Raw genomic sequence first — 57,671 nt, 5'->3', positions numbered from 1 at the left:
TGACGGATTTGCACTTTATTTGCAGTCAAAGGCACACGGAAAGTGTATTTGCCTTCTTCCATAAGCATAGTGGATTTTTCGGTAATAACCGGGCGGATTAGTACATCATGTAATTGCATTATCCAAGTACCTCCTCGATTTTTGCGACAGCACCTTTAGTAATGAAGAGCTTATCGTAATGAAGAAGATCGAAAATGTTCATACCTTCGCAAGCCAATGCTTTAACACCTTGGATGTTGCGAGCGGAACGTTCAACATTTACATCACCTTCAGTGATGAACAATACTTTTGCATCACCAACGTTGAAGCTATTGATAATGTTCAACACTTCTTTAGTTTTAGGAGCTGCTAATGTGATTTCTTCCAAAACGTATAATTCGCTATTATTCACTTTATCGCTAAGAGCAGATTTAACTGCTAAACGTCTAGCCTTACGAGGCATAGCTTTGTAATAGCTGCGAGGTTGTGGACCAAATGTAGTACCGCCACCGATCCAAATTGGGGAACGGCTGGAACCGGAACGAGCACGGCCAGTACCTTTTTGTTTCCAAGGTTTGCGGCCACCGCCACGAACCATACCTCTAGTTTTTGTTGCATGTGTGCCGAGACGTTCGTTAGACAATTGACGAACTACGGCTTGATGCATTACGGCTTCGTTAACTTCAACGCCGAATACTGCATCGTTTAACTGTATTTCACCGACTTTAACGCCGGATTGATTATATGTTGCTACTGTAGGCATTACATAATCCTCCTTTCGACAAATGATTATTTAACAGGTTTAACCGTGTTGCGAACCATAACCAAGCTACCTTTAGCGCCTGGGATACCACCTTTAACCAATAAAAGGTTACGTTCAGCATCAACTTTCACAACGGATAAGCGTTGTACGGTAACTCTGTAACCACCCATTTGTCCAGGGAGTTTTTTACCTTTGTATACCTTACCGCCGCCACCGGAGATCATAGGACCGATGGAACCAGGTTCACGGTGAGATTTGGAACCATGAGTTTCAGGACCACGGGAGAAGTTATGGCGTTTAATTGTGCCAGCAAAACCCTTACCTTTACCTGTACCCACTACGTCCACCAATTCACCTTCTGCGAAGATATCAGCTGCCAGAGTTTGGCCTACTGTGTAGTCAGCTGCATTAGCTACGCGAACTTCGCGAAGATATTTAACTGGAGCTACGCCAGCTTTGTCGAACTGACCTTTTACAGGTTTTGTTAAATGTTTTTCTTTAATGGAACCGTAACCAATTTGTACTGCTTCGTAGCCGTCTGTTTCAACAGTCTTAACGCGCACTACAACGCTTGGGGTAGTTTCCACTACTGTTACAGGAACTAATTGGCCTTCAGCTGTGAAGACTTGAGTCATTCCTAATTTTTTACCCAAAATAGCTTTAGACATTATCGCACCTCCTTATAGTTTTATTTCAATAGATACACCAGCTGGTAAATCTAAACGAGTGATAGCATCTACTGTTTTCGAATTTGGTTCAAGAATATCGATTAAGCGTTTATGTGTACGCATTTCGAATTGTTCACGAGAATCTTTGTTTACGTGTACAGAACGAAGAATTGTGAAGATATTCTTTTCTGTTGGCAATGGAATCGGACCAGATACCATAGCGCCATTTCTTTTTGCAGTGTCTACGATCTTAGCAGCGCTTTGATCGAGAGCTTTGTGGTCGTATGCCTTAAGGCGAATACGGATTTTTTGCTGTTTAGCCATTATTAATAATTCCTCCTGTCGTCCATTTCGTGAATGGGCTGCTCCATAGAAATTCTCCTCCGCAGAGGCAACCTTCTACTTCATAGTTTAAAAACACAACACTAGAGCGGCATTACTGCCGCTCTGAATGCTGCATGTATTGTGCTCAACGCATCACTACGATGAGCATAAAAGGTTAAATTAACCTTCGATTTCAGTTACAACGCCAGCGCCTACTGTATGGCCACCTTCGCGGATCGCGAAACGAAGACCTTCTTCGATAGCGATTGGAGTGATCAATTCGATATCCATTGTTACGTTATCGCCAGGCATACACATTTCTACACCTTCAGGAAGGTTTACAACACCTGTTACGTCTGTTGTACGGAAGTAGAATTGTGGACGGTAGTTGGAGAAGAATGGAGTATGACGGCCACCTTCTTCTTTAGTCAATACGTATACTTCTGCTTTGAATTTTGTGTGTGGGTTGATGGAACCTGGTTTAGCCAATACTTGACCACGTTCGATGTCTTTACGGTCAACACCACGAAGCAATGCACCTACGTTGTCACCTGCTACTGCAGAGTCCAAAGTTTTGCGGAACATTTCAAGACCAGTTACTACGTATTGTTCAGCTTTTTCTTTCAAGCCTACTACTTCTACTGTGTCGCCTACATTTACTTGACCACGTTCAACACGGCCAGTTGCTACTGTACCACGACCAGTGATTGTGAATACGTCTTCCACAGGCATCAAGAAAGGTTTGTCAGTATCACGAACTGGAGTTGGGATGTAGGAATCTACAGCGTCCATCAATTCGTCGATTTTAGCTACATATTGAGCGTCGCCTTCCAAAGCTTTCAAAGCGGAACCTACAACGATAGGCACTTCGTCGCCAGGGAATTCGTAGGAAGAAAGAAGTTCACGAACTTCCATTTCTACTAATTCGATCAATTCTTCGTCGTCAACCATGTCAGCTTTGTTCAAGAATACTACGATTGCAGGAACACCAACTTGGCGAGCCAACAAGATGTGTTCGCGAGTTTGAGGCATAGGGCCGTCAGCTGCGGAACATACCAAGATAGCGCCGTCCATTTGAGCCGCACCAGTGATCATGTTTTTAACATAGTCAGCATGGCCTGGGCAGTCAACGTGTGCATAGTGACGGTTAGCAGTTTCATACTCAACGTGTGCAGTGTTGATTGTGATACCACGTTCACGTTCTTCTGGAGCTTTATCGATGTTGCTGTAATCTTGGAATTCAGCTTGACCTTTTTCAGCCAATACTTTAGTGATTGCAGCTGTCAAAGTAGTTTTACCATGGTCAACGTGACCGATTGTACCGATGTTAACATGCGGTTTCGTACGTTCAAATTTTTCTTTTGCCATTTTAAATTATCCTCCGAGGAAAATAGTAATTCTATTAATCTAATATAAGATTAACCGTTTTTCTTTGCTTGAATTTCTTCAGCAATTTTCTTAGGAACTTCTTCGTAATGATCGAATGTCATGGAGTAGTTACCGCGACCTTGAGTTTTGGAACGAAGGTCAGTTGCGTAACCGAACATTTCGCTCAATGGAACATATGCTTTGATATGTTGGTTACCATTACGAGCTTCCATGCCGTCCATGCGACCACGACGGGAGTTCAAGTCACCGATAACGTCGCCCATGTATTCTTCAGGAACGTCTACTTCTACGGACATGTATGGTTCAAGCAATGCAGGATCTGCTTTGCGAGCACCTTCTTTAAAGCCCATGGAACCAGCAATTTTGAAGGCCATTTCGTTGGAGTCAACGTCATGGTAGGAGCCGTCAAATACGATAACTTTGATGTCAACCATTGGATAACCAGCGATAACACCGGATTCCATAGCTTCTTTAACACCATTTTCTACAGGTCCGATGTATTCACGAGGAATTGCACCACCTACGACCTTATTTTCAAATTCGAAGCCAGCACCTGGTTCTTGTGGAATCAATTCCAACCAGCAGTGACCATATTGACCACGACCACCAGATTGACGAACGAATTTACCTTCAGCTTTAACAGCTTTACGGATAGTTTCGCGATATGCTACTTGAGGTTTACCTACGTTGCAGTCTACTTTGAACTCACGGTTCATACGGTCAACGATGATATCCAAGTGAAGTTCCCCCATACCGGAGATAATAGTTTGACCTGTTTCTTCATCAGTACGAACTTTGAAAGTAGGATCTTCTTCTGCCAAACGTGCAAGAGCTGTACCCATTTTTTCTTGGTCAGCTTTTGTTTTAGGTTCAACAGCAACGGAGATAACTGGTTCAGGGAATTCCATGGATTCAAGGATTACAGGAGCTTTTTCATCACACAATGTGTCGCCTGTAGTAGTATCCTTCAAACCAACCGCCGCAGCGATGTCACCAGAGTATACGCGTTCGATTTCTTTACGGGAGTTAGCGTGCATTTGAAGAATACGGCCGATACGTTCTTTTTTACCTTTAGTGGAGTTGAAAACGTAAGAACCGGATTCCAATGTACCGGAGTACACACGGAAGAACGCTAATTTACCAACATAAGGGTCAGCCATGATTTTGAATGCCAATGCGGAGAATGGCTCTTCATCGGAAGAAGGACGAGTAGTTTCTTCTTCAGTACCAGGAACTACACCTTTAATAGCTGGAATGTCGATTGGAGCTGGCATGTAATCAATTACAGCGTCCAATAACATTTGTACACCTTTGTTTTTGTAGGAAGAACCACAAAGTACAGGGAACAATTGGTTAGCAATAACAGCTTTACGCAATGCTGCTTTCAATTCTTCTACTGTAAGTTCTTCGCCTTCCAAGTATTTCATCATGATATCGTCGTCTGTTTCAGCGATAGCATCGATCATCATTTCGCGACGAGCTTCTGCTACTTCTTGATATTCAGCAGGGATATCAGTGATTTCATATTCTTTACCATCGTCGGATTTGTAAATTTCCGCTTTCATAGTCATCAAGTCGATGATGCCTTCGAAAGTATCTTCAGCGCCGATTGGCACTTGGATAGCTACGGAATTTGCACCCAAACGAGTTTTCATCATGTCAACTACGTTGAAGAAGTCAGCACCTACAGTATCCATCTTATTTACATAAGCGATACGAGGTACGCCGTAGTTAGAAGCTTGACGCCATACTGTTTCGGATTGTGGTTCAACGCCGCCTTTAGCACTGAATACCGCAACAGAACCGTCAAGTACACGTAGAGAACGTTCTACTTCTACAGTAAAGTCAACGTGACCAGGAGTATCGATGATGTTGATACGATGTTCTTTCCATTGACAAGTTGTCGCAGCAGAAGTGATTGTGATACCACGTTCTTGTTCTTGCTCCATCCAGTCCATCGTAGCAGCGCCTTCATGTACTTCGCCGATCTTATGAACGATACCTGTATAGTAGAGGATACGTTCTGTAGTTGTTGTCTTACCAGCATCGATGTGGGCCATGATACCGATATTACGAGTTTTTGCTAAGGAAAACTCTCTTGCCACAGTTGTCACCTCTTATTACCAACGATAATGAGCAAATGCTTTATTAGCTTCTGCCATTTTATGAGTATCTTCTTTTTTCTTGATTGCAGCGCCTGCATTGTTGAAAGCGTCCATCAATTCGCCTGCTAAGCGTTCTTTCATAGTGCGTTCACCACGAAGACGAGCGTAGTTAACAACCCAGCGAATACCGAGTGTTTGACGGCGATCAGCACGAACTTCAACTGGCACTTGATAGTTAGCACCACCGATACGGCGAGCACGTACTTCAAGTACAGGCATAACATTTTTCAATGCTTGATCAAAAACTTCCATTGGGTCTTGACCCATTTTGGAACGAATAATTTCGAATGCATCATATACGATAGTTTCAGCAATGCCTTTTTTGCCATCGTACATAACTTTGTTAATGAAACGTGTTACTAATTTGCTGTTGTACACCGGATCTGGAAGTACATCACGTTTCGGAACAGGGCCTTTTCTTGGCATGTTCAATTCCTCCTTTATAATGATGTGTGTTAATTTCGTTTAATGGCTAAAATTATTTTTTAGCTTTTTTCGCGCCGTATTTGGAACGACTTTGCATACGGTTTTGTACGCCAGCTGTATCCAATGCACCACGAACGATGTGATAACGCACACCTGGAAGGTCTTTTACACGACCGCCTCTGATAAGTACAACACTGTGTTCTTGTAAATTGTGACCAATGCCTGGGATGTAAGCAGTTACTTCAATAGCGTTTGTCAAACGTACACGGGCAACTTTACGAAGCGCGGAGTTTGGTTTCTTTGGAGTAGCTGTGTACACACGAGTACATACACCACGTTTTTGTGGAGATTCTTGAAGCGCTGGAGCTGTAGATTTTTTAGTCAAGCTCATGCGACCTTTGCGTACTAGCTGATTAATTGTTGGCATTTGGGCACCTCCTTTCCAAATTTGAGATTTATAATTGATCCGTCATAACAAAGTGTTACATCGGATATTACCAAGATTAACGTAGGATACCTACCGCTGTGGCCCGCACCTTAATGCGACACGCACGACCGAGGTCATCCATAGTGTGCTTATCATTCACAGGTATTCCCTGTTCAGAACAAGCTGTTCGTATAGGTTCAACTACACGTTCATCACTATCGCGTCCTACGAACACATACTTCACAGTTCCTCGTGCAATGTTTTTCAACGTTTGCTTGGCACCGATTGTTTTGTTCATCGACTTCAGATGGGCAATGTCCATAGTAAATTCTCCTTACGAAATTATGCTACTTAGGCATACTTGCCCCTGAGCACTCTGTAAGTATATCAATTACACAAGCTCATGTCAAACGTTTTTCGACGGTCTACACCGCTATACAACTGCATTTTATGTGTACACGTTTCCGTGCGTTTCATTATATCGAACTATATAAACTCATTTGTTATTTTTATACAAATTTATGTGTTTTGCACTCATTTTTATGCATAAATTTTATAATATTTTCATTCATCTCATTTTATGTATGCAAAATAGATATAATTAAATTATAATTAGCCATTTATTTGATCTATTTTATTTCATATATTCAAAATGACTATTTAATTAGATTTATTATTCTATTTATTCCATATGCTTCTTACAGCCTGATGAACATATTTAGTATAAAAAAGAGCGCGCCTTAAGGCACGCTCTTTTATAGTATCCCTATAGATTATTCTTCTACAGCAGATTCTTCTGTAATATCGATAATTTCAGGTGTGTTTTTAACAACCTCAATCTTACGGTAACGGCTCATACCAGTACCAGCAGGGATCAATTTACCGATAATTACGTTTTCTTTTAAGCCCAATAATGGATCGATTTTACCTTTAATAGCGGCATCTGTAAGAACACGTGTTGTTTCTTGGAAGGACGCAGCAGACAAGAAGGAATCCGTTGCCAAAGCAGCTTTAGTAATACCCAATAATGTACGTTTGCCAGTAGCATTTTCACGGCCATTAAGAGTAAGACGACGGTTTTCTTCGTCAAAGGTATTAACGTCGACCATATCCCCTGGAAGCATATCAGCATCGCCAGCTGTTTCAACTTTTACTTTATGAAGCATTTGACGAACGATAACTTCGATATGTTTATCGTTAATTTCTACACCTTGAGATTTATATACTTTTTGTACTTCGTATACGAGGTAACGTTGAGTTGCTTCAGTACCCATTACGCGCATAATGTCATGAGGGTTGATAGAACCTTCTGTCAAACGAGCGCCCAAGGATACAACATCACCGTCTTTAACGATAATGCGGGAACCATAAGGGATGAGGTAATCGAGTTCAATACCGTCCTCACCAGTGATGAAGATAGTATTAGTACCTTTTTTACCTTCGTTAGGTACAACGCGAACTGTACCTTCGTTTTCTGCGATGATAGCATTACGTTTTGGTTTACGCGCTTCGAACAATTCTTCGACACGTGGCAAACCTTGTGTAATATCGTCACCTGCGACACCACCTGTATGGAATGTACGCATTGTCAACTGAGTACCAGGTTCACCGATGGATTGCGCTGCAATAATACCTACAGCTTCACCAACTTGAACTTGACCACCTGTACCAAGGTCGCGACCATAGCACTTGCGACATACGCCATAAGGGCTGCGGCAAGTCAATACGGAACGGATTTTAACTGTTTCGTAGTGTTTTACAACTTCATCAGCCAATGGTTCTGTGATTTCACCGTTAAGAGGAACGATAACTTCGCCAGTTTCTTTATTAACTAATTCTTCAGCTGCAATACGGCCTACGATACGATCTTTTAATGGTTCAATAACACCAGTACCTTCAACGATTGCTTCCACTTCAATACCGTGGATTTCGTTGTTGCGTACTTGTACTTCTTTTACATCGGAGTTAAGGATAGCTTCGATGCCTTCTTCAGTGAGGCGTGTATTAGCAGGGAAGATTTCTACACCTTCACTGTCAACAATTGCTTGTACAGTATCCTTGTTCAACATATTTTGAACCATAGTTTCTTTTAATGTTGCACGGATGCTGTCATCGCTTTCACCAAGAATAATTTTTTGAACCAAGTTAGTATGGTTGATATCACTATCAGAGCCTAGGTGAGCACCGCGCAATGCGACAGATGTAACACCGGATTCTGCAATATCAGCTAAGCATTGTTCGTCCAAGATAGTTTCAGCAGGTACAACAAGTTCCCCTGTTTCTACATTCACTACATCTTTATCTAGAACACGACCAATAAGCTTGTCTTTCAACAATTCCAATGCTTGACGTGGAGATGTAGCCAAACGAGCGCGTTCACGAACGAGATCGATACCTACAACGTCACAATCGTCCTCACGAACGATAACGTCTTGAGATACGTCAACAAGACGACGAGTCAAGTAACCGGAGTCAGCTGTACGAAGCGCTGTATCTGCCAAACCTTTACGAGCACCATGAGAGGATGTAAAGTAATCCAATACAGTCAAGCCTTCTTTAAAGTTTGCTTTGATTGGCAAGTCGATGATACGACCAGATGGATCGGCCATCAAACCACGCATACCAGCAAGCTGACGGATCTGTTGTTTGTTACCACGGGCACCAGAGATAGCCATCATGTAAACAGGGTTGAAGCCATCTTTGTCGCGCGCCATATTATCCATCATGGCATCAGTAACATCTTCTGTTGCTTGAGTCCACAATTGGATAGTTTTACGGTAACGTTCTTCTTCTGTAATAAGACCACGGCGATACAAGCGAGATACTTTTTCTACTTCTTGCTCTGCTGTGTCTAATAAACCAGTTTTTACTTCTGGTACTTTAATATCTGCAATAGCTACAGTCATACCTGCGCGACGAGCGAAGGAGTAACCCAAGGATTTGATACGGTCCAAGAGTTCTGCAGTTTTTTCATTGCCAAACAATTGGAAGCATTGGTCAACCAATTTACCAACTGTTTTCTTATCCATAACCTTACCTAAAGAGTAAGTGCCATCTTCACGTTTTTCGTATTGCCATAATTCTGGGAATAATGCATTGTTGAAGATTAAGCGACCAGCTGTAGTTTCTACACGGCCATGGTCAGGTAAACGGATATAAAGGATATCTTGCAAGCCAATGATATGAGACTCGTATGCAAGCATTACTTCGTCATAAGTAGCAAATGTTTTTGCTTTATCACGAGTATCTTCGCGTACAACTGTTAAGTAGTATGTACCCAAGATCATATCTTGAGAAGGTACTGCTACTGGTTTACCGTCTTTCGTAGACAAGATGTTATGGCTAGAAAGCATCAATGTACGAGCTTCTGCTTGTGCTTCTACGGACAATGGTAAGTGACACGCCATTTGGTCACCGTCAAAGTCGGCGTTGAAGGCTGTACATACTAATGGATGCAATTTGATAGCACGGCCTTCCCAAAGGATTGGTTCGAATGCTTGAATACCAAGTCTATGCAATGTAGGGGCACGGTTCAAGAGAACTGGATGTTCTTTGATTACCTCTTCCAAGGATTCCCATACACCAGGACCAATTCTTTCAACTTGGCGTTTAGCAGCCTTGATGTTGGATGCTTGACCGCGTTCTACCAAACGTTTCATAACGAAAGGTTTGAACAATTCCAATGCCATTTCTTTAGGCAAACCACATTGGTGCATTTTAAGTTCAGGACCTACTACGATAACGGAACGACCAGAGTAGTCAACACGTTTACCAAGCAAGTTTTGACGGAAACGACCTTGTTTACCTTTAAGCATATCGGACAAGGATTTCAATGGACGGTTACCAGGACCTGTTACAGGACGACCACGGCGGCCATTATCGATCAATGCGTCAACAGCTTCTTGAAGCATACGTTTTTCGTTGCGCACGATGATATCAGGAGCACCTAAGTCTAACAAACGTTTCAAACGGTTGTTACGGTTGATAACACGACGGTACAAATCATTGAGGTCAGATGTAGCGAAACGACCACCATCTAATTGAACCATAGGGCGCAATTCAGGTGGGATAACTGGAACGATGTCCATAATCATCCATTCTGGTCGGTTACCAGATTGACGGAATGCTTCTACTACTTCTAAACGACGAACTGCACGGATTTTACGTTGACCACTAGCAGTGTTCAATTCTTCGCGCAATTCAGCATTCAATGCTTCAAGATCAAGTTCTGCTAAGAGAGCTTTTACAGCCTCAGCACCCATGTCGATACATGCGAAGAGAACCTCTTCAGCAGCGCCCAATTCATAACGCTCTTCACGAGTTAATTCTTCGTATTCTTTATCTGCTTCTGGGATTGTTGCATCATCGCGAAGAGCCGCATTATAGCGCTCTTTGCGTTGTGCTTCGCGAACAATAGCCAAACGTTCGTTACGTTGAGCTACTGTTTCGATTACGACGGATTTACCACCGATAGTATAACCGTCTTCGTTAAATTGAGCTTCATATTCGCGGTACTCTTGCTCGGACAACAATTGGCGTTTTGCCAATGGAGTACCAGCTGGATCTACTACGATGTAGGAAGCAAAGTATAATACGCGTTCCAAGGAACGTGGAGATACATCAAGGATTAGGCCCATGCGGGATGGGATACCTTTAAAGTACCAAATGTGAGATACAGGAGTAGCCAATTGGATATGGCCCATACGTTCACGACGTACTTTTGCACGTGTAACCTCTACACCACATTTATCGCAGACTACGCCTTTATGGCGAATGCGTTTATATTTGCCGCAGTGACATTCCCAGTCCTTTGTTGGTCCAAAAATGCGTTCGCAGAATAGACCATCACGTTCTGGCTTCAACGTACGGTAGTTAATAGTTTCAGGTTTCTTAACTTCCCCATGAGACCAAGCTAAGATCTGCTCTGGAGAGGCTAAACCGATTCGCATGGAATCGAATTCATTTACGTCTAGCACTACTATCGCTCCCTTCCTTATAGATAGTTTTAGTCTTCATCGTTAGAGGAATCGCCCATTGGGAACGCCAATTGGCTAAGGATATCGTCTTCACCGCCGTTATCAGCAGGTGCTTCTTCCTCTACTTCTGGCTCTACTACAGTTACTTCATCAGTTTCTACTGCACTGCCTTCCATAACTTCTTCAATGCCAGTTTCTACCACTTCATCTTCGTCATCAAGTTCTTTCATAACAACTTCTTCTTGATCTTCATTCAAGATTTTTACATCAAGACCAATACTTTGAAGTTCTTTGAGCAATACCTTGAAGGACTCAGGTACACCTGGTTCAGGGATGTTTTCGCCTTTAACGATTTTTTCGTATGCTTTCACACGACCAACAACGTCGTCAGACTTAACAGTTAATAGCTCTTGAAGTGTATAAGCTGCGCCATATGCTTCGAGAGCCCAAACTTCCATTTCCCCGAAACGTTGACCACCGAATTGAGCTTTACCGCCCAATGGTTGTTGTGTAACAAGGGAGTACGGACCTGTGGAACGAGCATGGATTTTATCATCAACCAAGTGATGGAGTTTAAGCATGTATACGTAACCAACAGTTACACGGTTATCCATAGGTTCACCAGTACGACCATCGTACAATACTGTTTTACCATCATCGGAACGACCAGCAATGCCTAATGTTTCAAATACGTCTTTTTCATGCGCACCATCAAATACAGGTGTAGCAATGTGAATACCAGCTACATCTGGTTTTGGCATGCCATATGTTTCATAATCGTAACCAAGGCCTTCGAGTTCATGACGAATTTCAACGCGTTTAGCACGAGCAGATTCAATATGGTTCAATGTAGTTTTAACTTTATTAATAGCTTCTAATTCTTCTACAAGAGCTGGATCCATTTCTGGAGCGTCTTCTTCAGAATCGAAGAATTCTACATGAAGTGCATTGTATTTAGCTTCAATAGCTTTAAGTTCTTGATAACGAGCTTCGCCGCCAAGAGCTTCAAGTTTCTTTTGCGCTGCAGATTCTACATGACCAAGAATTTGAGATTTCAAGTCGATGATTTTTTCATCGATATCGAAATGAGGAACAGTCACATCTTCTTTAGCTTTTGCTTCTAATTCTTCAATTTCAGCATATAAGCCGCGAATAGCGTCAATTTGTTCCCAGTAAGATGCATCAGTGCGAGCTTCTTTCAACACGTTTTGGATGTGAAGGTCTGTAGCTTTGATTTTCATACCTAAGCCTTGAACAGCCCAACCCAAGTGAGTTTCAAGAACCTGACCGATGTTCATACGAGAAGGTACGCCCAATGGGTTCAATACGATTTGTACTGGAGTACCATCTGGAAGGAATGGCATATCTTCTTTTCTCATAACACGAGAAACGACACCTTTGTTACCATGACGGCCCGCCATTTTATCGCCTTCGTGAATCTTACGTTTTTGAGCGATGTATACGCGAACAAGTTTATTTACACCTGGTTGTAATTCGTCACCGTTTTCACGAGTGAAGACTTTAACGTCTACAACTTTACCAGATTCGCCATGAGGTACGCGCAAGGATGTGTCGCGCACTTCGCGTTCTTTGTCGCCAAAGATAGCGCGCAATAAGCGTTCTTCAGGTGTTAATTCAGTTTCACCTTTTGGTGTAGCTTTACCTACGAGAATGTCGCCAGGGTGTACTTCTGCACCAATGCAGATGATACCATCTTCATCAAGGTTTTTAAGTGTGTCATCACCAGTATTAGGTAATTCACGAGTAATTTCTTCGGCACCTAATTTAGTGTCACGCGCATCGCATTCGTACTCTTCAATATGAATGGATGTATAGATATCTTCTTTGCAAAGTTCTTCACTAAGCAAGATCGCATCTTCGTAGTTATAACCTTCCCAAGGCATGAACGCTACAAGAACGTTATAACCTAACGCCAATTCACCGCCATCAGTAGCAGGACCGTCAGCCAATACTTGGCCTTTTACAACATGGTCGCCACGATTAACGATTGGTTTTTGGTTAAAGCATGTGGATTGGTTAGAACGAAGGAATTTATTCAAACGGTATGTATCAACACGACCATCGCTATCGCGAAGAACGTGGATTTCATTACCCCAGCAACGTACAACTTTACCAGCTTCACGAGCAAGTACGCAAACGCCGGAGTCAGTAGCTGCTGTATATTCCATACCTGTACCAACAAGTGGAGCTTGAGCGCGCAAGAGTGGTACCGCTTGACGTTGCATGTTCGCACCCATCAAGGCACGGTTAGCATCATCATTTTCAAGGAATGGAATCATAGCTGTACCGATGGATACAACTTCTTTTGGACTAACGTCCATGTAGTCTACCTTATCAGGTGTAACTTCCAATACATCATGACCACGACGACAAGCAACGTGTTCATTAGTAAAGTAACCTTCACCATCGATTGGGGAGTTCGCTTGGGCAATTGTCATGCCTTCTTCTTCATCAGCTGTCATATATACAACGGAATCAGTGACACGAACTTTTACAACTTTGTCTGCATCGGCACCTGTACCATAGATTTTTTCTACTTTACGGTATGGAGCCTCAATGAAACCAAATTCATTTACTTTCGCGTAGTTAGACAAGGAGTTGATCAAACCGATGTTTGGACCTTCTGGAGTTTCGATTGGACACATACGGCCATAGTGAGAGTGATGCACGTCACGAACTTCGAAGCCTGCACGCTCACGAGATAAACCGCCAGGGCCAAGGGCAGATAGACGACGTTTATGAGTCAATTCTGCTAATGGGTTTGTTTGGTCCATGAACTGAGACAATTGAGAAGAACCAAAGAATTCTTTGATTGCTGCCACTACAGGGCGAATGTTAATCAACGCTTGAGGCGTGATAGATTCGATTTCTTGAATTGTCATACGTTCACGAACAACACGTTCCATACGAGTTAAACCAATACGGAATTGGTTTTGCAACAATTCACCTACACAACGAAGACGACGGTTACCCAAGTGGTCGATATCATCTGTATGACCTGCGCCATCCATAAGGTTGAGCAAGTAAGAGATGTTAGCGATCATATCTTCTCTTGTGACTGTACGGTGATCGTATGGCAAGTTGCAGTTGTTACAGATAACTTTAGATTCTACACCATCGTTATTTACGATGTAGAACTCAGCGAAACCTTCACCATCGAATACATGGCTATTAGCAACGATATCAAGTTGTTCTTCCCCAACTTGTACACCTGCATCAAGAATGATTTCGCCAGTTTCTGGATCTACGATTGGTTGAGCCAATGTTTGACCCAACATACGTTGACGCCAGCCAAGTTTTTTGTTCAATTTGTAACGACCAACGCGCGCTAAGTCATAACGGCGTGCATCGAAGAACAAGTTATCGAACAAGTTACGAGCAGACTCTACTGTAGGAGGTTCGCCTGGACGTAATTTTTTATAGATTTCAACCAATGCTTCATCAGCAGATTGAGTTGTATCTTTTTCTAATGTACGAACGATGCGTTCATCATATACTGGCAAACCATCTTCATCAGTTTTACCATTCCAGAAGAGGTCGAGGATGCTTTCATTAGTATCCCAACCTAATGCACGTACCAATACAGTAGCTGGTAATTTACGGTTACGGTCAATACGAACAGCCACAACTTCGCTTGCATCAGTTTCAAGCTCGATCCATGCGCCACGGTTAGGAATAACTGTGGAATCGTACAAACGGTTACCCATTGTATCGATTTCTTTATTGTAGTAAACGCCTGGAGAACGTACCAATTGGGATACGATTACACGTTCTGCACCATTGATGATGAAAGTACCTGTGTCAGTCATCAATGGGAAATCGCCCATGAATACTTCTTGTTCTTTAATGTCCATATTTTCTGGATCATTATTTACTAAGCGAATATTTACACGAAGTGGTGCTGCGTAAGTAGCATCACGGTTTTTACATTCATTAATATCATACTTAGGTTCACCTAAGCTGAAACCTTCGAAAGAAAGTACTAGATTACCTGAATTGTCTTTAATCGGAGAAATATCGTTGAAAATATTTTGTAAACCACTCTCCAAGAACCACTCATACGATTTACGCTGAATGTCCAATAAATGCGGCATCTTGATAACTTCGTTAATTTTTGCGTACGTATAACGAGTTCGTTTGCCTACCTGTTCAGGTTTGAACATATTTGCTTTCACCCCTATCAAAACACACTGGTCTACCATTTTCTATAACGGCACGGAAAAGACATCTTACAGGTCTCAGTTTTCCTGCTCGGATAACGTCAAATAAAGCAAGGCCCATTTCATTTTCAAAAATAACCTTGCTTTCCATTAACCAAGCACAACCTTGGAAGAAAACCTAATCACTATTCAAGTTATAGTTTTTATATCCAAAAGCAGGAAACGCTACTTTTGCAATATATAATTCTATCAGTATTAAAAAAGACTGTCAACCAAAAGGGTTGACAGTCTTTCATTTTCATGCTTTATTCATGTATCAAAACAACTTACTATGTTAGTTGCCTTTTTGTTTTAAAAGATTAGCACCAGCAATACCAGGGCGAGTCATTTCTTTAGGAGAAAGGATATGATTGATTTCATCTTCAGTCAACAAACCTTTTTCCAAGATGATATCACGGATAGCACGACCAGTAGTATAGGCTTCTTTTGCAAGAGAAGATGCTGTTTCATACCCAAGGTGTGGCAACAATGCTGTTACGATACCAACGGAACGATTCAACCAGTATTCGCATTGTTCACGATCTACTTCAAGATCTACGAGTAATTTATCAACGAATGTATTTACACCGTTTTTGAGGTAGCAAAGATTATTGAACAAATTGTAAGCCAATACAGGTTCCATTACGTTCAATTCGAATTGACCATTTTCTACAGCCAATGTAATTGTTAAGTCATTACCGATAACTTGATAACATACTTGGTTCAACACTTCGGCGATAACAGGGTTAACCTTGCCTGGCATGATGGAGGAACCAGGTTGACGAGCAGGTAATTTTAATTCCCCAATACCACAGCGAGGACCAGAAGCCATCAAGCGGAAGTCGTTTGCCATTTTAATCAATACAAGAGCAGTAACTTTCAAACCACTGGAGATATCAGCAAAGATATCTGTATTGTTGGTAGCATCAATTAAGTTTTCAGCTGTGTAGAATGGTTCGCCTACTACTTCACTAAGTTCGTATGCTACATCATGAATATAATTAGGTTCCGCGTTAAGGCCTGTACCAACTGCAGTAGCACCCATGTTAATTACATGTGCACCTTCAACGGCAGATTTAATACGTTTAATACCGCGGCGAACACCAGATGCATAGGCACCCATTTCTTGGCCTAATGTAATTGGCACCGCATCTTGTAAATGAGTACGACCCATTTTCAAAATTTCGCTATATTCATCAGCCTTTTTCTCAAGTTCATCAACAAGGCGTTGTAAGGCTTCAAGTAAAGGTTTAGATTTCAAAATCGCACATACCTTGATTGCTGTTGGGAAAGCATCATTTGTGGATTGTGCCATATTACAATGGTTGTTAGGGCTTACAATATCATAGCTTCCTTTTGGATGACCCAAAATTTCACAAGCACGGTTAGCCAATACTTCGTTCATATTCATATTTACAGAAGTACCTGCGCCACCTTGAATTGGATCAACAGGGAATTGGTCCGCAAATTGACCTTCAATTACTTCGTCTGCAGCTTGTACAATAGCTTTACCAATAGATACATTTAAGCGACCAGTTTTCATATTCGCTAAAGCAGATGCTTTTTTAACCATTGCCAATGCTTTGATAAAGTCTTGGTCCAAGTGTTTACCTGTAATATGGAAGTTTTCTAATGCACGAATTGTTTGTACACCGTAATATAATTCATCAGCTACTTCTAATTCACCTAAGAAATCATGTTCTTTTCTCATAATAAATCCTCTTTCTACTATTTTTATACAAAATAGTATTTCAATGGAACGGTTTTATCTTACGCGCTCATTATAGCATGTATTTTGTATACATAAAAGTCATTTCATGTATTCTGTACAAACAATATTCTATACAATATATTATTTCATAAATAATTTTTTTTGTAACTATTTCCATATTGATAAAACCTTTATCTTTCATTGGTTTAATTATTACACGCCCTATAGTACAATAATATAAACTACGTAAGTAAGGAGTCACTATGATTAACAATCACATGCTGCGCATAGGTGCGCTATTTTTATTAACCGTACTGAGTTACGGTTTCTATAATGCTTATCTTCCCATAACCGATCCGGTTGAATCCAACTATGTATTATCTGCTATTACAATGCTAAAGCATAACTCATGGATATCGCCCATGATATATGACCAAGTCTGGTATGATAAACCGCCCCTCACCTATTGGGCGCTCATGATAAGCTATAAACTATTCGGCATATCTGACTTTACATCGCGTATACCGAATACACTCATTGCCGGTGGTAGTGTAGCGCTTATGTACCATCTTGTGTATCGCATCAAAGAGTCCACGCATATAGCAGTAACAAGTGCCATACTTTTATTTAGTGCCTTACAGTTCTGGTACATTTCCCACGCAGTCATAACAGACGGCTTCCTCTTCTTCTTTTCACTAGCCATATTCGGCTATGCTTATCTAGCTTTCACCAAGAACGATAAACATTCCATGGTAAAAGCCTATGGGGCAGCAGCCTTAGCTGTTGTAACTAAGGGTCCAGTTGGTATTGTTCTGCCTGGATTAATACTATTACTATTCATTGCTGCACGATGGTTCACTCAAAAAGATAAGGATGATTACTCACTCGCTAAGGATATTACATTACTTTTTAATCCTTTGGGAATTCTCTTATTTATAGTTATTGCCAGTCCCTGGTACATCGCTATGTACTCGATTCACGGTCAGGAATTCATATCTGGTTTCCTAGGACTTCACAACATGGAGCGAGCACTTGTATCTGAGCATCCAAAATTCAATGTTTGGTATTATTACCTAATCATTGTTCCTCTTGCACTGTTACCTTGGACACCAGCAGTAATTTACAGACTCAAAAGTATTAAATGGAAAGAAAATTTTTATCTTCTTGGTGCTATCTGGTTTATAGTGATTGTATTATTTTATTCTCTAGTAGCGACCAAATATATAACCTATACTTTACCAGCAATAATCCCTTGTATTATCTGGGGAGCTGAGGCTATTACAAATAGCTTTTACAATAAGAGTACTAGTTTTAAATATATTGTTACCATTCCATTAGCAATATATGTCCTCTTATTCCTAGTAGCCAGCATAGTAACACCTGAATTAAATCCAATACCACTAATCATTGCATTAACCACAACAGTATTCTTTATACTATTAGTAAAACAGTATAGAAACAAGAATTTACCACTATCTATATGTTTAGCTACACCATTAACCATTTTGTATACGGCAATCACTATAACGGTAACCCCTATTTTATTTGATCAATCCGGGATTCAATTCAAACCATATATTGAATCAAATATGCAACCTACCTATATATACAGTACATACTATACATCAATTTTGTATTATACCGGAGATACACCAACACAAGTATTTGTACATACTACAGATAACCCTCTATGGACAGCAGGCAAAACATTAATGCCAACCATAACAGTAGAGGAGTTTGAAAAAAGAGTATCCATAGAAAAAGGTGCTATCATTATTGTGCCAAATAAATATATCAAAGAATTTACTAGTTCCCCGATCAATATAATAGCAACAGAAGTTGGTAAAAGCGGAGCAGCTAGAATTTATCAAATTCAGTAACTAAACAAAAAAGGCGTACCCAAAGGTACGCCTTTTATTATGGCTAGAATTATTTCAATTCTACAGTTGCGCCAGCTTCTTCCAATTGAGCTTTCAAAGCTTCAGCTGCTTCAGTAGCTACGCCTTCTTTTACAGGTGCAGGAGCGCCGTCAACGATAGCTTTAGCTTCTTTCAAGCCAAGACCAGTTGCTTCACGAACAACTTTGATTACGTTGATTTTGGATGCGCCAGCATCTTTCAAGATTACGTCGAAGGAATCTTTAGCTGCGCCAGCACCAGCGTCGCCAGCTGCTGCTACAGCTACAGGAGCTGCTGCAGTTACGCCAAATTCTTCTTCAATTGCTTTTACAAGATCATTAAGTTCAAGAATAGTTGCTTCTTTTAATTCAGCAACGATGTTTTCAATGTTCAATGCCATTTTAAGTATCCTCCATAAATTAGTTTATAGTGCCAGCCTCATGCGGCCGACGAATAATTCTTTGTAATTATTATTCTGCAGGTTTTGCTTCTGCAACAGCTTTGACAGCGTATGCAACGTTGCGAACAGGAGCTTGCAATACGGAAAGCAACATGGAAAGCATACCTTCGCGGTTTGGAAGATTTGCAATTGCTTTGATGCCAGCAGCGTCCATAACTTCGCCTTCAACGATACCAGCTTTAACTGTAACAACTTCTTTATCAGTTGTTTTGATGAATTGTTCGATTACACGAGCAGGTGCAACAGCATCCTCTTTAGAAGTAGCCAATGCAGTTGGACCTTCTAAGTGCTCAGAGAAACCTTCAAGATTCAATTCGTTTGCAGCGATACGAGTCAAAGTATTTTTGATTACTTTGTATTCAACACCTTCAGCCAACATTTTGCGACGAAGTTCAGTTGCTTGAGCAACTGTCAAACCAGAGTAACCAATCAATACAGCACCTTTTGCTTCAGAAAGAGTTTCTTTCATTTGAGCAACAATTGCTTTTTTTGATTCAGTGACAGCCATTAGATTACCTCCTTATAGATTTTTTGGTGCTCTATGTACTATCTTAGCGTAAAAAACGACCCCATCGCACGCGATGAGGTCGAACTAGTACTAGGTTGTTCTAGTGTCAGCCTCAGCGGGCGGATTTTCATCCATTATACATACCAGCCGTCTACAGCTAAGAGACATATTTAATTATTGCTCTTTTGTAACGTTGCTCAATTTGAACACGTTCAAAGGCACACCAGGGCCCATTGTAGCGGACAAGGTTACAGATTTAATGTATTGACCTTTAGCTGCTACAGGTTTAGCCTTGATAATAGTATCAACGATTGTACGGTAGTTGTCAAGTAATTTTTCATCATCGAAAGACGCTTTACCGATGGAGCAAGAGATAATGCCTGCTTTATCAGTACGGTATTCGATTTTACCAGCTTTGATTTCGTTTACTGCACGAGCAACGTCTGGAGTTACTGTACCAACTTTAGGGTTTGGCATCAAGCCTTTAGGACCCAAGATTTTACCAAGACGGCCAACTTGACCCATCATGTCTGGTGTAGCAACTACTACGTCGAAGTCGCTCCAACCACCTTGGATTTTAGCTACTAACTCTTCAGAACCTACGAAATCTGCACCAGCTTCTTCAGCTGCTTTAATATTGTCGCCTTTTGCGAATACAAGAACGCGTTTAGTTTTGCCAGTACCATGAGGCAATACTACTGCACCACGAACTTGTTGATCAGCGTATTTAGGGTCGACATTCAAGTTGAAAGCGATTTCAACTGTTTCATCGAAATTTGCAGTTGCAGTTTTCTTAACCAACTCAATTGCTTCTACTGGTTCGTAGAACTTACCAGCTTCAATAAGTTTTACTGCTTCAGCGTATTTCTTACCTACTTTTGCCATTATAATATCCTCCTTATGTGGTCAAACGGGAATTCCCTCCCACCGATTTGCGCCTTATGCGCAAGTCGTACGCTTATTAGTCAACGATTTCAATGCCCATGCTGCGAGCAGTACCTTCTACCATGCGCATACCTTGTTCTACGGTATTAGCATTTAAGTCAGGCATTTTCAATTCAGCAATTTCACGAACTTTATCGCGACCTACTTTTGCTACTTTATCACGGTTAGGTACACCAGAACCTTTTGGAATACCTGCAGCTTTTTTCAACAATACTGCAGCTGGTGGAGTCTTAGTGATGAAGTCGAAGCTACGATCTTCATATACGTTAATAACTACTGGGATAATTAAGCCAGCTTGTTTAGCAGTACGTTCGTTGAATTCTTTTGTGAAAGCAACGATGTTAACACCTGCTTGACCTAGTGCAGGACCAACTGGTGGTGCTGGAGTAGCTTTAGCGGCTTCAATTTGTAGTTTTACTTGTTTAACTAATTTCTTAGCCATGGGTAATTAAACCTCCTATGCTTATACTGTGGTGGTAACGGATATACATCCTCCCACTGGCAACCAAAATCGATTGCTCTTTTTAGAGTTATATTTATATATTAAAGAGCTTTCTCAATTTGAGAGAACTCTACCTCTACCTCGGTATCTCGGTTGAACATTTCCACGTTAAGTTTTAATGTTCCTTTTTCAGGGTTAAGTTCGGTAATAACACCTAGTTTATCTTCAAAGGCCCCGGACGTAATGCGCACCGTTTCACCAACTTCGACGTCGACGTTGATGGTTGGTTTCTTATCCAAGCCCTGAGACTTAAGTATATGTTCTACTTCGGAATCAGAAAGTGGAACTGGTTTAGTGGCAGAACCAACGAAACCTGTTACACCTGGCGTGTTGCGCACAACATACCAAGAGCGGTCGTTAACTTCCATTTCAACCAATACGTACCCAGGAAATATCTTACGTTTTACTACTTTTTTAACCCCATCTTTTTCATCTATTTCGTCCTCAAGAGGTACCAAAATACGGCTAATCACATCTTGTAGGCCCATAGATTGAACTTTAAGTTCAAGAGTGGTTTTAACTTTATTTTCGTAGCCTGAATAGGTATGAATTACATACCACTTCTTATCTGCTTCCATGTAATGGCCCCCTTATCCAACAAAGTGCAACAACGTATTAAAAAGTTGGGCGAAGAGTCCATCAAGCACAGCAATAACCAAAGCGATGAATACAGTCACTAAGAATACTACTATTGTGTAATTGATAAGCTCTTTTCTTGTTGGCCAGACTACTTTTTTTAGTTCAGCTTTCACACCGCGGAAGAATTTTCCAAATCCACCACGCTGCTGCACTGCTGAGTTAGACTTTGCCATTTTTTCACATCCTCAAATCAACAGGTAATGAATGATAAGAATTATTTTGTTTCACGGTGTAATGTATGTTTACCGCAGAATTTGCAATATTTCATCATTTCAATACGATCAGGATTGTTCTTTTTGTTCTTGTTCGTTTGATAGTTGCGTTGTTTGCAATCTGTGCAAGCTAAAGTAATGGCATTACGCATCCGGATACACCTCGCTTTATATTTACTAAATCTGTCTCTTGTACTCGAAAACGCTCGACTACATACTAAAGAAATATATCATACGTAGCAAGCAATGTCAAGATTTTTGAGCAACTCAAAAAAGCCAGGCACATGTACCTGACAGAGATAGTATAACAAAAAATGGCGTTCCTTGTCTAGAAAGGAACGCCATTAATAGAGTACTTTAAGGTCATATATTTTTCATACATTGTATGCCATTTACGCATACAATTATATGAGCGAATATATGGTAATGATTAATGCTATTTAATATATATCAAACAGCTTATTTGGAGATTAGGATTTCTTTGCAAATAGAACTTTCACAATTTGCCAGAAAAATGCTACTGCACCAACTATTAAGATAGTATCGCCAATTAGACGAGCCCAACGCAAGTTTTGTAACAATGGTTGTTGCATGAATTCTTCGCTACGTGCAAACCACAAACCAGTTGTAACACTTGCCCATGATTGAATAAGACCTATTGGCAGCAAGCTAATGAGTACCATTAAGGCAAGGCCTATATTGAGAGCCCAGAAGCCAAACTTCATCAGTTTATCATTGAATTCTACTTCAGGTCGAATGTAACGAGCAATAAGGAATACAAAGCCTAAGCTTAAGAAACCATATACGCCGAACAACGCTGTATGCGCATGTACTGCAGTCGTATTAAGACCTTGAATGTAGAATAAGGATACAGGCATATTAATCAAGAAACCAAAGATCCCTGCACCTACTAGATTCCAGAAGGATACCGCAATAAAGCAGTACACAGGCCATTTTAGACGATGCATCCAAGGAGCACTATGAAGACGTGTATAGTTTTCAAAAGCTTCATAACCTAAGAGTACAAGTGGTACTACTTCTAACGCAGAGAAGGATGCGCCTGTTGCCACGATAGTGGATGTAACACCTGTGAAGTATAGATGATGGAATGTACCAGGGATACCACCGATGAGATAAATAGCCCCAGAAGAGATCGCCGCAACTGTACCAGCACGATACGATACAAGCCCTAATGTAACAAAGATAAATGCCATCAATGTAGTGGAGAATACTTCGAAGAAGCCTTCAACCCAAAGATGGATTACCCACCAACGCCAATACTCCATAATCGCCAAATGGCTATGTTCACCATAGAATAACCCTGGACCATAGAAGATACCTACCATGATAACGGAGAATATGAAGGCTGCAATGAGGTTTTTATCCCCTTTTTGCTTGAAGGCACCAATAATGCTACGTATCATGAGTACAAGCCAGAATAAAATACCAATGTATTCAATCCACTGCCAAATACGACCCAACTCGATATATTCGTAACCTTGGTGTCCGAGAAGGAAATTCCACGCTGCTGGAATTTGATGTGCTACGCCTAAATATGTACCAGCGAAGGAACCTACTACAAGAACTACAAGAGCCCAGAATAAGATGTCCACCCCAAGCTTTTGATATTTAGGATCTTTACCACCATTAATGATTGGTGCCAAGAATAGACCAGCACTCAAGAATGCCATAGCAATCCAGAACAAAGATGCCTGAATATGCCATGTACGCGCAATAGAATAAGGGAAATATTGTGCTAATGGAATACCATAGAACGCTTGACCTTCTACAGTATAGTGGGCAATAATCCCACCCATCCCCAATTGGAATAAGAACAATGCTAGAATTGTAAACAAATATTTACCTAATGCACGTTGAGATGGTGTTAATGTGATCTTGCTAATTGGATCTTCTGTTGGCGGAACCAATGCATGCTCATCATCCTTTTTACCAAAGGCCCATAACCATACAACTACACCAATGCCACATAATAAGATAATAACACTCACAACAGACCATACGACACTTTCAGGTGTAGGGTTATGATCCAACAAAGGTTCATGTGGCCAGTTGTTTGTATACGTTGCATCTGTACCAGGACGTTGCGTAGATGCCATCCAAGTAGTCCAGAAGAAGAAGCGTGCCATATCAATGCGATCTTGTAACTCAGGTAGTGTGTTATCCTTCATCGCAAAATGATCACGAGTCAATGTTAAATCAGGATTATCACCGTACAACTCAACAAAATAACGACCAGTTAAATTCATTGCCGTAATTCGTTCTGGAGATAAGACAACAGTTCCATCTTCACGGACTGCACTACCTAAATACTCTTTTTTCACAACTTCTTTAATAGCTGCTTGTTGTGCAGGTACCAATTGGTCATAAAGAACCCCAAAAGCCTCTTGAGATTTAATATCCAACATCACGGATACTTCTTTATGTAACCAATCTGCTGTCCAGTCAGGCGCTTGATATGCGCCATGACCTAAAACGGTCCCTACCGATTGACCACCTGTAGATTGCCATGCCGATTGACCATGTAAAATATCTTCCTTAGTGAACAAGACCTGTCCATCTTGAGATACATACGCAGTCGGCACTGGCGGTGCTTGATGATACACATCAGTACCTAGATAACCAAGAATAGAAAAACCAATAATAAGAACGGCTACTACGGCTATCCAATACTTTTTGTATTCACCCATCACATTACCTCCTTTTCTATAAAAACACAAAAGGAGAGCCCTTGCTCTCCTTGAGTTTATAGTAGCACTATTAGTAGAATGATTCTGTATCTTTGGTTACATATACAATAAACAATATATAAATTAATACAAAAATAGGACCCCAATTGGGGTCCTATTTACTACAAAGATTATAAATTAACCTTCGATTGCTGTTACTACGCCAGCGCCTACTGTATGGCCACCTTCGCGAATCGCGAAACGAAGACCTTCTTCAATAGCGATTGGTGTAATCAATTCGATGTTCATTGTTACGTTATCGCCAGGCATACACATTTCTACACCTTCAGGAAGGTTTACAACACCTGTTACGTCTGTTGTACGGAAGTAGAATTGTGGACGGTAGTTGGAGAAGAATGGAGTATGACGGCCACCTTCTTCTTTAGTCAATACGTAAACTTCTGCTTTGAATTTTGTGTGTGGTTTGATGGAACCTGGTTTAGCCAATACTTGACCACGTTCGATGTCTTTACGGTCAACACCACGAAGCAATGCACCTACGTTGTCACCTGCTACTGCAGAATCCAACACTTTACGGAACATTTCAAGACCAGTTACTACGTATTGTTCAGCTTTTTCTTTCAAGCCTACTACTTCGATAGTATCCCCAACGTTTACTTGACCACGTTCAACACGGCCAGTTGCTACTGTACCACGACCAGTGATTGTGAAAACGTCCTCTACAGGCATCAAGAAAGGTTTGTCAGTATCACGAACTGGTGTTGGGATGTAGGAGTCTACAGCGTCCATCAAGTCGTCGATTTTAGCTACATATTGAGCGTCGCCTTCCAAAGCTTTCAAAGCGGAACCTACAACGATAGGTACTTCGTCGCCAGGGAATTCATAGGAAGAAAGAAGTTCACGAACTTCCATTTCTACTAATTCGATCAATTCTTCGTCGTCAACCATGTCAGCTTTGTTCAAGAATACTACGATTGCAGGAACACCAACTTGGCGAGCCAACAAGATGTGTTCGCGAGTTTGTGGCATAGGGCCGTCAGCTGCGGAACATACCAAGATAGCGCCGTCCATTTGAGCCGCACCAGTGATCATGTTTTTAACATAGTCAGCATGGCCTGGGCAGTCAACGTGTGCATAGTGACGGTTAGCAGTTTCATACTCAACGTGTGCAGTGTTAATTGTGATACCACGTTCACGTTCTTCTGGAGCTTTATCGATCATACTGTAATCTTGGAAGTCAGCTTGGCCTTTTTCAGCCAATACTTTTGTGATTGCAGCAGTCAAAGTAGTTTTACCATGGTCAACGTGACCGATTGTACCGATGTTAACATGCGGTTTCGTACGTTCAAATTTTTCTTTTGCCATTAGGATTGTATCCTCCTTCACAAAAACAAATTACATTCTAGTATTAATATAATATATTAACCCTAATTTATCAATGGAATATAACATTCCCCTACAAATTATTATACCATATATACAAATGCACAAAAAAGTCGACAGATACGAGTCACATTGAAATCAGGATTAAATTATGGGTAGAAATAAAAAAAGCCTCACCAACGTGAGGTTTAATGGTGGCGGCACACGGACTTGAACCGCGGACACACCGGGTATGAACCGATTGCTCTAGCCAACTGAGCTATGCCGCCATGTATGGAGCTAGTGACCGGGATTGAACCGGTGACCTTATCCTTACCAAGGATACGCTCTGCCGACTGAGCTACACCAGCACAATGAACGATCATTTCACTGTGAATATTTGTGGTTGCGGGGACAGGACTTGAACCTGCGACCTTCGGGTTATGAGCCCGACGAGCTACCAACTGCTCCACCCCGCTATAGATGGTGGAGGGAGAAGGATTCGAACCTTCGAAGTCGAAGACGGCAGATTTACAGTCTGCTCCCTTTGGCCGCTCGGGAATCCCTCCATAAATAAAATGGAGCTGGCGATAGGAATTGAACCCACAACCTGCTGATTACAAGTCAGCTGCTCTACCTATTGAGCTACGCCAGCATCATTACGACAAGATGAATTGTATCATCTGCCACACTAAGTGTCAAGAACTTTTTAAAAACTTTTTTGAAGCTTTTCTTCGTTCACTGCAGTATCTCTTAGTGCTTAATCATAATAACATGAAACGATACCCTATGCAAGTATTTTGTCAAAAAAAAATTACATTTCATAAAACCCACATAAAATACCTTAGTTTCAAGCTTTTATGGAGTAGTTATTAAAAAAGCAACCAAAAAAGGAGATAGTAATCTATCTCCTCTTTATACATTTATAGTTTTCCCTATATTTTACCAATATGTTCAATTTTGTAGTTAGTCGATTACAACAACATGATCTGGATGTGCAATAGTAACTACAGCATGTTTTGGATCATTGTTATGTTCTAAGTACAACTGATCTCCTTCAAGGTGACCACGCCAGCCAACGACAATAGGATACTTCTTACTAATAGTTTTTAGTAATTCAAATGGTTCTAAATTTAAGATTGGCGCAAAGAATACATTAATGCCATCGAGCAATACTACTTCAGTATCACTACGGCTAAGAGCACGACAAATAACTTCTTCTGCTAATTGAGGACGTTCATCACGAGGTACAAGTAGGAATTCTTCTTCGATAAGCTGTTTAGCTTCCAAGTATTTCCAACCTTTTTGCTCGGACAATTCACGAATTAGCAAACTTTTACCAGAACCTGGACCACCAACGATAAACAATATACGTTCATCATCGTTTTGAATTTTTTCCCAACGTTCTTTTACATCTTGTACAGTAACCATATCCTTTGCCTCCTCGCTGCGACCTGTCCTACTTAACCGGACGGTCAGATAACATAACGGATTTGATATATTGGTTTTTTTCATCTAGGGCAAACTGTAAATAAGAATTGCTTGCCGCTGGATTTTTATATTCATATACAGTAGACGTGCCCGAATTCGTTGTAGATTCAACGATACGAGTTGGCATACCGTACACAAAGAGCAATAAATACTTAGTATCGCCCATCGCAATACCGCGACGTGTTGGCGTGTAAATATTTAATAGTACACGGTTGATGAGATTCTTTTTATCTACACTTACGCCGTATTCATTATAGCCAATGAACGCAGAGCCGAAGAGCATGCCCTGATGTTTCCAGTCATTATTAGAATCGTTGATGAAGTGATCATTTAGCTGTAAGCCACGCAACACGAAGTCGTCAGCAGTCAATTTGCCCGCTTCGAAATCATATACTGGTGCTTTTGGTAAACCAAATCTAGGCCATACTTGACCACTAATCATATCAACAGCCTCTATATTGCTTTGTTTAATGGTAAAAGCAATATATTCCTTTTGTTGACCAAGCATAGATTGTTGCTGGCTATTACTATTTGTATTCTCTACAGGACTCTTAAAATCCTTTTTTTGTGGCCATGAATTTTCAGAATGACCTTCATAAAGGAAAATATATGTCTCATTTTTTTGATCACGCCACATCGCATTAGGACTACCATAAGCAAATACCAATTCCATACGCGTGCTACCAGGACCAATATCACGCACTGTATTGACGCCTTTTTTCGTACTATGAATATTAGTAATAGTATTTGGTTCAAAGAAATACGTCGCCCCTTGACCACGCAATGGATCATTTACCAAGCGCTCTACAGAAGGACCTGTATATACAGTTACGGCAAGATCTTTCATATGATAGGTAGTAAAGTTATCTCGCACTTCTGTCTTGTCTACATCTTTAGGCGCTACAAACTGATCTCCTAAGCGATACCCATCAATAGCATAATCATCTTCAGACCCTAAAGCTGGCAAATTATTAGCCGTATAAGACTTACCAATATCAGCCAAGTTATTTTGCGTTACGCTAGGTAATGGACCTTCATTTTCGCTAGCTGCTTGCCAAAACTGTATGGAATCACCAAACTCGGTAACTGCCATTTGTTCAGCTAGCCATCCTGTTTTAGTGTTTTCCTTTTTTGTCTTTGTATCGATTTTAACAGCTTTAATCGGTGCATTATCTATATACGCAACAGACTCAGCCGCATCAATTCCCGCTGCTTCTACAGTTGTCTTATCATCCGTATGTGCAACATCATTTGCATTCTCTGTAGATTCCACCGCAGTTTGTTTCACAGTCGAAATAGCCGGCTCTGCTGCATACCCTACCGATGTAGCAGATAAGCCTACTAAAAGTGCCGCTACGATACGGCTCTTAATAGAATGATTCATCGATTACTCTCCAATTGTGCACGCAACCATGTCAACCATGGCTCAAGTCCATTATGGGCCGTGCAACTTACTTCAAAAATCTCTCCTGTTGGATTCAAATTACGTATATCTTGTATGGCCTTATCTTTTTTGAAAGGTACATAAGGCAATAAATCTATCTTATTAATGAGGATAGCCTTTGACTCTTTAAAGATTAATGGGTATTTAAGAGGCTTATCCTCACCTTCAGTAACAGATAATACAGTTACCTTCATGCTTTCACCAATCTCAAATTCTGCAGGGCATACAAGGTTACCTACATTCTCGATAATGATCATATCCAGTTCATCAAGATTTAAATCACCTAGTGCATCTTGAATCATTTGTGCATCAAGATGGCAACCTCCCACTGTATTGATTTGAATAACAGGAACGCCTAATTCATGAATCCGTTCCGCATCCTTAGCAGTAAATAAATCACCTTCAATAACAGCAAGGCGGTAATCTTTTTTCAAATCATGTAAAGTTGCCTCTAACAGAGATGTTTTACCAGCCCCTGGAGAACCTAATAGATTGAATACAAAAATATTTTTTTCCTTAAACAACTGTTGTAAGGACTCTGCAATGGCATCATTTTTTGCCAATACATTAGTTTTAACTTGAACTTGCATGTCCTAACCTTTCTATCAATCGATATCCATGGAGGTCACTTGTAGTTCGCGGCCACCAATGGTTTGTACGAAATGACTGTCACAATAGGGACAGATAAACTTATAATTTTCTACAGGAAATGTTTTATCACAATCCAAGCACTTTCCTTCAATAGGAATCGTGTTAATTTCTATACGAGAACCTTCTGCGGCAGTCCCTTTTGTAACGGCTTCCCAGCAAAATAGGAGAGAATCTGGCTCTACTCCACTCATAAGGCCCAAATCGAGTTGAACGGAATGAATCACAGATGCATCGTGTTGTCGTAACGTATCGAGGGCTACATCAAGTATACCTTCTGCTATAGACATCTCATGCATGGTATGCCTCATATACAGCTTCAAGCATCATAGTAGTCGTTACAGAGCCTACACCACCAGGCACTGGAGTAATTGCAGACGCAATATCTTTTACCGCTTCATAATCAACATCGCCTACCGTCTTACCTTCTAGTTCATTAATGCCTACATCGATAACAACAGCACCTGGCTTAATCATATCTGCTGTAATCATATGAGCACGACCCGCTGCAGCAATAACGATATCGCCTCGTTTTACTTGCTCTGCCAAATCAGGAGTTCTAGAATGGCACATTGTAACCGTACCATGTGCACCGAGAGTCATAAGCGCTACTGGTTTGCCAATCACTTGGCTACGACCGATTACTACCACATGTTTCCCCTCTACAGGAATATCGTAGTGATTTAAAATTGCCATGCACGCCTTAGCAGTACAAGGGGCAAAGCCCCCTTTGCCAGCAGTTACAAGGCCAATATTATACGTAGTTAAACCATCGATATCTTTTTTAGGATCTAGCATATCGATAAGAGCCTCTGTATCAATGTGTTTAGGCATCGGCATTAACGGTAAAATTCCATGAACAGCCGCATCATTATTTAATTCTTGCAATGCTGTCACCACTTCATCCTGTGTAGCCGTTTCAGGTAATTGTTTTAATACAAAGCCATAGCCAAAATTCTTTGCTGTCTTTTCCATAAATGTAGCGTACATATGAGCACCGTGGTCTTCACCAACAAGTAATACTGCCATAGTAATTACAGAGTCCCCTACTGCTGCAACTTTTTCTTGTAAAATCGCCTTGTGAGCATCTGCTACTGCTTTACCGCGTAATTCGATCATGTGTATCTCCATTCATTCAAACTATCTATAAAATAAGGTGCCTCCGGAGAGGCACCTAAGTCTCTTATTCTATTATATAACGAACTGTCTATAATTTCTAATTATGACCGAATTCGTTTTATCTACGGAAATGAACAGTAATTGCTGTACCAGCCTGAACAGTTGTACCGCTACTTTCATCTTGAGATGTAGCCGTACCAGTTCCATCCGGTTTAAAGGCAAGTCCCGCCTTATGTAACCAATCACGTACTTCACCATAAGTAAAACCAGTAAAGTTAGGCAATGTAACAGAACCATCACTTCCCGGTTTTGGTTCAGGTAATGTATTAGCAGCTTTAACAGCTACTGGTGTACTTTCTTTAACATACGGACTCATTTGGTAATACCGTACAAGTTGAGATACGATGTCCTTAAATACAGGGGCTACAATTTGACTACCATAATAAGAACCCTTTTGTGGGTCATCAATAACGACAAGAACTACAAATTTTGGATCCTCTACAGGGCCAAAGCCAATAAAGGACGCAATGTATTGTCCGTCGAGATAACCGCCATGTTTGGTATCTAGTTTTTGCGCCGTACCAGTTTTACCGCCGAAGTGATAACCTTCTACCATCGCTTTTGTACCGCCACCTTCAGATACTTCTTTTTCTAGAATATCTACAATGGTTTTAGCGGTTTCCGCCGGAACTGGTTGTCCCACAACAGATGTTTCAGTCGTACTTGTTACATCGCCTTGAGAGTTACTATAAGACTTGATGATATGTGGTTTCATCATAGCCCCACCATTAGAAAGTGCACCAAAGGCTCTAACCATTTGTAATGGTGTAACCGCAATACCTTGACCAATGGACATAGTAGCAACGTCTAGCTTACTCATATCCTCTGGATTATACAAAATACCTGCTCCTTCACCAGGCAATTCAATACCTGTTTCAGAACCAAAGCCATAATCACGTACATATTTCGAGAGAATATCTGCACCTGTTAATGTACCAATTTCAGCCATACCAGTATTAATAGAGTACTTCAAAATATCTAGCAAACGAACAGGACCATATCCCTCACCATTCCAGTTTCTAATGATATGTCCATTGGCAGCGAAGGCCCCTTTATCATTATACACAGTATCTAACTTCCATTTGCCTGCTGCAAGAGCTGCAGATGCAATGATAGGTTTGAATGTAGAACCTGGTTCATATAAATTGGTAACCGCAATATTTTTGAAAGCCTCTTCACCACTTTGGTTGTAGTTATTAGGATCATAACTTGGACGATTAGCCATCGCTAATATTTCACCGGTCTTTGGGTCCATAACGATAACGCTCGCATGCTTAGCTCCTGTATCAACCATCGCCTTATCAAGAGCGCGTTCTGCAATAAATTGAATTGTTGCATCAATGGTTAAGGTTACGCTTTTACCCTTATCTGGTAAAAATTTAGATAGTACGGAACCAAAGATGGCATTCCCTTTATTATCAGTAGCTACAATTTCTTGTTGTACGCCCCCCTTTAATTCATCATCAAGAACCATTTCTAGACCATCAAGACCTTTATCATCAGTGCCGACAAAGCCTAATACTTGTGCCGCTAATACACCATTTGGATAATAGCGCTTAGATTCTTCGACGAAATTGAGGCCTGCAATATTATTATCCTTAATAACTTGTTGTACCGCTTTTGATTTGTCTGCATCCATCATACGATTCAACCAGACAAAGGCGGTATCCTCTTGCAAAGCTTTCACAATATTCTCTTTTGACATCGTTACATAGGGCGATATGAGATCCGCAATCTCTTGAGGAGACTGCTTAATCATCTTCGGATCCGCATATAAAGATTTTGTAACTACACTCATCGCCAAAGGCTTACCATTACGGTCATAGATTGTACCGCGCGGCGATTGTAATTTTCTATCTACTTGAACTTGTAATAAGTTTTTCTTCTCTAGGTCAAAGGTATCAAAGACCTGTAACTGTGCTAAACGCCCGATAAGGACGAAGGCAACGGTCATGAGTATGGCAAGGCACCACGTAGTGCGACTCCAATCACTCATGCGTAATAACGCTTTATTTAATAACTTCATCATTTCTCCACTGGACGGCGTAACTTATGGTCTAATGCATCATATAATGCATCTGGTTCATTGGGAATCACCCCATTTTGTACCTGACCTAATAAATACTGCAATCCTTCCCCCACTTTTTTCCCTGCAAGCTTAATAACTCGTTCGTCATAATTTAAATCCTTTGTATGGATAGGCATCTCTAGGCTAAGATCTGCCATACATTCACCAAAGGTTAAGGTGCCATCAGTCGATGCATAAGGCTTCCCACAGCCTAACACATCGGCAGCACAAACCTTAGATAATTGCTCCCATGCAATTCGCATAATTTGACTATCTCGAAACTCACCGCTACGAGCCTCTTTACGGATCCACTTTTTCTCATTAGCTTCCCCATTTTGTACAAAATAATGAAAGCGCATATGATTTTTTACAATCCAAGCTACTCGGCGCACAAAAGCCTTAGGGTAACCTAAACGAGAAAGCAAGGATTCTGTCATTTCAGCACCTAATGTATCATGGCCACGATCCGTCAAACGTCCGTTAATAACAGCTCGTACCGCCGGCATACCCTTTGCTACATCGTGTAACAGTGCACCCCAACGTAATATTAAATCTGGTTCTGTATGAGATACAACAGCTAATGTATGATACCAACCATCAAATTCGTGAAAGTCTTTTTCTTGTGGTAAATCCACAAGATGGTATAGCTCTGGTAAAATAGGCACTTCACGAGCGACGCCATTTTCTACAACGCGACAAGAGCACTCGGCCAAGCGAGATTGTACTAATACATCAAGGCCCTTAGCCACAGCGGGCTCTAACATGAGTCGATCCAGTTCACTACGAACTCTCTCGAGAGATAGCCCAGGCACACGATGAAATGCCTTTGGCATAGCTTCTAATAAGTCTTTGCTAGGTAAGAAATCTAGCTTTGCCACAAAACGACATGCTCTAAATAATCGCAATGCATCTTCTTCGAAGCGTTGCTGTGCATTGCCAATGGTTCGCAATGTCTTATGCTTGATATCTCGGCGTCCCCCTACTAGATCTATAACCTCACCAAAACGATTCATAGCCATGCCATTGACCGTAAAGTCACGACGCAACACGTCTTCCTCCAAGGTATCGGCATAAGCGATTTCTTCTGGTCGATGACTATCCGCTCCATATCGTTCAGTGCGATACGTTGCAATTTCATATTGCTTTCCTTCTAGTGTAGCCACTACTACACCAAAGGATTTTCCTACTAAATCTGTCGTTTGAATATCTTGACTTCGTAGGACTTCAATTACCGTATCAGGACGTGCAGACGTCACAATATCAAAGTCATGAGGCTTTTGATGCATCAAAATATCGCGCACTGCTCCGCCAATGATATAGGCTTCATAACCGGCTTCTTCTAATACAGTCAATATTCGATTGGCTTGTTCCATCATACACACTCCTTTCTGAACTAGTCTAATCTTTATTTTACTACAAATGAAAGCATGAAAAAAGTGCAATCCTATAAGGATTGCACTCGTTCTGCAATAGCTGTACCCGTCGGTGTTACCGCAAGGCCGCCATCACTTGTTTCACGCAATGCTGCTGGCATAGCGCGCCCGATATTATTCATTGCTTCAATAACTTCATCTGGTGGAATTTGACTTTCAATATTCATCAAAGCCAATTCAGATGCAGTAATGGCATGAACTGCATAGAAACCATTACGTTTGACGCACGGTACCTCTACAAGCCCTGCTACTGGATCACAGGCAAGGCCCAATAAGTTTTTCATACACAATGCGATAGCATGGCCTACTTGACGAGGCGTACCACCCATCATTTCTACGATGGCACCGGCAGCCATACAAGCGGCCGTACCAATTTCTGCTTGGCAACCGCCAACGGCACCGGCCACACAAGCGCGATTCGCTACGACATTGCCAATGCCAGAGGCAGCCAAGAAGCCCTTTACCATAGTTGCTCTATCTAGCTTGTAATGGTCCGCTACTGCTTTCACCGCGCCAGGCATAACACCACAAGATCCAGCCGTAGGGCACGCAACAATGCGGAACATCTTTGCATTTGCTTCATTAACAGCAATAGCATAAGTCATCGCCTTGTACGCAATATCACTCATAAATCTTGGTGCTTGGCCATTAAGCTGTGCCGCCTGACCACCGGACATACCAGATGCCGTTTTATCAGTATATGCAATACCATCTTGGATAGACATTTCAAAAATATCTAAGCGATGCTCAATTTCTCGAATAACCGCCTCTTCATTGCGGTCATAATTCTCTAATTCATAACGCAGTACTACATCGCCAAAGGAAATGTTATTTTCCTCAGCTAAGCGAATAATATCTGCAATTGTATCGTATGCATAACTCATCATTCGCCCTCCTATAACGCTTCAAAGGTCATCACATCTTGAATGCCTGGACACTCGCGCATAAACTGAACGGTAATTGGATTTACCACCGTATCGGTAGTAATGACCATAACTGCATCCTTGTGCTTACCCTTCCGAAACACGCGCATGGTAGCGATATTAATATCGGACTCACTCAATGCTTGGCTCACCAAAGAGATAGCGCCAGGTCTATCTTCATGGAATACAACAAGAGTAAACTCATCGCCAGTAATAGACATATCATTGCCATCGACTTCGGTAATCATAATTTGACCACCACCAAGAGATCGACCAATCACAGTCATATGACGATTATGTTCATCGTACATATCAAAACGAACTACATTAGGATGACCTACATCAAGAGGAGACTCGATAAAGTTATACTCCATGCCCTCTTTTTCAGCTAATTTATGAGCAACACGAATATTCGTATCATCCTCTTTAAAACCTAATAAGCCCCCAATCAAGGCACGGTCTGTACCATGGCCTTTATAAGTCTTAGCAAAAGAGCCATATAAGGTTAAATCTACCTTTTTAGGTGTGGAACGGAAAATGCACCGCGCCATCTTACCTAGCCGCGCAGCACCCGCTGTATGCGAACTAGACGGGCCAATCATAACAGGCCCTATAATATCAAAAATACTATTCATACACGCCTCTATATACACATAAACAATGTGAAAATCTTACTTTACCTATAGTATAACAATCGATATTGATAGATGTCTATATGCACATTAGAGGCATAATTGTCTCTTGGAAAAGGACTATATATATATACCGCAACACATTCTCTCACCATCACTATTCTTGTGAAAACTATTTTATGAGTTTGTATATTGATGGAACTTATTTTCCACGAACCTTTCTGCTAATGGGCATAACCTATTGAGTGCAAACCGCATCCCTCTCCAAGTACTATTTTGGTGAAAGCTATTTAAGAATTAGTATATTGATGGGACGCCTTCTTATCTACAGTTATAAAAAGGAAAGACTATACTTATGCAGCGACATCAGGTCACGAGGAGCAAAGAAGTATAGTCTTTCCTTTTTAACTAAGTTGTAGATACAAACTGGGCCCCATCAATATACAGCCACTAAGATATAGCTTTCAAAAAAATAATAAAAAACGCACCTTAGGTGAACCTAAGGTGCGTTATTTATAACAACAGTCCTAAATCATAAAAGAGAGGGGAAGTAGGACTGTAGTTAATAAGTTAATGGATCCTATTAGCCCAAGATAGCTTTCATGTCAGCTTCTGGAGTTGTAATTGGATGCAATTGGAATTTTTCTACCAAAATGTTCAATACATTGCTGGAGAAGAATTTAGGCAAGGAAGGTCCGATGTAGATGTTGCGGATACCCAATGCCAACAATGTTAACAAGATACATACTGCTTTTTGTTCGTACCAGGACAATACCAATGTTAATGGCAAGTCGTTTACGTCACATTCAAATGCACCAGCCAAAGCTACTGCTACTTGAATAGCGGAGTAAGCATCGTTACATTGACCCATATCAAGGATACGAGGGATACCACCGATTTCACCGATGTTAAGGTCGTTGAAGCGGAATTTACCACAAGCCAATGTCAATACTACAGTATCATCTGGAGTTTGTTTTACGAATTCTGTGTAGTAGTTACGGCCTACTTTAGCACCGTCACAACCACCAACTAAGAAGAAGTGTTTGATTGCGCCAGATTTTACAGCGTCGATTACTTTATCAGCAATGCCCAATACTGTGCCATGACCGAAACCAGTAGTTACTTCGTGACCACCGTTGATACCAGTGAATTCTTGAGCTTCTTTGTAGCCGCCCAATTCGATTGCGCGTTCAATAACAGCGGAGAAGTCTTTAGTGCCATCAGCTTTTTCTTCTACGTGTGCACAGCCGTCGAAACCTACCATATCTGTAGTGAAGATATTAGCTCTGTAGTTTTCTTTTGGTGGCATAATGCAGTTTGTAGTGAACAAGAATGCGCCAGGAACGTCAACGAATTCTTTTTGTTGGTTTTGCCATGCAGTACCGAAGTTACCTTTCAATTGAGGATGTTTTTTCAATTCAGGGTAAGCGTGGCAAGGTAACATTTCACCATGAGTATAGATGTTTACACCTTTACCATCAGTTTGTTCCAACAATTGATTCAAGTCGTGAAGGTCATGACCAGTTACAACGATGAAAGGACCTGGTTCTACAGTCAAAGGTACTGTAGTTGGTACTGGAGTACCATATGTTTCAGTGTTAGCTTTATCAAGAATAGCCATGCATTTCAAGTTGATTTGGCCGAATTCCATCAACAAGTTCAACCATTCTTCAGCACTGTGGTCTTTAGCGAATTCTACCATGCCTTTGATGAACCAAGCATCAACTTCAGGATCATGGAAACCAAGGCGTGCAGCATGCCATGCATAAGCAGCCATACCACGCATACCTAACAATAATGTGGAACGAAGGGATACGATATCTTCTTCACCTTTCCACAATTGTTCCCAATCGAAGTTTTGAGCTGCGCTATCGATTTTTGCATGATAAGCATTTACTTCGTCGATGAATTCTTGAACGCGGTCTTCAGAGAAGTTTACGTTTGTTACACACATGAACAAACCACGCATTAAATAGTCAACGCCTTCTTTAGTTTGGCCTTTTACGTCTAAAGCGCGTGCTAAACCAACTAAAGCAGCAGTTAATTCGTCTTGTAAATTAGCAACTGGTGCAGTTTTACCACATACACCTTGTACAGTACAGCCGCCTGGTGCTGCAGATTGTTCGCATTGATAACAGAACATGCTCATTTAAAAATCCTCCTTTGCGAGACTTTCTCGCATTCAAGCTAGATAATATAAAACCTATACATTACACTGATGAATTATCAGGTGTCTGATTGATTACATTTGAAAGTATAACGTAAAGGTGATACAATTTCTGTAGCTTGGGCAACAAATAAAAAAACTTTTCAAAAAATTTTACCTGACTCCCCTTGTGGAACAGGTAGGTCATTTGACCTTCTACTATTATTATACAATAATCATTTTAATTTACTATAGACTTCGTCACACCGGAGGTGCTCATGAAGCAAATACTTTCAAACGATATTATCAACCAATATCTACCTACTCTTATACACTGTCCTCTATTCAAGAAATTAGGTGAGCCTGAATTAAGAGGCTATTTACATAATGCAAAGGTTATTGTACATAGCTATAAGAAAAACGATTTCATTGCCCTCTCTGGGGATCCTATGGAAGGTATCGGTGTTATTCTTGAAGGCAGTGCCTTGCTCACACGTGAAAATGTAATGGGCCAACGGGTCATCATGGCAAACCTTGAACAATCCGATATTTTTGGTGAAGCATTGCTATTTAGTAAACAACCACTATGGCCTGCTACTATTAAGGCTACAAAGGTAACCAAGATTATGTTCATCCCTCTCGAAACATTTATCGATACATTGCCAGATTGCCAACAATGCCAAACTAAAATCTTATCTAACCTATTAGAGGATTTATCTGAAAAGGCCATCCTTTTAACAAGAAAGGTTCATTACCTAACACTTAAAGGGATGCGCGAAAAGATTTTTGCATACTTAACAGATATTTATAAACGCCAACAATCTACAACAATTCATCTACCGCATAACCGCGAGCAAATGGCAGAGGTGCTAAACGTATCACGCACAGCACTTAGTCGTGAGCTCGGTCGACTTCGCGATGAAGGTATTATCGATATTACAGGTCGTACTGTAACGTTAAAAGATATTGAAGGAATTGAAGAATTTGGTTTTAATAGTTTCTAACATGTAACCAAATCGTCATTTCTAATAAATAATACAATTATTCGTTCTAACATATAATCAAACGAAAAAGGTCTCCCTAGATCATCTAGGGAGACCTTTTATAGTTTAATTATTTTCTTTGATCATTAGAACCAATGAGATAAATCGAATTCTTCACCAATAGTTGCTTTCACATGAGCTCGGCCTAAGTAAAGACCTAGTAAGGTTAAGCTGATTTTAGACATCGGCGTATGATCAAATACATCCGCCAAATCTAATAGAACTGGAGAAATATCATCCATAATATCACGTGCTTCTTGACCTCTGAAAGCAGTCGGTTTACTCTTCATAAGCGCAATGAGATCACGTTGAACCATAGAATCAGAAATGCGAGTTTGTCTAAAGAAACGAGGTGCTAAAGACTCGTCAACCAATGCCAATTTATAAAGATTAGAGTTCAAGCTACGCACCACATAGCGTGGATCGACGCCATGACCATCAGTAGCACGGAAGAGTTCCTCCTTGGAGAAGCCACGATAGTTAAACACAAATGGATAGGAATTGGATAACACTTGAGCTAATGTAATTGGTTCACGTTCCTCTTGCGTACAGCGTAAGTAATCTAGCTGACGATAGAAAGAATTGTTTTGAGGCAAATCAGAAATGAATGGCTCAATATATTTTTCTACGTAATGTTGGAAGTGAATCAATCCATAGTTATTAGAGTTTCTAGAGTATTGTAATAATAGGGTCAATGCCATGACTTGGAAATGACCTAGCGTTAAATGTGGCAATACGCGTAATGCATCAAAGGCTACAAGGTACGGAGTACTAGACTTAGGTGATTGTACTACATCCAGGAATGCACCTAACGCAGCGGATTTCATCCACTCTGTATTCGTAGCGGCATACGCCTTTTGCATACTCATTAATGCTTCTTGAATAACAATATTGTCTAGAAGCGCATTAACTTCAGCTAACTTGGTAATATTAAGAGCTGCTAACGCATCTCTTGTAATAGATTCCACATAATGTTGTGTATCGCCATGTAATACACCAAAAGCATGAACAAATGGTGCAATCGCCAACTCAACACATTTATCTTCATGTGCTGCTTTAGCCCATTGCCCTGTAGGTACCTCTTCTTCAACCATACTAGCTGCCGCCAATTGCGCCTCTATTTCAGAAGCGTCAAACAAGCGTGTTTCATCCAATACAGATGGACCTTCTGCTGTTTGTACCTCATCAGCACCACCAATCATTTGCGTAACATCTAAATTCTCAGCTTCATCAGCTTCTAATGCTTCTACAGATTCGCCCATAGCAATCGTATCCTCTACGGAATTAGCACGATTACGAAGTTCATCTGTTACGGCATCGAGAACAATGGTCTTATCCATCAATGGAGTAGCATTATGTTCAACATTTTGAAGTCTATTATCTAAAACTGCCGGCATTACAATAGTTTCATCCATACTAGGTGTTATTGGACTAGATACTGGCACCTCTTGGGAAGCAGATTCTTGTTGGATAGATTCACCAGAAACAGTTGAATCTTGAACAGGTTCCTGTTCTTCCAAGATTGGTTTAACAGACTCTGTCTGAGTTGACTCTGCTTGATGACCTAAGGCTAATGAATATCCTGTAGAGGAATTTTCAACATGTAATTGATTCCCATCTCGTCGATTATAGGATGTATCTTCATGATCCACCATAGATTCAGAAGCTTCGGAATCCTTATTGTCATCCATAATGGAGGCTGTATATACATTGGTTCCACCTTCATGTGTAACCGTTACATCCCCAACCTTGGATTCATTAACCGATTTTTCTTTATGATGTTCATCATTAGTCTTAGTAACAGATCTATCACGATGCTCATGATTCGCTTGGCTTTCACCATCATTACGATTAAAAACGGCGTAACAAATAGCAAAAAATCCGAGCGCCACAACGGCTAATACAAAATACGGTATTACGTTTGACATACTAACCCCCTACATCAACGCTTCATTATATGCAGCACGTTCACCACCAATGCTCTTAGGTCGAACACGACAAGCTGTTACATGGGCCCCACCAATTTCTTTAATGCTGAGGCGCACTGGTACGGTAACATGTTTCATATGCATGCCTATAAAAGTATCCCCAATATCGATACCAGCATCAGCTTGAATAAATTCAACCATCACTGGATCTTCAAAACGTTCATAAGCAGTAACAGCCATAGCTCCACCTGCATGACGTTGAGGCACTACATTAACCTCTTCCTCCCATGTTACCGCGCTACGTTCCATAACAAGCGCACGGTTAATATGTTCGCAGCATTGAACAGCTAAATTAAGGCCTTTAGCTTTAACTGCTTTATATATCTCATCAAATAAGACCTGAGCCACATCAATGTGGGAATCAGTACCTATTTTCTTACCCATAACTTCGCTAGTGGAACAGCCCACAACGAATAATTGACCTTCTCGAACCTTTGCCAAATCGAGTAATTCAGCCATCGCTGTGCGCACTGACTGACGAATAGTTTCTACAGAAGTCATGATATCGCCTCACTCACTTTGAATGTATAAATCTATATGTATATTATCACAAAATGGACAGAATCGGTAGACTTTACTCTACGCAATACAAGTGAACATTACATAAGACTATAGTAATTATAAAAGTAGTTTTATTTATTACTATCATACTAATAAACAATGTAATAATCATTAAATATATACATTTACAGTGATACATATAGATTTTCTACAAATAAAAAGAGGCTTGCAAATGCAAGCCTCTTTTAATCACTCAACGGTGATATTAGATTTTTCTGTAAGGTTTTTGACCTTGTTCGTAGAAGTTGTTACCTTCAGTATCGCCAACTACGATGCAAGGGAAATCTTCAACTGTCAATTCAGCCAAAGCTTCTGGACCAAGTTCACCATAAGCAAGTACTTCGTATTTTTTGATGGATTTTGCAATCAATGCTGCAGCGCCACCAACTGCTGCGAAGTATGTGCAACCATTTTTCTTCATGGATTCAACTACTGCTGGTTTACGGGAACCTTTACCGATCATGCCTTTGATACCTTGATCAAGCATTGTTGGTGTGTAAGCGTCCATACGACCAGAAGTTGTAGGACCAGCGGAACCAATTGGGTCACCAGGTTTTGCAGGTGTTGGGCCAAGGTAGTAAACGAATTTGTTAGTCCAATCGATTGGTAATTTTTCACCGCGTGCTAAAGCTTCAGTCATAACTTTATGAGCAGCGTCACGAGCGGAGTAAATTTTGCCAGTGATAAGTACGCTATCACCAACTTTTAATTTACGGGAAAACTCTTCATTATATTCTTCAGTATTAATGCGAATTGTTTCAGCCATTGTAATTACCTCCTACCGATTAAAGTACTACGTGTTTATGACGAGCAGCATGACACATAATAGTAACAGCAACAGGAAGGCCGGCGATATGAGTTGCACCCCATTCGATGTTTACACCGATACAAGTTGTTGTGCCGCCCAATTGTGGACCGATACCAGTTTTGTTAACCATTTCCAAAATTTCTTCTTCCAATTTTGCATACTCAGGATCTTTGTGAGGAGTGCTAATATCGCGAAGCAAAGCTTTTTTGGACATAACAGCTGCTTGGTCCATAGTACCACCAATACCTACGCCAAGTACGATTGGAGGGCATGGGTTAGGGCCAGCATGTTTTACGATTTCAAGAACTGCATTTTTAACGCCTTCAACGCCATCTGCAGGTACCAACATAGCTACGTCAGATTTGTTTTCGGAACCGAAACCTTTAAGTTCTACGTTGATTTCTACTTTATCGCCAGGAACGATATCGATGTAGATGATTGCAGGTGTATTGTTTTGAGTATTTTTACGGTTGAACAATGGTTCTGCTACAACGGATTTACGAAGGTAACCTTCTACATAGCCTTGAGCAACACCTTCATTGATAGCTTCTTTAAGATCGCCACCAACAAAATGTACGTCTTGACCTACTTCTAAGAATACCAATGTCATACCAGTATCTTGGCAGTATGGACGATCTTCAGCATCAGCAATTTCTGCATTTTTGATAATTTGATCGAGAACGATGCAACCAACTGGAGACTCTTCTGTTTCACGGCCTTTTTTCAAGCCTTCATAGATGTCTTTTGGCAAGTGGTAAGCTGCGTCCATACACATTTGACGGACTGTTTTTGTGATTTCAGATACTTGAATCTCGCGCAAGATAATCCCTCCTCAGGAACATAGTTGAATATTAATTCTAATTACCGTGAGATAACTTTTTACTCTCGAGTATATGAAATATATGTATCTCATACACATCGAGATTAACTCTATGCATCAATCGTAACACACAATATACAGGCTTTCAACGGCTCAACTATACAGTTTTCTCAATGCTTTTTCATATTTTGAGAATAATTTTCATGAATATTGCTGTATATATTTCGGCATGCCAACATCACTTTTTTACCCTTTTTCGTCCCCAAAAAATCACTTCGACGATGTGATAAAAGTCATAGTTAATCATAGGTTGAAAGTATTTTTATACTCTTTATCACAATCGACTTTTAGAGGTAAGAATTAGGTTAAAAGCACCTTATAAATGCAGAGTATATCTAAGATGATAAATACGCTTTTAAGCTACTTGATATTACTTTTCAAATAAAAGGTTTAAACTTTTTTACAATGCATATGTATACCGATTATATTCAATATACTTATATTGCTAACTCTTAAGAAAATATACATTATGAATCCCTTATAAATATAGGAATTATCTATGTTTATTCATCTCTATAGATTATATAAATTTTAATGACTTGCTTATCACTATTTTTGATAAGTTATTTTTTGTATAAAGTTATGTGTTTTAGTCATAATTAACGCCTTTTGATTTATAGTAATTTTAAAAAAAACGCTTGCTTTTATAATTAATCTAACATATAATAACAATCGTACCATTCCTCGATAGCTCAGTTGGTAGAGCAATCGGCTGTTAACCGATCGGTCGTAGGTTCGAGTCCTACTCGAGGAGCCATTCTGGCCCGTTGGTCAAGCGGTTAAGACACCGCCCTTTCACGGCGGTATCCCGGGTTCGATTCCCGGACGGGTCACCACATGGACGATTAGCTCAGCTGGGAGAGCGCCTGCCTTACAAGCAGGATGTCGGCAGTTCGATCCTGTCATCGTCCACCAGACCAAGAAGCAAGCATAAAGCTTGCTTCTTTTTTTTGTATATGTGATATAATAGTACCAGTTGTTTTGTTTGTAAAAATTTAAAGAGTTTTATTAAGAGGAGGAACTATGTTTCGTAAATTCGGACGCTATAAACGTTCGCTACTTACAGTACTAGGTGTACTATTGGCATCTACCCTTGCTACAGCAAGTGCTGCCACAATTAATATGAGTCAACTAACATCCAATAGGGCTCAACCGGTTGTTATTAACTCTGTGCAATCCAATGTAGATACAACTACACCTACATTACAATCCGATAATAATGGTCAACCTATTTTGAAGGTTGCCAACACACCTGTTTCTACTCCAGTTGTAGGAACCCCAGAAAAAGCGACGATTAACACATCAAATTCTAATTATGATGGTCACTTAGAGAACTTCCCTAGTCGCAAGGTAACAATTGTTGTACCTGCCAAGTTGCGCAATGAAAACACAGCACAATTGGGTCGTTATATGACTGATCGCTTATCTAACACACTTAAATATCCGTACTACGATACAGCAATCGTAAGTACTAATACGCCAACAGCAGAAATTAGAGCTGTTGACCTTGCGCAAATTGCATCTGCGCAGAACTCTGAAATTGTTATCATGCCTGTACCATTACAAGACGTATACGTACAAATTAATGGTGTAAATAGCCCATATGCATATAACAATGATGATCGCGAAATGTACATTGCAGCAAAGGTAAATGCATTGTTATATTACTACGATGTGAATGATCAAGTTATTCACACCGTACGCAGTGGATTCAATCAAACAGATGATTCTTTAACAATGCCAACACATAAGGCTGTATGGAATAAAGTTATGACTGTATTACTTGATAAATTACCGTATAAACGTATTCCAACAGACCGTGACCGCTATCAAGCGCCTGGCATCAACTCTGAATCTCCAGTTGTACTTGACTTCCAAGTAGAACAACCTAGAAATACTGCTTACTCCTTAAAAGGTGTTAGCGTATTATAAGAGACACTAAAAAGACCGTTAAGCAATTGCTTAACGGTCTTTTTGTATTCACCTATTAACGATACATAACTTAGTGAATCAAGCCGATTAATCTAAGTTGATGCTCTGTAAAACCAGCATTTCTTAAAAGTGCAGTAAATGAACTACGGAAGGAATCAGATAAATCGCTTACGTAATAAATTGAATCATCATCTTTTGCACTTGCTGTACTTGTATTAGTAGTCGCAGCATATTTAGCATTATTAGCTTCATTTTGTTTAACCATGTTAGCTCTAAAAGCATCATTTGTAGGAGTTTCTACTGGTGGGCGAACCGAGTCAGTATATTTATAACCATAAGATGCGTCTACATGTGTTCCTAGTGTAGATGCACCAAAACAGCATGCTAATACAGCAAAAGCAATGAAAGATTTTTTAGATACGTTCATTAGAAAACCTCCAAATTAACACAATAAGTCATTAAATTTAAATGACAAATTTTAGTATAAGCAGATGACCTTAATGTTAGATGAGTGTTTCCTATAAACAAAATGAAATTCTATAGAAAAAGGCTAGCCCTATGGCTAGCCTTTTTCTTTATAGTTGTTTAGTTACATGCAGGCGCAATAATGCACGTTGCAATGCTGCTTCTGCGCGTTCTACATCGATATCTGGTGTAGGATTGGATAACCGACCTTCTGCACGTTCTTTAGCTCGACGAGCACGGTCCACATCAATGGATGATGGATCTTGGCAATCTGGGGTTACAATACTCACCTTATTATGTTCGATTTCACAGAAGCCACCAAATACGGCAAGTTCACGAGATGTTCCATCTGGTTGATCTATGCGTAATGGCGCTAAATCTAATGCGATAATCATAGGTGCATGATTTGGCAAAACACCAAATTGACCATCGATGGCTTTGCCTACAAAGAATGTAGACTTGCCTTCAAAGACAATCGCATCAGGTGTGATGATCTGTAGGGACATAGGTTCCGCCATGGATTATTCCCCCTTCTCTTGCATTTCCTTTGCTTTTTGAACGGCTTCATCAATGGTACCAACCATGTAGAATGCGCCTTCTGGCAAATCATCATGTTTACCATCAAGGATTTCTCTAAAGCCTCTCAATGTTTCGGACAATGGTACGTATTTACCAGGAGAACCTGTAAATACTTCGGCTACGAAGAATGGTTGACTCAAGAAACGTTGAATCTTACGAGCGCGAGATACAGTCAATTTATCTTCGTCAGACAATTCTTCCATACCAAGGATTGCGATAATATCTTGAAGATCGCGATATTTTTGCAATACTTCTTGTACGCCACGAGCTACTGCATAGTGTTCTTCGCCAAGTACATGTGGGTCCAAAATACGGCTTGTAGAATCGAGTGGATCCACCGCTGGATAAATACCAAGTTCCGCAATGGAACGAGACAATACTGTTGTTGCATCCAAGTGAGCGAATGTCGCTGCTGGAGCAGGGTCAGTCAAGTCATCGGCTGGTACATATACAGCTTGTACGGAAGTAATGGAACCTTCTTTTGTAGATGTAATACGTTCTTGTAAAGCACCTACGTCATTAGCCAATGTAGGTTGGTAACCTACGGCAGATGGCATACGACCTAAGAGGGCAGATACTTCAGAACCCGCTTGGATAAAGCGGAAGATGTTATCGATAAACAAGAGCACGTCTTGTTTCTTCACGTCACGGAAGTATTCAGCCATTGTAAGGCCTGTAAGACCTACGCGCATACGAGCCCCAGGTGGCTCATTCATTTGGCCATATACGAGGGCCGTTTTATTGATAACGCCGGATTCTTTCATTTCATTCCACAAGTCGTTACCTTCACGAGTACGTTCGCCTACGCCGGAGAATACGGAGTAACCACCGTGCTCTGTAGCAACATTGTGAATCAATTCCATGATCAATACGGTTTTACCTACACCAGCACCACCGAAAAGACCGATTTTACCACCTTTTACATATGGAGCGATAAGGTCAACAACCTTAATACCTGTTTCCAAGATTTGTGTATCTGGAGAAAGGTCATCAAATTTAGGTGCTGGACGATGAATAGGCCATTTTTCGTCAGCTACAACTGGAGCTGGATCATGGTCCACAGTTTCACCCAGTACGTTAAAGATACGACCCAATACACCTTCACCTACAGGAACGGCAATTGCAGCACCAGTATCTTCAGCATCCATATTACGGGTCATACCGTCAGTAGAGCTCATCGCAACGCAACGTACAGTATCATCACCTAAGTGTTGCATAACCTCTACTACAATTTTTTGTCTATCATGTGCCTTATGATCATGGTAGATGTTGATGGCGTTGTAGATGCTTGGCAAATGACCAGCATCGAAGCGCACGTCTACAACTGGGCCAATGACCTGCACAACTTTACCAATATTATTACTCATCGACAGATGTCTCCTTATTTATTGCAAGGCATTAGCGCCACCAACGATTTCAGAAATTTCGTTTGTAATGCTAGATTGACGTAACTTGTTATATTCAAGCCCCAAGGAATCAATGAGTTCCCCTGCATTGTCTGTAGCAGATGTCATAGCTGTCATGCGAGCACCAAGTTCACTTGCTGCAGATTGCAACAATCCATTATAAACAGTAATTTCTAAATATTTTGGTAGCAACGCCTCCAAGACAGATACAGCGGAAGGCATAAAGTCATATTCTTCCCCTTTTACCTCATCTTGTGGTTGCTCTATTGGCAACAAGCGCTCAGCCTGTGCAATTTGCGTCATAGAATTTACAAAACGTGTATAGATCATGATGACTTCGTCAACTTCATGACGTTCGTATAGTGAAAGTGCTTCATGCATAATGGCACGCGCATGTTCATAGGAAGGTTTATCAGAGAAGCCCGCATAGGACTTATCGATATGAATTCCTCTGGATTTCATGCTGTCTCTTGGCTTTTTACCAGCCGTGATAACACGATATGTATCGGAAGATTTGCCATGCAATTGCTCCATAGCAAATTTCAATACATTAGACGAGAATGCCCCTGCAAGGCCCTTATCAGCACCTATTACTATATAGCACGTACGCTTTATAGGACGTACCTCTAGTAAAGGACTGCTAAAGCCTTCTAAATCACTATTAGACATATGACGCAAGATTTGCCCAATTTTTTCTGCGTAAGGACGTGTAGATTCCGCTTTTGTTTGTGCCCTACGAAGACGAGCTGAAGCAACCATCTTCATCGCTTTTGTAATTTGTTGCGTATTGGTAACACTTTTTATGCGTTTTCGCAAATCTTGTGCACTAGCCATACATTACGCCTCCTTATGAGACACTAATGTATGCGTAGAACCAAATGCTTCTACACATTCTGGGATTGCTTGCTTCAATAGATTTTCAGTATCTTCATCAATTTTCTTAGACGTTTCAATATTCGTGATAATTTCAGGATAGTTAGCTTTTATAAAACGTAAAAGTTCAGCTTCAAATGATAATACATCATCTACTTGAATATTAGCTAAGTATCCTTTTGTACCAGCGTAAAGATTGATAACCATTTCTGCTACGCTCATAGGTTCATATTGACCTTGTTTTAACATTTCAGTCAAACGTTCACCGCGGTCTAATTGTGCTTTAGTAGCCGCATCAAGATCAGAACCGAACTGTGCGAAGGCTGCCAATTCACGATATTGTGCAAGGTCCAAACGCAATTGGCCTGCTACTTGTTTCATCGCTTTAGTTTGTGCACTACCACCTACACGGGATACGGACAAACCTACGTCAACAGCTGGACGGATACCAGAGTAGAACATATCTGTCCCCAAGAAAATTTGACCATCAGTGATGGAGATTACGTTTGTTGGGATGTATGCAGATACGTCACCCGCTTGTGTTTCAATGATTGGCAACGCTGTAATAGAACCACCGCCAAGTTCTGGTGAAAGTTTAGCAGCACGTTCTAATAGGCGGCTGTGTAAGTAGAATACGTCGCCTGGATACGCTTCACGCCCTGGTGGACGGCGTAATAATAGAGACATAGCACGGTAAGCAGCTGCTTGCTTAGTTAAGTCATCATATACGCAAAGTACATGTTTGCCTTTGTACATGAAGTATTCACCCATAGCAACCCCTGCATACGGAGCAATGTATTGTAATGGAGCACCTGTAGAAGCACTAGCAGAAACGACGATTGTATAATCCAACGCACCTGTTTCTTCTAATTTTTGTACTACACGAGCTACGGTAGATTCTTTTTGACCAATAGCTACATAGATACAAATAACATCTTTACCTTTTTGGTTGATGATTGTATCAAGAGCGATTGCAGTTTTACCAGTACCACGGTCACCAATGATGAGCTCACGTTGGCCACGGCCAATTGGTACCATTGCATCAATGGCTTTCAAACCAGTTTGCAAAGGTTCATTTACGGATTGACGATCCGCAATACCAGGAGCTGGATGTTCTACAGGACGACGTTCTGTCGCTTGAATAGCACCCTTACCATCGATAGGCTGACCCAACGGATTTACTACACGACCAATAAGTGCATCACCTACTGGTACGTCCATAATTTTGCCAGTACGGCGTACTTGGTCACCTTCTTTAATCAAGAAGTCATCACCCAATAGTACGGCACCAACATTATCTAATTCTAAGTTCAAAACCAAGCCATATACGCCGTGTGGTAACTCTAACAACTCACCGGCCATGGCTCTTTCAAGACCATAAATATGGGCGATGCCATCCCCTACGTCGAGAACAGTACCCACGTCATCGACATTGAGGTCAACATCATAGTCCTGAATCTGCTGTTTAATTATAGCAGTGATTTCTTCAGGCTTCATTTTCATATATACCCATTCACCCCTATCTAATAGAGTTCGTTCTTAATAAAGATTTTTCTAATTCTTGCAAGCGACGAGATACAGAGCCATCAATGCGTTTATCCCCTACTTGAATGATAATACCACCCATAATGGAAGGATCTTGACGCACGGATAGAATAACATCTTTGCCCGTTACCTCTCGTAATTTAGCTTGTACAGATGCTTCTATATCAGCTGTGATTGGTTCTGCTACAGTGACAGTAGCTTCTAGAATACCACGAGCTTCGCGTGATTTCTTAATAAATGCCGCAATAGTCTGCTTTATATAGCGATCACGACCACGTTTAATCATCACATAAATAAAATGCAAAGCAACCTTATCGAGACTAGATTCAAAAATTTTACCAATCAGCTTAATCTTTGCATCTTCTGTAACAGTTGGATTTTCAAGGAATGAGCTTAATTCAGGTTGCTCATCCATTACAGATGCTACATAGCCTAATTGCTCCTCCATGAGATCCAACTTATTTTGTTCTTGAGCTAATTCAAACATAGCTGAACTGTATTTATCTGCTACAATTTCTATGCTCATCGTATCACAACCCTATCGTTTTACTATCAAGTTGACGAATAGCGTCTTCGATCAATTTCGTATTAGTTTCGCTGTTCATATCTTTAGCAACAACTTTACCAGCCATAGCTACAGATAAGGAAACAACTTCATTGCGCAAGCTGTTCATAGCACGATCACGTTCAATGGCAATATCTTGACGAGCACGATTTTTTTCTTGTTCAATTTGCTCGCGAGCTGTTGCTAATTGTTCACGTGTTGTATTTTCTGCTTCTTGAATTGCTTTTTCAACAATTTTTTGTGCCTCTACACGAGCATTAGAAATTTGAGCTGCATAATCAGCTTTAAATTCCTCTGCTTCTGCACGAGCTTTTTCTGCAGCTTCTAAGTCTTTAGCAATTCGTTCTTTACGTTCTGTCATCATAGCCAATAATGGTTTATATGCAAAACGAGCCAATAGCCAAACTAATATAAAAAAGTTCAACATTTGAGCAAGAATCGTTCCAAGGCTTAAGTCAACCAAGGTTATTCCTCCTCGTTATTATCTGAATAACAAAATAAATGCTACTACTACACCGATGATAGGCATCGCTTCGATCAAACCAATCGCTACGAACATTGTAGACATCAATTGACCACGTAATTCTGGTTGGCGTGTAATACCTTCGATTACTTTGCTAGATACAAGACCATCACCGATACCTGCACCAATGGCACCACAACCTACTGCGATTGCTGCTGCTAATGCGAATAAACCTTGAGCTTCCATAATATATCCTCCATATAAAATAATTAATGTTCCTCACTAAGAGCCATCCCCAAGTAGGAGGCAGTAAGAACTGTGAAAATAAAGGCTTGAATAATACCGATAAATAAACTAAAAGCAATCCAAACCCATGGTACAGGTACAAACCAAGGCAAGTTATACAATACTTCTAACAAAATTTCACCAGCTACGATATTGCCGAATAGACGGAAAGCAAGTGTAACTGGTTTTGCAATTTCCTCAAAAATATTAAGGATTAGCAAAGCCTTATAAGGTTGTACAAAATGATTGAAATAGGATAAGCCTTTAACTTTAATCCCCATAACCCATACCACTAATGTGCTACATAGAGCTAATGCAATTGTAGTATTAATATCGGATGTTGGTGATGTTAAAGCCTTAAACGTTGGCATTAAACCCAGTTCGTTCCCTACAAAAATAAATAAGAAAAACGTAAATAACAAGGAACTTACCATCGGCCAATGACGACCCAAGTTCGGAGCTAGCTGCCCCTCTAAGCCTTCTAATATAGCTTCCACTATATTTTGCAAGCCTACAGGCACCAATTTACGTCCTCGGGTGGCCAATACTGTTACCAGTATTACAATAGCCATAGTAACCCATGTAGCAATCAAGGTATCAATATTAAATGTTAACCCCAACCACTGCACGACCTCATGGTGTCCCGCATGTAATTCCACGTTCTCAACCCCTTCCATAGTCATAATAAAAACCTTATATATTTACAATTAATATAAATATATTATATATGTATCATCATACATCGTTATAGATATATAATCAACACTTACAAGGTAAACAATTCCAATTACTCATAATCACATTGTGTATAATGCATTATCGGTATACACCTATCATTCTTACTGCTACTTACGGGGTCAGAAATGCCGACTAAGCCACCAATACACCACATATAATGCCGGTTGTATGAGTGCAATACCTATAAACATGCTAACAGCTTCAACACCAGGTATTTTTAATCCTAAGACGACCAAAGAGCCTACTAACATAAGACGCCATATCATCTGCCTGCGAGCTTTACGTACGGCTTTATAAGGGTCTCCTGACACAATAGATTGTCCATGCAAAGCCAAACTAAGCAAGTAGAGTACCATTATAAAAATGCCCCAAAGCCATCCCCATAGATACACTTCTAAGCCACATAAAACTTGTATTATACCGCCTAAAAAGGCAATAAAAAAACAAGTTAGTAGCACACGCACTATGAATTTAATATATTGATTCATATATACCTCACTACTTAACTTGTTTATATAACATATAAAAGCCTGTTATAGCTCCAATAAGACCAAATATAACCATACATAATGGTTCAGTTCTAAACCAACCATCTAGTATATATCCAATCCCAATAAAGCCACCTATACAGAAAACGAGTGTGAGCCCCGCTGATGTTGCCATGGCGAGGGCTTTCACAAGGTCCTTATCCATATTATTTACCAAAACGTTCAGGACGATTAGGATCGCCTAAAAATTCATGGCGCAACGCTTGGATGATGCGTTCAGATGCTTTGCCGTCACCATATGGGTTAACGGAATTAGACATCAATTTATAAGCCTCTGCATTGCTCAACAATTCATGAGCTGCTGCATGTACAGCGTCTTTGTCAGTACCTACAAGGCGCACAGTACCAGCTTCAACAGCTTCTGGGCGTTCTGTAGTATCACGCAATACGAGAACTGGTTTACCAAGAGCTGGTGCTTCCTCTTGAATCCCACCAGAATCAGTAAGAATCAAATAGGATTTAGCCATCAAATTAGCAAATGGTTCGTAATCAAGCGGGTCAATTAATGTAACACGTTCTACAGAACCGAGTTCTTCTTGTACAACTTGGCGAACTTTAGGATTCTTATGTACAGGGAATACCACTTGAATATCTTTAAATTCATCAAGCAAATCGCGAATAGCTTGGTATACATGGCGCATAGGCTCACCCAAGTTTTCACGGCGATGTGTAGTAACAAGCACTGTACGTTTTTCAGGATCTAATGCATTGATAGCAGCATCATCAAACACATAATTTTCTTGTACTGTTGTATCAAGGGCATCAATAACCGTATTGCCTGTTACATACAAATGGTCTGTATTTATATTTTCTTTTTTAAGATTACTTTCAGAACTAGCTGTTGGTGCAAAATGATATGTCGCAATAGAACCAGTCAACTTGCGGTTCATCTCTTCTGGGAATGGAGAGTAAATATCACCAGTGCGAAGGCCTGCTTCTACATGGCCTACAGGAATTTCTTGATAGAAGGACGCCAAAGCACCTGCAAAGGTAGTTGTAGTATCACCATGTACAAGAACCACATCAGGTTTAGCTTCTTCTAATACATCTTTAAGGCCCATCAATGCACGGTTTGTTACATCGTACAATGTTTGACCTTGGCTCATAATATTCAAGTCGTAATCAGGGGTAATATTAAACAAGTTTAGTACTTGATCGAGCATATCGCGATGTTGTGCCGTAACGGTTACAATCGGTTCCATATCCGGTGCTGCTTCTAATGCTTTTACAAGAGGAGCCATCTTGATAGCCTCAGGTCTTGTACCAAAGATTGTCATAACTTTTAACATAGTTGCCTCCAACATAGTAGGATAGAAAAAATGGGGCGCCAAGCGCCCCACATGGTTATTTCTTATGGGAATCCTCGGATTCCTCTAAAGCTTTTGCCAATTCTTCACGATCAAAGGAAATAGTTTCATCTGAATCGCTGCGTTCAATTGTAGGACGTGGTAGTGGATGACCTGCCGCATCACTGTGAGTAATAACACCAAGGCGACGAGCCACATAAATACTACCTAAGAAGATAACGAGTACTAATGCGATACCAATCCAAGCATTGACCTCTGCTACGATGACGGATACGCCACCAAAGAGAGCCGTTACAGCATACATCATTAGCACTGCTTGTTTTTGAGATAAGCCCTGTGCTAACAAACGATGATGCACATGGCCTTTATCAGGCTTGAAAATCGGACGACCGCTGATTTTACGGCGCACGATAGCAAACAATGTATCGAGAATTGGTAAGCCTAGCACGATAGCTGGTACCACTAATGCAATAGTAGCCGCCGTTTTAACAGCCCCCATTACAGAAATAGCGGCTAATGTATAACCAAGGAGCATAGAGCCCGTATCACCCATGAAGATTTTCGCTGGGTTAAAGTTATACCGCAAGAACCCTACTGTTGCACCTGCTAGTGCCAATGAAATACAGGCAAGGTCTGTTTGACCAAGTTGTAATGTCATAGCACAAACAGCAATACAAGCAATAAAGGAAATGCCTGCTGCCAAGCCATCAAGTCCATCGATAAGGTTTACGATATTCGTAAAGCCTACAATCCAGAAAATAGTCAATGGAGCAGACCAATATTTAAGGTATACCACACCACCCCAAGGAAGGTTGATGAAGTCTACGCGAATATCGTAAGCTACCAAAATAGCTGCCGCTATGATTTGGCCCATCAACTTAGTCTTTGGCTCAATTTGTTTAATATCATCCCATATGCCGACAAGCACAAGGATAACGGTACCAAGCACAAAGCCAAATAGTTTATGGTCATGTGGGATAGATCCATTAAAGAGGACCGATCCTATATAACCGAGGAAGATTGCTAACCCACCAAGTCGTGGAATAGCACCATGATGTACCTTGCGGGCATCAGGTTTATCTATTGCCCCAACAGCAACGGCAAAGCGTTTCACCAAAGGGGTAAGTGCAAAGGTTATGACGAGCGCCAGAGCAAAGGCCCATACATAATCGAGCACATAATCACTCATAAGACACCTCCAACAACTGGGTTAAAACAATATTAGTTCGTTAAGCTACGAATAGGTGCAGGAATACGACCACCACGTGCAATGAACTCAGCTGCACTATATGGGCTTACTTCAATGATTGGAGCATAGCCTAACAAGCCACCAAACTCAACAACCTCACCTACTGTTTTACCAGGTACAGGAATTACACGAACCGCAGTTGTCTTATTATTAATCATACCAATAGCAGATTCATCAGCAATGATTGCAGAAATTGTATCTGCTGTTGTGTCTCCAGGAATAGCAATCATGTCAAGGCCCACAGAACAAACACATGTCATAGCCTCTAATTTATCGAGGGATAAACTGCCACAAGATACAGCATCAATCATACCCGCATCTTCAGATACTGGAATAAATGCACCACTGAGACCGCCTACGTGAGAAGATGCCATAAGGCCACCTTTTTTCACTGCATCATTCAATAATGCAAGGGCTGCTGTAGTACCGTGACAACCACAAGAGGATAAGCCCATTTCTTCAAGAACGTGAGCTACTGAGTCACCTACAGCTGGTGTTGGTGCCAAGGACAAGTCAATGATACCGAATGGTTTGCCAAGACGGCGAGATGCCTCTTGTGCTACCAACTGGCCTACACGGGTAATTTTGAAAGCAGTGCGTTTAATTGTTTCTGCTACAACATCAAAGGATTGACCACGTACAGATTCTAGTGCGTGTTTTACAACGCCTGGACCAGATACGCCTACAGAAATGGCACTATCACCTTCAGTTACACCAAAGAAGGCACCGGCCATGAACGGATTATCCTCTACAGGGTTACAGAAAATAACAAGCTTAGCACAACCAAGAGCATCATTATCCTTTGTAAGTTCTGCCGTTTTCTTAACGATGATCCCCATATCGCGAACTGCATCCATATTGATACCCGTTTTAGTAGAGCCCACACCTACAGAGCTACATACGATATCTGTAGTTGCCAACGCTTCTGGGATGGAATCAATCAAAATGCGGTCAGCCCGTGTAGCACCTTTTGTTACAAGAGCAGAGAAACCGCCGATAAAGTTTACACCTACTGTTTTTGCAGCGCGATCCATCGCTTCTGCAATAGGAACATAGGATGTTAAATCACTACCACCAGCCACTAATGAGATCGGTGTTACAGAAATACGTTTGTTAATGATAGGAATACCAAACTCGCGCTCAATATCTTCACCGGTAGACACAAGGTGTTCTGCTTCTTTCGTAATGCGATCATAAATACGATCACACAACTCTTTACCAGAGCTAGATGCACATTCAAGCAAGCTAATACCCATTGTAATGGTACGTACGTCAAGCTTGTTATCATGAATCATCTGATTCGTTTCTAAAATATTGTCGATAGATAACATAGTGCCTCCTATCCTACACGGTGCATGCTTAAGAAAATATCAGCATGTTGTGCACGGATTTCAACACCAAGTTCTTTACCGAGTGCATTCAAAGCATCTTGAATAGATGTCAAATCTTTCACATCTTCAGACTTTGTTTCACACATCATAATCATATTGAAAACGCCATCAAGAATGGTTTGATTTATAGACATAATGTTTACGCCGTGGTTAGCAAGTACAGTACTAACCCCTGCAATGATACCAACGCGGTCAACGCCGACAACGGTAACAACTAATTTCATAACATCACCTTTTCTGAGCACTACAAACTATTTGACCCATATAGGGTATTCAATAAACTATATTAATATATTATATCACATTTATTACTTTTCTACGGTGAAATCTTCATGAGTTTTCATGTAAAAACAGTATTTTACACTTCGTCGGATAATGCAGCCGTTACGATAGCCTCTCCTGCTGTCAATAATGCGACTAAACCTTTATCCCCTTTATAGCTTTCACCATAGATTTTATACAAATCCTCTGTACCGGACGGACGCGCTACAAACCAACCTGTTTCAGTTTCTACGCGAACCCCATCGATGGGCATATCCTTGTATAAAGATGTAGTGCGTATATTCGTAATAGGGTCTCCATCTACCTCTGTGGCCGTAATGGAACTTGCATTCAACTGTTTCAACTTGGCCTTTGCCGCCTTTGTACAAGCCGCATCAATGCGACCAAATCGTGGGTCACCACAACCTTCAACAATATTATTGTAGAGGCGATCAACAGTTGTGCCCATAACGGCATACATTTCCATTGCTAGAAGCGCCATTACCATGCCGTCTTTATCGGTAGTCCATACGGTGCC

The 57,671-nt window shown here is 40.7% G+C and carries 54 protein-coding genes and 8 tRNA genes (2 of these 62 running past the window's edge); 6 read left to right on the top strand and 56 right to left on the bottom strand.

Annotation, left to right across the window (positions count from 1 at the left end):
- The 12 genes from rplW to ACDF53_RS05275 all read right to left on the bottom strand — a co-directional run.
- Positions 1–119: the 5' portion of a 50S ribosomal protein L23 gene (rplW, locus tag ACDF53_RS05330; RefSeq protein ID WP_004695108.1), read on the bottom strand. It extends 166 nt beyond the left edge of the window; 119 of the gene's 285 nt are visible here — the first part of the coding sequence; its start codon is at positions 117–119; its stop codon lies beyond the left edge, outside the window.
- Positions 119–742 (bottom strand): 50S ribosomal protein L4, encoded by a 624-nt coding sequence (gene rplD / locus ACDF53_RS05325; RefSeq protein WP_005377066.1) that lies wholly within the window; start codon positions 740–742, stop codon positions 119–121. Before rplD ends, rplW begins: the two co-directional genes overlap by 1 nt.
- 26 nt (positions 743–768) lie before the next feature.
- On the bottom strand, positions 769–1,410 hold the full coding sequence (rplC, locus tag ACDF53_RS05320; protein ID WP_004695102.1) for a 50S ribosomal protein L3: 642 nt from the start codon (positions 1,408–1,410) through the stop codon (positions 769–771).
- A gap of 12 nt (positions 1,411–1,422) precedes the next feature.
- Positions 1,423–1,734: a 30S ribosomal protein S10 gene (gene rpsJ / locus ACDF53_RS05315; protein WP_004695100.1), complete on the bottom strand. Its 312-nt coding sequence runs from the start codon at positions 1,732–1,734 to the stop codon at positions 1,423–1,425.
- A gap of 180 nt (positions 1,735–1,914) precedes the next feature.
- On the bottom strand, positions 1,915–3,102 hold the full coding sequence (gene tuf, locus ACDF53_RS05310) for an elongation factor Tu (protein ID WP_039968974.1): 1,188 nt from the start codon (positions 3,100–3,102) through the stop codon (positions 1,915–1,917).
- A 50-nt stretch (positions 3,103–3,152) separates the two neighbouring features.
- Positions 3,153–5,228, bottom strand: a complete 2,076-nt coding sequence (gene fusA, locus ACDF53_RS05305) for an elongation factor G (RefSeq protein WP_370815675.1) — start codon at positions 5,226–5,228, stop codon at positions 3,153–3,155.
- 15 nt (positions 5,229–5,243) lie between these two features.
- A complete protein-coding gene (gene rpsG, locus ACDF53_RS05300) occupies positions 5,244–5,714 on the bottom strand; it encodes a 30S ribosomal protein S7 (RefSeq protein WP_004693556.1) in 471 nt (156 codons plus the stop codon).
- A gap of 52 nt (positions 5,715–5,766) precedes the next feature.
- On the bottom strand, positions 5,767–6,141 hold the full coding sequence (gene rpsL / locus ACDF53_RS05295; RefSeq protein ID WP_004693554.1) for a 30S ribosomal protein S12: 375 nt from the start codon (positions 6,139–6,141) through the stop codon (positions 5,767–5,769).
- A 76-nt stretch (positions 6,142–6,217) separates the two neighbouring features.
- Complete coding sequence (locus ACDF53_RS05290; RefSeq protein ID WP_024064891.1) at positions 6,218–6,463, bottom strand: L7Ae/L30e/S12e/Gadd45 family protein; 246 nt, start codon at positions 6,461–6,463, stop codon at positions 6,218–6,220.
- 451 nt (positions 6,464–6,914) lie between these two features.
- Entirely contained in the window at positions 6,915–11,117 is a 4,203-nt protein-coding gene (gene rpoC / locus ACDF53_RS05285; RefSeq protein ID WP_370815674.1) for a DNA-directed RNA polymerase subunit beta', read from the bottom strand.
- 29 nt (positions 11,118–11,146) lie between these two features.
- A complete protein-coding gene (gene rpoB / locus ACDF53_RS05280) occupies positions 11,147–15,301 on the bottom strand; it encodes a DNA-directed RNA polymerase subunit beta (protein WP_295784064.1) in 4,155 nt (1,384 codons plus the stop codon).
- A 331-nt stretch (positions 15,302–15,632) separates the two neighbouring features.
- Positions 15,633–17,048, bottom strand: coding sequence for an aspartate ammonia-lyase (locus ACDF53_RS05275; protein WP_178885497.1), 1,416 nt, complete (start codon positions 17,046–17,048; stop codon positions 15,633–15,635).
- A 263-nt stretch (positions 17,049–17,311) separates the two neighbouring features.
- Between ACDF53_RS05275 and ACDF53_RS05270 the strand changes: the two genes are divergently transcribed.
- Positions 17,312–18,928, top strand: coding sequence for an ArnT family glycosyltransferase (locus ACDF53_RS05270; RefSeq protein ID WP_370815673.1), 1,617 nt, complete (start codon positions 17,312–17,314; stop codon positions 18,926–18,928).
- A 49-nt stretch (positions 18,929–18,977) separates the two neighbouring features.
- Here ACDF53_RS05270 and rplL read toward each other — a convergent pair whose 3' ends face one another.
- From rplL to hcp, 24 genes are all read right to left on the bottom strand, one after another.
- Complete coding sequence (rplL, locus tag ACDF53_RS05265) at positions 18,978–19,346, bottom strand: 50S ribosomal protein L7/L12 (protein ID WP_009351212.1); 369 nt, start codon at positions 19,344–19,346, stop codon at positions 18,978–18,980.
- 70 nt (positions 19,347–19,416) lie between these two features.
- The gene (gene rplJ / locus ACDF53_RS05260; protein ID WP_009351171.1) at positions 19,417–19,914 is read right to left on the bottom strand and encodes a 50S ribosomal protein L10; all 498 of its coding nucleotides are present in this window, start codon (positions 19,912–19,914) and stop codon (positions 19,417–19,419) included.
- Between the two features lie 174 nt (positions 19,915–20,088).
- Positions 20,089–20,799, bottom strand: coding sequence for a 50S ribosomal protein L1 (gene rplA / locus ACDF53_RS05255; RefSeq protein ID WP_005377180.1), 711 nt, complete (start codon positions 20,797–20,799; stop codon positions 20,089–20,091).
- Positions 20,800–20,875: 76 nt separating this feature from the next.
- The gene (gene rplK, locus ACDF53_RS05250; protein ID WP_004693535.1) at positions 20,876–21,301 is read right to left on the bottom strand and encodes a 50S ribosomal protein L11; all 426 of its coding nucleotides are present in this window, start codon (positions 21,299–21,301) and stop codon (positions 20,876–20,878) included.
- A 101-nt stretch (positions 21,302–21,402) separates the two neighbouring features.
- Positions 21,403–21,939 carry a transcription termination/antitermination protein NusG gene (nusG, locus tag ACDF53_RS05245; protein ID WP_009351135.1) on the bottom strand — a complete coding sequence of 179 codons (537 nt, stop codon included), beginning with the start codon at positions 21,937–21,939 and terminating at the stop codon, positions 21,403–21,405.
- Positions 21,940–21,951: 12 nt separating this feature from the next.
- A complete protein-coding gene (gene secE / locus ACDF53_RS05240; RefSeq protein WP_105097405.1) occupies positions 21,952–22,173 on the bottom strand; it encodes a preprotein translocase subunit SecE in 222 nt (73 codons plus the stop codon).
- Between the two features lie 41 nt (positions 22,174–22,214).
- The gene (rpmG, locus tag ACDF53_RS05235; protein WP_004693530.1) at positions 22,215–22,364 is read right to left on the bottom strand and encodes a 50S ribosomal protein L33; all 150 of its coding nucleotides are present in this window, start codon (positions 22,362–22,364) and stop codon (positions 22,215–22,217) included.
- A gap of 318 nt (positions 22,365–22,682) precedes the next feature.
- Positions 22,683–24,920, bottom strand: a complete 2,238-nt coding sequence (locus ACDF53_RS05230; RefSeq protein WP_370815672.1) for a nitric-oxide reductase large subunit — start codon at positions 24,918–24,920, stop codon at positions 22,683–22,685.
- A 177-nt stretch (positions 24,921–25,097) separates the two neighbouring features.
- Complete coding sequence (gene tuf, locus ACDF53_RS05225; RefSeq protein WP_009351099.1) at positions 25,098–26,285, bottom strand: elongation factor Tu; 1,188 nt, start codon at positions 26,283–26,285, stop codon at positions 25,098–25,100.
- 210 nt (positions 26,286–26,495) lie between these two features.
- Positions 26,496–26,572 (bottom strand) — tRNA-Met (locus tag ACDF53_RS05220).
- Positions 26,573–26,577: 5 nt separating this feature from the next.
- A tRNA-Thr gene (locus tag ACDF53_RS05215) sits at positions 26,578–26,653 on the bottom strand.
- A gap of 32 nt (positions 26,654–26,685) precedes the next feature.
- A tRNA-Met gene (locus ACDF53_RS05210) sits at positions 26,686–26,761 on the bottom strand.
- Positions 26,762–26,766: 5 nt separating this feature from the next.
- Positions 26,767–26,851 (bottom strand) — tRNA-Tyr (locus tag ACDF53_RS05205).
- A gap of 10 nt (positions 26,852–26,861) precedes the next feature.
- A tRNA-Thr gene (locus ACDF53_RS05200) sits at positions 26,862–26,937 on the bottom strand.
- Positions 26,938–27,248: 311 nt separating this feature from the next.
- Positions 27,249–27,713: a BREX-3 system P-loop-containing protein BrxF gene (gene brxF, locus ACDF53_RS05195; RefSeq protein ID WP_273299400.1), complete on the bottom strand. Its 465-nt coding sequence runs from the start codon at positions 27,711–27,713 to the stop codon at positions 27,249–27,251.
- A 28-nt stretch (positions 27,714–27,741) separates the two neighbouring features.
- Positions 27,742–29,157: a hypothetical protein gene (locus ACDF53_RS05190; protein ID WP_370815671.1), complete on the bottom strand. Its 1,416-nt coding sequence runs from the start codon at positions 29,155–29,157 to the stop codon at positions 27,742–27,744.
- Positions 29,154–29,807 carry a hydrogenase nickel incorporation protein HypB gene (gene hypB / locus ACDF53_RS05185; protein WP_005385456.1) on the bottom strand — a complete coding sequence of 218 codons (654 nt, stop codon included), beginning with the start codon at positions 29,805–29,807 and terminating at the stop codon, positions 29,154–29,156. The genes ACDF53_RS05190 and hypB overlap by 4 nt, the downstream gene beginning before the upstream one ends.
- 15 nt (positions 29,808–29,822) lie before the next feature.
- On the bottom strand, positions 29,823–30,164 hold the full coding sequence (gene hypA / locus ACDF53_RS05180) for a hydrogenase maturation nickel metallochaperone HypA (RefSeq protein WP_005385455.1): 342 nt from the start codon (positions 30,162–30,164) through the stop codon (positions 29,823–29,825).
- Entirely contained in the window at positions 30,157–30,984 is an 828-nt protein-coding gene (locus tag ACDF53_RS05175; RefSeq protein ID WP_060924355.1) for a bifunctional 5,10-methylenetetrahydrofolate dehydrogenase/5,10-methenyltetrahydrofolate cyclohydrolase, read from the bottom strand. The genes hypA and ACDF53_RS05175 overlap by 8 nt, the downstream gene beginning before the upstream one ends.
- A 118-nt stretch (positions 30,985–31,102) precedes the next feature.
- Entirely contained in the window at positions 31,103–33,070 is a 1,968-nt protein-coding gene (locus ACDF53_RS05170) for a penicillin-binding transpeptidase domain-containing protein (protein WP_370815670.1), read from the bottom strand.
- Positions 33,070–34,488, bottom strand: coding sequence for a CCA tRNA nucleotidyltransferase (locus tag ACDF53_RS05165; RefSeq protein ID WP_370815669.1), 1,419 nt, complete (start codon positions 34,486–34,488; stop codon positions 33,070–33,072). Before ACDF53_RS05165 ends, ACDF53_RS05170 begins: the two co-directional genes overlap by 1 nt.
- A 68-nt stretch (positions 34,489–34,556) precedes the next feature.
- On the bottom strand, positions 34,557–35,429 hold the full coding sequence (gene sdaAA, locus ACDF53_RS05160; RefSeq protein ID WP_316594774.1) for an L-serine ammonia-lyase, iron-sulfur-dependent, subunit alpha: 873 nt from the start codon (positions 35,427–35,429) through the stop codon (positions 34,557–34,559).
- Between the two features lie 11 nt (positions 35,430–35,440).
- Positions 35,441–36,103 (bottom strand): L-serine ammonia-lyase, iron-sulfur-dependent subunit beta, encoded by a 663-nt coding sequence (sdaAB, locus tag ACDF53_RS05155; RefSeq protein ID WP_005385446.1) that lies wholly within the window; start codon positions 36,101–36,103, stop codon positions 35,441–35,443.
- A gap of 580 nt (positions 36,104–36,683) precedes the next feature.
- Positions 36,684–38,249 (bottom strand): hydroxylamine reductase, encoded by a 1,566-nt coding sequence (gene hcp / locus ACDF53_RS05150; RefSeq protein ID WP_370815668.1) that lies wholly within the window; start codon positions 38,247–38,249, stop codon positions 36,684–36,686.
- A 275-nt stretch (positions 38,250–38,524) separates the two neighbouring features.
- Here hcp and ACDF53_RS05145 point away from each other — a divergent pair, with 275 nt between their 5' ends.
- Positions 38,525–39,250 carry a Crp/Fnr family transcriptional regulator gene (locus tag ACDF53_RS05145; protein WP_105089718.1) on the top strand — a complete coding sequence of 242 codons (726 nt, stop codon included), beginning with the start codon at positions 38,525–38,527 and terminating at the stop codon, positions 39,248–39,250.
- 125 nt (positions 39,251–39,375) lie between these two features.
- Here ACDF53_RS05145 and ACDF53_RS05140 read toward each other — a convergent pair whose 3' ends face one another.
- The 4 genes from ACDF53_RS05140 to ACDF53_RS05125 all read right to left on the bottom strand — a co-directional run bounded on the left by ACDF53_RS05140 (position 39,376) and on the right by ACDF53_RS05125 (position 43,466).
- Positions 39,376–41,217 carry an LPO_1073/Vpar_1526 family protein gene (locus tag ACDF53_RS05140; protein ID WP_105089719.1) on the bottom strand — a complete coding sequence of 614 codons (1,842 nt, stop codon included), beginning with the start codon at positions 41,215–41,217 and terminating at the stop codon, positions 39,376–39,378.
- A gap of 9 nt (positions 41,218–41,226) precedes the next feature.
- Positions 41,227–41,778, bottom strand: a complete 552-nt coding sequence (locus tag ACDF53_RS05135; protein WP_105089720.1) for a TIGR01440 family protein — start codon at positions 41,776–41,778, stop codon at positions 41,227–41,229.
- 265 nt (positions 41,779–42,043) lie between these two features.
- Complete coding sequence (locus ACDF53_RS05130) at positions 42,044–42,604, bottom strand: Fe-S-containing hydro-lyase (protein ID WP_005385442.1); 561 nt, start codon at positions 42,602–42,604, stop codon at positions 42,044–42,046.
- Between the two features lie 19 nt (positions 42,605–42,623).
- On the bottom strand, positions 42,624–43,466 hold the full coding sequence (locus ACDF53_RS05125; RefSeq protein WP_039968967.1) for a fumarate hydratase: 843 nt from the start codon (positions 43,464–43,466) through the stop codon (positions 42,624–42,626).
- Positions 43,467–44,207: 741 nt separating this feature from the next.
- Here ACDF53_RS05125 and ACDF53_RS05120 point away from each other — a divergent pair.
- The 4 genes from ACDF53_RS05120 to ACDF53_RS05105 all read left to right on the top strand — a co-directional run bounded on the left by ACDF53_RS05120 (position 44,208) and on the right by ACDF53_RS05105 (position 45,458).
- Positions 44,208–44,283 (top strand) — tRNA-Asn (locus tag ACDF53_RS05120).
- A 4-nt stretch (positions 44,284–44,287) separates the two neighbouring features.
- Positions 44,288–44,362 (top strand) — tRNA-Glu (locus ACDF53_RS05115).
- A 3-nt stretch (positions 44,363–44,365) separates the two neighbouring features.
- Positions 44,366–44,441: transfer RNA gene (locus tag ACDF53_RS05110), tRNA-Val, on the top strand.
- A 108-nt stretch (positions 44,442–44,549) separates the two neighbouring features.
- The gene (locus tag ACDF53_RS05105; RefSeq protein ID WP_105089721.1) at positions 44,550–45,458 is read left to right on the top strand and encodes a hypothetical protein; all 909 of its coding nucleotides are present in this window, start codon (positions 44,550–44,552) and stop codon (positions 45,456–45,458) included.
- 70 nt (positions 45,459–45,528) lie between these two features.
- Here ACDF53_RS05105 and ACDF53_RS05100 read toward each other — a convergent pair whose 3' ends face one another.
- The 16 genes from ACDF53_RS05100 to ACDF53_RS05025 all read right to left on the bottom strand — a co-directional run.
- Positions 45,529–45,885 carry a hypothetical protein gene (locus ACDF53_RS05100; RefSeq protein ID WP_005385439.1) on the bottom strand — a complete coding sequence of 119 codons (357 nt, stop codon included), beginning with the start codon at positions 45,883–45,885 and terminating at the stop codon, positions 45,529–45,531.
- A 148-nt stretch (positions 45,886–46,033) separates the two neighbouring features.
- Entirely contained in the window at positions 46,034–46,441 is a 408-nt protein-coding gene (gene atpC, locus ACDF53_RS05095; protein ID WP_060924364.1) for an ATP synthase F1 subunit epsilon, read from the bottom strand.
- A gap of 3 nt (positions 46,442–46,444) precedes the next feature.
- The gene (atpD, locus tag ACDF53_RS05090) at positions 46,445–47,869 is read right to left on the bottom strand and encodes a F0F1 ATP synthase subunit beta (RefSeq protein ID WP_060924365.1); all 1,425 of its coding nucleotides are present in this window, start codon (positions 47,867–47,869) and stop codon (positions 46,445–46,447) included.
- An 18-nt stretch (positions 47,870–47,887) separates the two neighbouring features.
- Positions 47,888–48,742, bottom strand: a complete 855-nt coding sequence (gene atpG, locus ACDF53_RS05085) for an ATP synthase F1 subunit gamma (protein ID WP_060924366.1) — start codon at positions 48,740–48,742, stop codon at positions 47,888–47,890.
- A 3-nt stretch (positions 48,743–48,745) separates the two neighbouring features.
- Positions 48,746–50,284, bottom strand: a complete 1,539-nt coding sequence (gene atpA / locus ACDF53_RS05080; protein ID WP_105089724.1) for a F0F1 ATP synthase subunit alpha — start codon at positions 50,282–50,284, stop codon at positions 48,746–48,748.
- 16 nt (positions 50,285–50,300) lie between these two features.
- A complete protein-coding gene (gene atpH / locus ACDF53_RS05075; protein WP_105089725.1) occupies positions 50,301–50,852 on the bottom strand; it encodes an ATP synthase F1 subunit delta in 552 nt (183 codons plus the stop codon).
- Positions 50,853–50,856: 4 nt separating this feature from the next.
- A complete protein-coding gene (gene atpF / locus ACDF53_RS05070) occupies positions 50,857–51,354 on the bottom strand; it encodes a F0F1 ATP synthase subunit B (RefSeq protein WP_105089726.1) in 498 nt (165 codons plus the stop codon).
- An 18-nt stretch (positions 51,355–51,372) separates the two neighbouring features.
- The gene (gene atpE, locus ACDF53_RS05065) at positions 51,373–51,600 is read right to left on the bottom strand and encodes a F0F1 ATP synthase subunit C (RefSeq protein WP_004695064.1); all 228 of its coding nucleotides are present in this window, start codon (positions 51,598–51,600) and stop codon (positions 51,373–51,375) included.
- Positions 51,601–51,623: 23 nt separating this feature from the next.
- A complete protein-coding gene (gene atpB / locus ACDF53_RS05060; RefSeq protein ID WP_005385425.1) occupies positions 51,624–52,322 on the bottom strand; it encodes a F0F1 ATP synthase subunit A in 699 nt (232 codons plus the stop codon).
- Positions 52,323–52,496: 174 nt separating this feature from the next.
- A complete protein-coding gene (locus tag ACDF53_RS05055; protein WP_005385424.1) occupies positions 52,497–52,865 on the bottom strand; it encodes a hypothetical protein in 369 nt (122 codons plus the stop codon).
- Between the two features lie 10 nt (positions 52,866–52,875).
- A complete protein-coding gene (locus ACDF53_RS05050) occupies positions 52,876–53,070 on the bottom strand; it encodes an AtpZ/AtpI family protein (protein WP_105089727.1) in 195 nt (64 codons plus the stop codon).
- Between the two features lies 1 nt (position 53,071).
- Complete coding sequence (gene wecB, locus ACDF53_RS05045) at positions 53,072–54,214, bottom strand: non-hydrolyzing UDP-N-acetylglucosamine 2-epimerase (protein ID WP_119206792.1); 1,143 nt, start codon at positions 54,212–54,214, stop codon at positions 53,072–53,074.
- A gap of 55 nt (positions 54,215–54,269) precedes the next feature.
- Positions 54,270–55,421: a glycosyltransferase family 4 protein gene (locus ACDF53_RS05040; protein WP_227721101.1), complete on the bottom strand. Its 1,152-nt coding sequence runs from the start codon at positions 55,419–55,421 to the stop codon at positions 54,270–54,272.
- A gap of 32 nt (positions 55,422–55,453) precedes the next feature.
- The gene (locus ACDF53_RS05035) at positions 55,454–56,812 is read right to left on the bottom strand and encodes a PFL family protein (RefSeq protein WP_227721100.1); all 1,359 of its coding nucleotides are present in this window, start codon (positions 56,810–56,812) and stop codon (positions 55,454–55,456) included.
- Positions 56,813–56,820: 8 nt separating this feature from the next.
- Positions 56,821–57,096, bottom strand: coding sequence for an ACT domain-containing protein (locus ACDF53_RS05030; RefSeq protein WP_039968964.1), 276 nt, complete (start codon positions 57,094–57,096; stop codon positions 56,821–56,823).
- A 134-nt stretch (positions 57,097–57,230) separates the two neighbouring features.
- Positions 57,231–57,671, bottom strand: the 3' portion of a protein-coding gene (locus ACDF53_RS05025; protein WP_295824964.1) for a phosphoglucomutase. 1,197 nt of this gene lie beyond the right edge of the window; 441 of the gene's 1,638 nt are visible here — the last part of the coding sequence; its start codon lies off the right edge, out of view; its stop codon occupies positions 57,231–57,233.

The organism is Veillonella sp. (assembly GCF_041333735.1).
In the GTDB taxonomy this organism is placed as follows: domain Bacteria; phylum Bacillota; class Negativicutes; order Veillonellales; family Veillonellaceae; genus Veillonella.
The sequence above is the reverse complement of the archived record's forward strand: the minus strand, read 5'-3'. Positions and strand labels throughout refer to the sequence as shown.

Coding starts and splice junctions, on each gene's coding strand:
- rplD (WP_005377066.1), bottom strand. CDS start 742: ATGCCTACAGTAGCAACATATAATCAATCCGGCGTTAAAGTCGGTGAA.
- rplC (WP_004695102.1), bottom strand. CDS start 1,410: ATGTCTAAAGCTATTTTGGGTAAAAAATTAGGAATGACTCAAGTCTTC.
- rpsJ (WP_004695100.1), bottom strand. CDS start 1,734: ATGGCTAAACAGCAAAAAATCCGTATTCGCCTTAAGGCATACGACCAC.
- tuf (WP_039968974.1), bottom strand. CDS start 3,102: ATGGCAAAAGAAAAATTTGAACGTACGAAACCGCATGTTAACATCGGT.
- rpsG (WP_004693556.1), bottom strand. CDS start 5,714: ATGCCAAGAAAAGGCCCTGTTCCGAAACGTGATGTACTTCCAGATCCG.
- rpsL (WP_004693554.1), bottom strand. CDS start 6,141: ATGCCAACAATTAATCAGCTAGTACGCAAAGGTCGCATGAGCTTGACT.
- ACDF53_RS05290 (WP_024064891.1), bottom strand. CDS start 6,463: ATGGACATTGCCCATCTGAAGTCGATGAACAAAACAATCGGTGCCAAG.
- rpoB (WP_295784064.1), bottom strand. CDS start 15,301: ATGTTCAAACCTGAACAGGTAGGCAAACGAACTCGTTATACGTACGCA.
- ACDF53_RS05275 (WP_178885497.1), bottom strand. CDS start 17,048: ATGAGAAAAGAACATGATTTCTTAGGTGAATTAGAAGTAGCTGATGAA.
- ACDF53_RS05270 (WP_370815673.1), top strand. CDS start 17,312: ATGATTAACAATCACATGCTGCGCATAGGTGCGCTATTTTTATTAACC.
- rplL (WP_009351212.1), bottom strand. CDS start 19,346: ATGGCATTGAACATTGAAAACATCGTTGCTGAATTAAAAGAAGCAACT.
- rplJ (WP_009351171.1), bottom strand. CDS start 19,914: ATGGCTGTCACTGAATCAAAAAAAGCAATTGTTGCTCAAATGAAAGAA.
- rplA (WP_005377180.1), bottom strand. CDS start 20,799: ATGGCAAAAGTAGGTAAGAAATACGCTGAAGCAGTAAAACTTATTGAA.
- rplK (WP_004693535.1), bottom strand. CDS start 21,301: ATGGCTAAGAAATTAGTTAAACAAGTAAAACTACAAATTGAAGCCGCT.
- nusG (WP_009351135.1), bottom strand. CDS start 21,939: ATGGAAGCAGATAAGAAGTGGTATGTAATTCATACCTATTCAGGCTAC.
- secE (WP_105097405.1), bottom strand. CDS start 22,173: ATGGCAAAGTCTAACTCAGCAGTGCAGCAGCGTGGTGGATTTGGAAAA.
- rpmG (WP_004693530.1), bottom strand. CDS start 22,364: ATGCGTAATGCCATTACTTTAGCTTGCACAGATTGCAAACAACGCAAC.
- ACDF53_RS05230 (WP_370815672.1), bottom strand. CDS start 24,920: ATGGGTGAATACAAAAAGTATTGGATAGCCGTAGTAGCCGTTCTTATT.
- tuf (WP_009351099.1), bottom strand. CDS start 26,285: ATGGCAAAAGAAAAATTTGAACGTACGAAACCGCATGTTAACATCGGT.
- brxF (WP_273299400.1), bottom strand. CDS start 27,713: ATGGTTACTGTACAAGATGTAAAAGAACGTTGGGAAAAAATTCAAAAC.
- ACDF53_RS05190 (WP_370815671.1), bottom strand. CDS start 29,157: ATGAATCATTCTATTAAGAGCCGTATCGTAGCGGCACTTTTAGTAGGC.
- hypB (WP_005385456.1), bottom strand. CDS start 29,807: ATGCAAGTTCAAGTTAAAACTAATGTATTGGCAAAAAATGATGCCATT.
- hypA (WP_005385455.1), bottom strand. CDS start 30,164: ATGCATGAGATGTCTATAGCAGAAGGTATACTTGATGTAGCCCTCGAT.
- ACDF53_RS05175 (WP_060924355.1), bottom strand. CDS start 30,984: ATGATCGAATTACGCGGTAAAGCAGTAGCAGATGCTCACAAGGCGATT.
- ACDF53_RS05170 (WP_370815670.1), bottom strand. CDS start 33,070: ATGAAGTTATTAAATAAAGCGTTATTACGCATGAGTGATTGGAGTCGC.
- ACDF53_RS05165 (WP_370815669.1), bottom strand. CDS start 34,488: ATGATGGAACAAGCCAATCGAATATTGACTGTATTAGAAGAAGCCGGT.
- sdaAA (WP_316594774.1), bottom strand. CDS start 35,429: ATGAGTTATGCATACGATACAATTGCAGATATTATTCGCTTAGCTGAG.
- sdaAB (WP_005385446.1), bottom strand. CDS start 36,103: ATGAATAGTATTTTTGATATTATAGGGCCTGTTATGATTGGCCCGTCT.
- hcp (WP_370815668.1), bottom strand. CDS start 38,249: ATGAGCATGTTCTGTTATCAATGCGAACAATCTGCAGCACCAGGCGGC.
- ACDF53_RS05145 (WP_105089718.1), top strand. CDS start 38,525: ATGAAGCAAATACTTTCAAACGATATTATCAACCAATATCTACCTACT.
- ACDF53_RS05140 (WP_105089719.1), bottom strand. CDS start 41,217: ATGTCAAACGTAATACCGTATTTTGTATTAGCCGTTGTGGCGCTCGGA.
- ACDF53_RS05135 (WP_105089720.1), bottom strand. CDS start 41,778: ATGACTTCTGTAGAAACTATTCGTCAGTCAGTGCGCACAGCGATGGCT.
- ACDF53_RS05130 (WP_005385442.1), bottom strand. CDS start 42,604: ATGGCTGAAACAATTCGCATTAATACTGAAGAATATAATGAAGAGTTT.
- ACDF53_RS05105 (WP_105089721.1), top strand. CDS start 44,550: ATGTTTCGTAAATTCGGACGCTATAAACGTTCGCTACTTACAGTACTA.
- ACDF53_RS05100 (WP_005385439.1), bottom strand. CDS start 45,885: ATGAACGTATCTAAAAAATCTTTCATTGCTTTTGCTGTATTAGCATGC.
- atpC (WP_060924364.1), bottom strand. CDS start 46,441: ATGGCGGAACCTATGTCCCTACAGATCATCACACCTGATGCGATTGTC.
- atpD (WP_060924365.1), bottom strand. CDS start 47,869: ATGAGTAATAATATTGGTAAAGTTGTGCAGGTCATTGGCCCAGTTGTA.
- atpG (WP_060924366.1), bottom strand. CDS start 48,742: ATGGCTAGTGCACAAGATTTGCGAAAACGCATAAAAAGTGTTACCAAT.
- atpA (WP_105089724.1), bottom strand. CDS start 50,284: ATGAAAATGAAGCCTGAAGAAATCACTGCTATAATTAAACAGCAGATT.
- atpH (WP_105089725.1), bottom strand. CDS start 50,852: ATGAGCATAGAAATTGTAGCAGATAAATACAGTTCAGCTATGTTTGAA.
- atpE (WP_004695064.1), bottom strand. CDS start 51,600: ATGGAAGCTCAAGGTTTATTCGCATTAGCAGCAGCAATCGCAGTAGGT.
- atpB (WP_005385425.1), bottom strand. CDS start 52,322: ATGACTATGGAAGGGGTTGAGAACGTGGAATTACATGCGGGACACCAT.
- ACDF53_RS05055 (WP_005385424.1), bottom strand. CDS start 52,865: ATGAATCAATATATTAAATTCATAGTGCGTGTGCTACTAACTTGTTTT.
- ACDF53_RS05050 (WP_105089727.1), bottom strand. CDS start 53,070: ATGGATAAGGACCTTGTGAAAGCCCTCGCCATGGCAACATCAGCGGGG.
- wecB (WP_119206792.1), bottom strand. CDS start 54,214: ATGTTAAAAGTTATGACAATCTTTGGTACAAGACCTGAGGCTATCAAG.
- ACDF53_RS05040 (WP_227721101.1), bottom strand. CDS start 55,421: ATGAGTGATTATGTGCTCGATTATGTATGGGCCTTTGCTCTGGCGCTC.
- ACDF53_RS05035 (WP_227721100.1), bottom strand. CDS start 56,812: ATGTTATCTATCGACAATATTTTAGAAACGAATCAGATGATTCATGAT.
- ACDF53_RS05030 (WP_039968964.1), bottom strand. CDS start 57,096: ATGAAATTAGTTGTTACCGTTGTCGGCGTTGACCGCGTTGGTATCATT.